This is a genomic window from Stenotrophomonas sp. (assembly GCF_050737575.1).
Classification (GTDB): domain Bacteria; phylum Pseudomonadota; class Gammaproteobacteria; order Xanthomonadales; family Xanthomonadaceae; genus Stenotrophomonas.
The window spans coordinates 457,917-512,719 of record NZ_JBOHXW010000002.1 but is presented as its reverse complement, the minus strand read 5'-3'; the positions used below and the strand labels follow the sequence as shown (position 1 = coordinate 512,719).

Below are 54,803 nucleotides of genomic sequence, written 5' to 3'. Positions count from 1 at the left end.
TCCCCGCCCCGCTGCATGCCGTTGCCGCCAACATCCGGCTGGCCTGCTTTGACGTGGACGGCACGCTGACCGACGGGCGTCTGTTCTACGACCACGCCGGCAACGAGAGCAAGGCGTACTTCGTACAGGACGGGCTGGGCCTGAAGTTGCTACAGCAGCACGGCATTCATCCGGTGCTGATCACCGCCCGCAACAGCCTGTCGGCGCAGAAGCGCGGCGCGGACCTTGGCATCGACACGCAGATCGCGGTCGGCGACAAACTGGCCAGCGTGCGTGTGCTGTGCGAACAACACGGCATTGGTTTGGAACAGGTGGCATTCATGGGCGATGACCTGCCGGATCTGGCGCCGCTGTGTGCGGTCGGTCTGTCCGTTGCACCCGCCGACGCCCACCCGTGGATCGCCGAACGCGTGCACTGGCAGACCCGTGCCGACGGTGGCCGAGGTGCAGCGCGGCAACTGTGTGACGTACTGCTGGCCGCGCAGGGCAAGCTAGACGCCGTGCTGGCGAGGTATTCGCGATGAGCTGGCGCACCGTACTCGGGTTGGGACTGCTGCTGGCGGCACTGGCCAGCGGCTGGTCGGCGTGGCGCCATCGCGCCAGCAATGCACCGCAGGCGATTGAAGAAGGCAGCACCGATTTCGTGCTGAAGGACTTCGAGATCACCACCTTGGACAAGGAAGGCAAGGAGTCGATGACGCTACGCGCGCCGTCGATGGAGCGCAGCCGCGCCGACCAGACGTCCAGCATCGTTTCGCCGCTGTTCCTGCTGCCCGACGCAGCCGGCCAGCACTGGGAACTGCGTTCCGATACCGGCTGGGTCAGCCCCAAGGGTGAAGAACTGCGCCTGCGCGGCAATGTCGCCGGCGACAGCCCGAAAGACGGCAAAACCCCGCCAACCACTTTCCGTACCGATGCGCTGGACGTGCTGAACGAACAGAGCATCGCGCGCACCGCCGGCCGCGTCACCGTGACCCGCCCCGGACTCACCCAGACCGGCGTTGGCTTCCAGACCAATCTGAAAACCAAACAGTACTCACTCCTTTCCCAGGTCAAGACCCGCTATGAACCCAATGCTGCCCGCTAAGCTCGCGTCGATCACGCTGCTCGCCGCCCTGCTCGCACCCGGTCTGGCGTGGTCCAAGGCATCGGATCGCAACCAGCCGATGACCATCGACTCCAACAACAACGACTGCAACTTCAGCGATGACGGCAAATGCCAGTTCAGCGGCAACGTGATCATCACCCAGGGCACGATGGAAATTCATGCCGATACCGCTGATGTGATCCGCAAGAACGGCGAGACCGAGCGCGTGGTCCTCACCGGCAAGCAGGCCCGCCTGAAGCAGCAGATGGACGACAACACCTGGATGAATGCCCGTGCCGACAACATGGACTACAACATCAACAGCGAAGTGATCATCCTGACCGGCAACTACAACGTTGAATCCGAGCGCGGCACCAACGCCGGCCAGCGCATGGTCTACAACACCCGCACCGGCAGCATGCAGAGCGGTGGCGATGGCACCCGCGTGCGCACGGTCATCCAGCCCAAGGCCAAGGCACCGGCTGCTGCAGGAGACAAGAAGTAATGCTCGTCGCCCAAGGCCTGCGCAAACGCTACAAGAGCCGCGAAGTCGTCAAGGATTTCGGCCTCACCCTGGATGCCGGTGAAGTGGTCGGTCTGCTCGGCCCCAACGGCGCCGGCAAGACCACCTGCTTCTACATGATTGTCGGTCTGGTCGCCGCCGATGCCGGCAGCATCGTGCTCGATGGCCAGGACATCACCGCCGACCCGATGTACTCGCGCGCCAAGCTCGGCGTGGGTTACCTGCCGCAGGAACCGTCGGTGTTCCGCAAGCTCAGCGTCGCCGACAACATCCGGCTGGTGCTGGAACTGCGCGACGATCTGGATTCGGCCGGTCGCGAACGCGAGTTGTCCTCGTTGCTGGACGAACTGCAGATCAGCCACGTCGCCGACCAGCTCGGTGCAAGCCTCTCCGGTGGCGAGCGCCGCCGTTGCGAAATCGCCCGCGCACTGGCCGCCAAGCCGCGCCTGATTCTGCTCGACGAACCGTTCGCCGGTGTCGATCCCATTTCCGTTGGCGAGATCCAGCGCATCGTCACCCACCTGAAACAACGCGGCATTGGTGTGTTGATCACCGACCACAATGTGCGCGAGACCTTGGGAATCTGCGACCGGGCGTATATCCTCGCCGAAGGCAGCGTCCTTGCGCAGGGGGCACCGGAAGCGCTGCTGGCCAACACCGACGTTCGCCGCGTCTACCTCGGAGACGCTTTTACCCTCTGAGATCGCGGCACGACGTCAGGCCCTTCCACGCACGGAAACAGGCATGAAAGCTCGGCTGCAGACATCGATGGGACAAAGCCTGGTGATGACGCCGCAATTGCGTCAGGCCATCCGGCTGTTGCAGATGTCCAGCACCGAGCTGGAACTTGAACTGGTCGAAGCGGTGGAAACCAATCCACTGCTGGAATGGGCCGACAGCACCGAGGATGGCAGCGGCGATGACGAAGCGCCGCCCGCCTCCAGCAACAACGACGACAGTCCGGTCGATCCCGCACAGGGCGACATCAACAGCGATGGCGCCGATTGGGAACCCGACGACGCAGACTGGAGCAGCGGCCGCAGCGGCTCGTTCGATGACGATGGCGAGGACGGCGAGCGCGAACAAGCCGCCGACCCGGAAACGCTGGCCGACCATCTGCTCTGGCAACTCCATCTCACTCATCTGGGCAAACGCGACCGCGCCATTGGCGTGGCGCTGATCGACGCACTGGACGAAGACGGCTATCTCCGCGAACCATTCTCCAGCATCGCCGAAACCCTGCGCCCGGAAGTGATTGCCGACGATGACGAAATTCTGGCCGTGCTGCGGCAGATTCAATGTTTCGATCCGGCCGGTGTCGGCGCACGCTCGCTGGGCGAATGCTTGGCTCTGCAGTTGGATATGCTGCCCAACTGCACACCCGGTATCGCCGTGGCCCGCAACATCGTTCAAGGCCCGCTGGAGCGCCTGCCGCGCGCCGGCATTGCGGGTATCGCCCAAGAACTGAAGCAGCCCGTCGCCGCCGTCGAAGAAGCCGTGCAGTTGCTGCGCTCGCTCGATCCGCGCCCGGGCAAACAACTCGGTGACATGACCACCGATACCTATGTCGTTCCCGATTGCGTGATCTGGCGTCAACGCGGCATGTGGCGCTGCGCGCTGGCCGGTCATGCCGGGCCCAAGGTAGTCATCAACCGCAGCTACGAACAGTTGATCCGCAGCTGCGGTAGTTCCGACGCCAACTACCTGCGCGGTCATCTGCAGGAAGCCCGCTGGCTGCTCAAGAGTCTGGAGGCGCGCGGCGAGACGCTGCTGCGCGTGGTCAACAGCCTGCTGAAACACCAGGCCGGCTTCCTGGAATTCGGCGAACAGGCGCTGCGTCCGTTGACGCTGCGTGAAATCGCCGGTGAACTCGATCTTCACGAATCCACCATTTCGCGCGCCATTTCACGCAAGTACGTGCGCACTCCTCGTGGCACCTTGCCATTGCGAGCTTTCTTTGCCTCGGGCATCGACACCGAAGGCGGCGGCGAAGCCTCCAGCACCGCCATCCAATCAATGATCCGCAACCTGATCGATGCAGAAAACCCGCGCAAACCGCTTTCTGACGCCAAGCTGGCTGAGCTCCTCAAGACCAGTGGAATACCGGTGGCGCGACGCACCGTGGCGAAGTATCGTGAGGCCATGAACATCAGTGCCTCCCACGAACGCGTCCGCATCATCTGAAGCGCTCGCTGGCTTGGCACCGGGTTCATTAGGCAACCCCGAACCACAGGAGGAATCCGATGCGTATCGAGACGTATGGCCAGCAGATCGAAGTAACGCCCGCCCTGAAGGAGTACGTGGAAACAAAGCTGGAGCGGGTAGGACGACACGTCGACCAGCACTGCGAAGTACGAGTGCAGCTGTCCACTCGCAAGCCTGACTTCCTCGTTGTTGCCACGGTGAATCTACCCGGGCGCACGCTCCATGCCGACGCTGCCGCATCCACCATGTATGCAGCCATCGACATCCTGGCCGACAAGCTGGACCGGCTGGTCATCAAGCACAAGGAAAAGCATCTTCCCCACGCATCGCACGCTCTGCGCGACAATGACGCCTAGCCGCCATTACCTGCAGCAACCATGCCGTTGACCGACCTTATGGCGGCCGTGAGTACCCAGGTACTTGCGGCCGCCGACCGTGACACCACCCTGCTCGCCGCTTCGCGACTGCTCGCCTGTCGTGAAGCGGGGGCTGACAGCCTGTTTCTCAGCCTGCGCGAACGTGAGCGCGTGGGCAGCACCGCCATCGGCCATGGCATCGCCATCCCGCATGGCCGCTCAGCAACCCTGCAACAGCCGCGCGGCGCCCTGCTGCGGCTGCATACGCCGGTGGACTTTGGCGGCAACGAGCCGGTCGACCTGGTCTTCGCCATGGCCGTGCCCGAGCACTACACCCATCAACACCTGATGCTGCTGTCCGAGTTGGCGGAGATGTTCTCCGACCCCGACATCCGCCAGGCACTGCGCGACGCGCCCGACGCCGAAGCGCTTCAACACATCATCATCGACCCGCAGCAGGCATCCCGCGGATGAATACCAGCATCACGGCACAGGAACTGTTCGACCAGCAGCGCGAGAAGCTTGAGCTGCGCTGGGTCGCCGGTCGCCAAGGCGCGCAGCGCGAGCTGGAGGCCGGCAACACCGTCTCCCGCCGCCCGTCGCTGGCCGGCTACCTGAACACCATTTACCCCAACAAGGTGCAGATTCTCGGCACCGAAGAACTGACCTGGCTGGATTCGCTGGATTCGCGGCAGCGCTGGGAAGTCATCGAGCGCATCATCCAGGCGCGGCCGCTGGCGCTGGTCATCACTAAAAGCCATGGCTGCCCGGAAGACCTGCGCGCGGCGGCCGACGAATCGCAGACGCCGTTGTGGATATCGCCCAAGCGCGGCCACGAACTGCTCAACCACCTTAGTTATCACCTGGCCCGCACCTTGGCGCCGCGCGTCACCCTGCATGGCGTGTTCATGGAGATCTACTCCATCGGCGTGCTGGTCACCGGTGAAGCCGGCTCGGGCAAGAGCGAGTTGGCGCTGGAGCTGCTCTCGCGCGGCCACCGGCTGGTCGCCGACGATGCCCCGGAGTTCACCCAGATAGCCCCCGACGTCCTCGACGGCACCTGCCCGGAACTGCTGCAGGACCTGCTGGAAGTGCGCGGGCTGGGCGTGCTCAACGTGCGCCAGATGTTTGGTGACACAGCTGTAAAGAAGAACAAGTACCTTCGCCTCATCGTCCACCTGACCAAGCCGATGACCGAGCCCAGTTCTTACGGTTACGAGCGCCTCACCGGCGATTCCGGCAAGCGTCACGTGCTGGACCTGGATGTGCCGCTGATCACCCTGCCGGTGATGCCCGGTCGCAATCTGGCCGTGCTTACCGAAGCCGCCACGCGGCTGCACATCCTTCGCACCAAGGGCATCGACCCGGCGGCGATGTTCATCGCCCGCCACAGCAATCTATTGGAACAGCGCACACCATGAACGCCCCAGCCTCCCCACTGCTGGTGATCGTCAGCGGCTTGTCCGGCTCAGGCAAATCGGTCGCGCTGAAGACCTTCGAGGATCTGGATTACTACTGCTCGGACAACATCCCGGTGAACCTGCTGCCGGATTTTGTACGAGGCGTCATTGGCGAACGCACCGAAAACAGCCCCAGGCGCCTGGCCATCGGCATCGACGTCCGCGGCCGCAGCGACCTCAGCCAGTTGGCGCGTTGGCGCAAGACCGCACTGGACTACAGCATTGATGCGCGGCTGCTGTTCTTTGAAGCCGACGACGACACCCTGCTCGCCCGTTACGCCGACACCCGTCGCCGTCACCCGCTGAGCCATCTCGGCCTGTCGTTGCCGGAGGCCATCGCCCGCGAGCGCGAACTCACCGCGCCGCTGCGCCGCGAAGCCAACGCCATCATCGACACCACCAAGCTCAACGTGCATCAGCTGCGCCGGCGGGTCATCACCGAGTTCGCGCTGAGCCAGGAAAGCAACCTGTCGCTGTTGTTTGAATCATTCGCCTACAAGCGCGGCGTGCCGGCCGAAGCGGATTTCGTGTTCGATGCACGGGTGCTGCCCAATCCCCATTGGGACCCGGAGCTGCGCTCACTGACCGGCCGCGACCGCGAAGTGCGTGAATATCTGGACGCCCAGCCGGATGTGGTGCGCTACGTCAGCCAGCTGCAGGACCTGCTCGATACCTGGTTGCCCAAGCTGGGCAGCGAAACCCGTAGTTATGTGACCGTGGCATTCGGCTGTACCGGCGGCAAACACCGCTCGGTGTATCTGGCCGAACGGCTGGCCCGGCATGCGCGTGAAAAAGGCTGGCAGGACGTGGCCACCTTTCACCGCGAACAGGAATAGAGCCCGCCAGGAACAAGATTCGTCCCAAAATCCAAGCGGCGCCCGAATGGCACACAGAAGACACGATTTCAGCGCTATCGCGGACTTGGGCTGACCTGTTAACGTTCGGGCATGACCTGCGGCATTCTTCTTGTGACCCATCCCGGCGTCGGTACTTCCCTGCTGGAAGTGGCGACCACGCTCCTGCGCCAGTTGCCTCTGAAGACCGAGGCCTTTGAAGTACCGTTCGACGCCGACATGGACGCGCTGTTGCCTGAGGCATCAGCGGCCATGCGCCGGGTGGAAGGAGAGGACGGCGTACTCGTCCTGACCGATCTGTATGGCGCCAGCCCCAGCAACCTTGCCAACCAATTGGCACGACTGGGAACGCCCGCCAGGCGTGTGTCGGGATTGAGCCTGCCGATGCTGCTGCGGGTAATGAATTATCCGGAACAGGGATTGGACCAACTGCCCGCCACTGCGGCGGCGGGCGCACGCAATGGAGTCATCATCGACGATGCTTGAACGAGAACTTACCGTTTCCAACCGCTTGGGCCTGCATGCCCGCGCCACCGCAAAGCTGGTGCAGGTGCTGTCTGCCTTCCGCGCCAATGCCACGCTGGTGGCCAAGGGCCGCGAGGTCAATGCCAAGAGCATCATGGGTGTGATGCTGCTGGCAGCCGCGCAAGGCACGCCGGTTACTGTCCGTGTGGATGGCGAGGACGAAGCGGCCGCGCTGGAAGCCGTCACCGCCCTGTTTGAACGCCGTTTCGACGAGGACAATTGATGGCGCAACGCGCGCGCGCAACCGCCAAGCGCACCACGAGTCTGCAGCCGTGACCCGGCTGCAGGGGCTGCCTGCATCCCGCGGAACCGCGCTTGGTCGCGCCCGCGTGCGGCTGCCGCTTGTCCACGAGGCCGGCGAAAAGAAAGTCGCCGCCAGTGGTGTTGAGCAAGAGCTGCTTCGGCTGCATCGCGCGACCGATGCAGCGCGCGCGGAAATGCGCGAACTGCGCACCCGCCTGCAGGGCGCCCTGCCCGCTGAGGTCGGTGAATTCCTCGACCTGCACGCCATGTTGCTGGACGACCCAGAGCTGTTGAGCGCACTGGACGAACTGATCCGCAGCAAGCGCTACAGCGCCAGTTATGCCCTGCGCATCCAGCGCGATCGCTTGGCGCAGGTGTTTGAGGGCATGGAAGATGCCTATCTGAAAAGCCGACTGGATGACCTGGACCATGTCATCGGCCGTATCCAGTCGTTCCTGCACAAACGCGCCACCAGCGTGAAAGGCTTGGCCGGGGAAATCCTGGTCTGCGAGAACGTCGCGCCCTCGGAGTTGGCACAACTGCAGTCGCAGGGCGTGCTTGGCATTGTCAGCAGTGCCGGCAGCGTGCTGTCGCACAGTGCCATCCTCGCCCGCAGCCTGCACATGCCGCTGGTGGTCGGCGCCAGTGCGGTGCTGAACAAGGTCAACGACGGCGACGTGGTGATCCTGGACGGCGCCAGCGGCGAGATTGTCATCGAGCCCGGCCCGGCCGATCTGCGCCAACACCGCCTGCGACAGCGCGAACTCGCCCGCGAGCAGCGTGAGCTGGGCCGACTGCGCAGCAAGCCGACACGCACCGTGGATGGTGCCGAGATCACCTTGCTGGCCAACGCCGAATCACAGGATGACGTGGCTAAGGCGCATGCACTTGGCGCGCGCGGACTCGGCCTGTACCGCACCGAATTCCTGTTCCTGCAGCGCAACCAGCTGCCGAATGAAGACGAACAGTTCCGCGCGTATCGCGACACCGTACTGGGCATGATTGGCCTGCCGGTGACGATCCGCACGCTGGATCTGGGCGCTGACAAGGCCGATCGCACCGGTCTGGTGATTGGCAGCGAAGAAAACCCGGCGCTCGGTCTGCGTGGGGTGCGCCTGTCACTGGCCCACCCCAAAGTTTCCGACACGCAGCTGCGCGCCATCCTGCGTGCCTCCGGCTACGGCCCGGTGCGCATTCTGGTGCCGATGGTCAGCGGCCGCGAAGAGATCATGGCGGTCAGGCGTCGCTTGTCGCGGCTGGCCGCACTGCTGCGCAACGAAGGCCATGAAGTGGCCGAAAACATCCCGATCGGGGCGATGATCGAAGTGCCGGCGGCAGCGATCGCGTTGGAAACCTTCATCGACCAGGTCGATTTCCTGTCCATCGGCACCAACGATCTGGTGCAGTACCTGCTCGCGGCCGACCGCAACAACGATGCAGTCGCCGAGTTGTATTCACCGCTGCATCCGGCGGTACTGCGGTTGTTGTGGCAGGTGATTGAAACCGCGCAGCGGTATTCCACGCCGGTGGCGGTGTGCGGAGAAATCGCCGGTGACGCGCGCATGGTGCCCTTGTTGCTGGCGTTGGGGCTGACCGAGTTCAGCCTGCACCCGGCAACCTTGCTGGAAGTGCGCCGCGCCATTCGCGAGGTGGACCTGGCCGCCTTGCGCGCGCAGGCACCGCAACTATTGGCCGCGCGCGACCGTCGCGGCATCGAACGCTGGATCGCCGGCACTGCCACCGACTGAGCTTTTACTTCGCAAAGCCAGTGCAACTGCCACGTTTTGCACGCGATAATGACGGGCTGAACACCGCCGATGCTGCATCCTTTCCCGGATAGCGGCCTTTTGACTCCCGGGAGCTGTGCATGGCCGAAGCGGTACGCCACGACAAGACGGCACGACAGCTGCGTCTGCTTTCCGACGCGCTCGACAGCGGCCGGCTGGGTCCGGTCCGCCGTCTGGTCAATACACTCTCGCCGGCGGAGATCGGCAACCTGCTTGAGTCGCTACCGCCGGGCAAGCGCGAGGTGGTGTGGGGGCTGGTGGATGCCGAGGACGATGGCGAGGTGCTGGTGCATGTCGGTGACGACGTGCGCGAGAGCCTGCTGGCAGACATGGACCCGGACGAAATCATCGCCGCGGTCGAAGACTTGGACATCGATGACCTTGCCGATCTGGTCGAGGATCTGCCTGACACCGTCATCGACGAAGTGCTCAAGTCGATGGACCGCGAGAACCGCGAGCGGCTTGAACAGGTGTTGTCGTACCCGGAGGACACCGCCGGCCGTTTGATGAACCCGGATGTGGTCACCGTGCGCGCCGACGTCAATGTCGATGTGGTGCTGCGCTACCTGCGCCTGCGCGGCGAGCTGCCAGACCATACCGATCACCTGTTCGTGGTCAGCCGGCGCCATCAATATCTGGGTCGCCTGTCGCTGGCCTCGCTGGTTACCCACGAAGACACCACGCCGATCAACCGCTTGATCGACGACGAGCAGCCGGCCATCGACGTGGGTGAAAGCGCCGACGAAGTCGCCCGTCAGTTCTCCGACCATGACTGGGTGTCCGCGCCGGTAGTGGATGACAACAACATCCTGATCGGCCGCATCACCATCGATGACGTGGTCGACATCATCCGTGGCCAGGCCGAGCACCAGGCGCTGGGCGCCGCCGGCCTGGACGAAGACGAAGATCTGTTCAGCCCGGTGTGGCGTGCGATGCGCCGCCGCCTGATGTGGCTGTCGGTCAACCTGTGCACCGCGTTTCTGGCCTCCAGCGTGGTCGGCCATTTCGAGGGCACCATCGACAAACTGGTGGCGCTGGCCGTGTTGATGCCCATCGTCGCGGGGCTCGGCGGCAACGCCGGCACCCAGGTGCTGGCGCTGATGATTCGCGGCCTGGCGCTGGGCCAGGTGGGCGCCTCCAACGCGCGTACGCTGCTGTGGAAAGAACTGCGCGTCGCCCTGCTCAACGGCTTGTTGCTGGGCACCGTACTCGGTTTGATCGTGCTGGCGTGGTTCCACACGCCGGGCCTGTCGCTGGTGATCGGCGTGGCGCTGACCCTGAATCTGCTGCTGGCTGCGGCCGCGGGTGTGCTGGTGCCACTGACGCTCAAACGACTGGGCTTCGACCCGGCGCTGGCCAGCGGCATCTTCCTGACCGCCGTGACCGACTCGATGGGTTTTTTCACCTTCCTCGGTCTGGCCACGCTGGTGTTGTTGCACTGAGCCACCGGCCAGTTTTACGGATGGCAAGCTCCTGACGTAGAGGAATCCGTAGGCTGGGAGGAAATCCCAGCCTACGGATATCCCACAACCCAGCGGCTGCCTGATACATGTCAAGGCGCCTTGCACGCGGTGCGCGCATCATCGTCGCATGCAATCGCCCACTCCCCGCCCTGCTGTCGCGCTGAGCAACCTGGCGCGTGCGCCGCATCGACTGATGTTCTTCATTGGCGCCAGCAACCTGTTGCTGGCAATGGCGTGGTGGGCGTTGTGGTTGCTGAGTGCGCGTTGGCCGATGCTGGCGATGCCCGACACCTCCGTCTACGCCGGCTGGCTGCATGCGTTTGTCATGCAGTACCTGGTGCTGCCGAGTTTCATCTTCGGCTTCCTGCTCACCGTGTTTCCGCGCTGGATGGGCTTGCCTGAGCTTCCCCGCCGCCAGTACCTGCCGGTTGGTATCGGTCTGATCGGCGGACAACTGATGCTGCTGCTCGGTGCCGCCGGTTTGCCCATCGGCATTCCGCTCGGCATGGTCTTGTCGCTGCTGGGCTGGAGCATTGGTCTGTGGCGGCTGGGGCGCCTGCTGGTGGCCGAACGTGGCCGCACTTGGCACGCGCGCTCCTGCATGGCAGCACTGCTGCTGGGTTACGCCGGCCTTTGCGCCTTCATCGCCTTTGTTGCCGGAGCCGACCCGAGTTGGGCGCTGCTTGGCATCAAGCTGGGCGGCTTCGGCCTGTTGTTGCCGATCTACATCACCGTGGCGCACCGGATGTTTCCGTTCTTTGCCGGCAATGCGGTGGCGAACTACACGCCGTGGCGGCCGTTGTGGTGGCTGGCGGCGTTCTGGGTATTCATCGCCCTGCACCTGCTGCTGGAACTGGATCAGCAAACGGCATGGCTGTGGCTGGCCGATCTGCCGTTGTTGCTGCTCAGCTGCATTGCCCTGTGGCGCTGGTGGCCGCGCGGCGTGATGCCCGGTCTGCTGCGCGTGCTGTTCATTGGGCTGGCGTGGTTGCCGGTGAGCTTGGCGCTGTATGTGCTGCAGAGTCTGGTCGAGCTGCTTGGCGACCAGATGATCCTCGGCCGTGGGCCGGCGCATGCCTTGTTCGTCGGCTTGTTCGGCAGCCTGCTGGTGGCAATGGTCACCCGCGTGACCCAAGGCCACTCCGGCCGCCCGTTGCAGATGCCGCCCGTGGCTTGGTTCGCCTTCATCGCCATCCAGATCGTGGCGGTGATGCGGGTGGTGGCCGAAATCATGCCGGATGCCGGCGCGTGGCAGGCGCTGAGCGCGGTCGCGTGGTTGCTGGCGTTCTCGCCGTGGGTCGCGCGGATCGGCCGCATTTATTTGCTGCCGCGTCAGGATGGCCGCGAAGGCTGAGCCTGCACGGCAAACCAGCGTGGCGCCGTATACACTCCGCTGCCCTGCGCTACATGCCATCGCCATGACCACGACCGTCCACGACTATTACCAAGCCGGTTGGCGCGACCAGAGCCATCCCTGCCCCGCCTGTGACTGGAAGGGCGACTCGCGGCAGATGGAAATGGAACTGCACGACGAGCAGACCGAATACAGCTGCCCGCAATGCGAGTTCCCGATACTGATCGTGCAGCACCCGAACCTGGAACAGGTCAAAGCCGCGGCCGATGCCGGCAATGAAGAAGCCCAGCAGCAGCTGGCGATTCTTGCGATGGCGCCGCGCGGGTAAGAGAAAAGCGGCCCTCCCCTTCGCTTCGCGAAAGGGAGGCAAATGCTCAACCCAGCAGGGTTTCCAGCACCGCCATGCGCACGGCGACGCCGTTGGCGACCTGCCGCAGCACCCACGATTGCGGGCCGTCAGCGACTTCGTCGGTGACTTCCACGCCACGGTTGATCGGGCCCGGATGCAGCACCGCTGCGTCCTTGCCGGCGCGCTTCAGGCGCTCGCTGTTGAGGCCGTATTGCGCGTGGTATTGCTCCAGCGACGGCACCAGGCCTTCTTCCATGCGCTCGCGTTGCAGACGCAACATCATCAGCGCGTCGGCGCCTTCGAGCATGGCGTCGAAATCCTGACCAACCACGCAACCGTCAACGATGTCATCGTCCGGCAGCAGCGACTGCGGGCCGCATACACGGATTTCGCCAACGCCCAGCGTACGCATCGCGTACAGATCGGTGCGGGCCACGCGCGAGTGCTTCACGTCGCCGACGATCACCACTTTCAACTTGGAGAAATCGCCGCCCTTGGCCTGACGCAAGGTCAGCATGTCGAGCAGGCCCTGAGTCGGGTGCGCGCTGCGACCGTCGCCGGCATTGATCAGCGCCGTGCCTTCACCGGCGGCGGCAGCCAGCCCGGCCACTGCACCATCGTCGGGATGGCGCACCACAAAACCGCGCACGCCCATCGCCTCAAGATTGCGCAGCGTGTCGCAGGCGGTCTCGCCCTTGCGGGTGGAAGAGGTGGAAGCGTCGAAGTTCAGCACATCCGCGCCCAGTCGCTGCGCGGCCAGCTGGAACGAACTGCGGGTGCGTGTGGATGGCTCGAAAAACAGCGTACAGACGGCGGCACCGGCCAGCACCGCGCGCTTGTTGTTGATGCGGCCAACGGCGGCGTCGCGGATCTGACCGGCGCGGTCGAGCAGCTGCAGCAACGTCTCACGGGGCAACCCTTCCAGGGTCAGCAGGTGGCGCAGGCGTCCTTGGTCATCGAGTTGCGAAGCAGTCATGGCGGGATCTTCGTGAGTCAGGAAATAGGGGTGGCGTCGTGCGGCGCGGACAGCCAGCGTTCGATGATGACCGCAGCGGCCACGGCATCGAGATTGGCGGCATCACGGCGGCGCTTGCGACCTTCGGCACGCTCCACGGCAAAACGGCGCGCGGCTTCCACCGAACTGGAACGCTCGTCGACCAGCAACACCGGCACCTTGTAGCGCTGCTGCAGCTGCCGGGCGAAGGCATGCGCGCGCTTGCGGTTGGGTTGGTCCTCACCTTCCAGCGTGAGCGGATCGCCGACGATCATGCCTTGCGGCCGCCATTCTTTATGCAGGCGATCCAGCGCAGCCCAATCCGGGCCGTTGGCATGCACGTCGATGACGGCAAGTGCGCGCGCGCCTACGCCGAAGGAACTGCCGATGGCCACGCCAATACGGCGCGAGCCAACGTCGAAGCCGAGTACGGTGCTGTCGGTGGAAAGCGAGGCCTGCTCAGGCATGACCGCTGTATCCGGTCAGGCGTGACATATCCACGCCAATGCGCGTGGCGGCCAGTTGCCAGCGATCATCCAGCGGTGTGGCGAACAGCAAGGCGGCATCGGCTGGAACGGTCAACCAGCTGTCTTCGGCCAGTTCCTGCTCCAGTTGCCCCGCACCCCAACCGGCGCAACCGAGCGTGACCAGCGCATTGCGCGGGCCTTCGCCACGGGCCATCGCTTCAAGGATGTCGCGCGACGTGGTCAGGAACAGGCCTTCGGCAACGGCCAGACTGGAATCCCAGGCGCTGGCGTCATCGTGGATCACGAAGCCGCGACCGGTATGCACCGGGCCGCCATTGAGCACCGGCACCGCGCGCAGATCGGCGCTTTCGCAGTCGATTTCCATCTGCTCGAACACATCACCCAGCGTGTATTCCGACGCATGGTTGACGACCACGCCCATGGCGCCGTCATCGTCGTGTTGGCAGATCAGCGCGACGCTGCGCGCAAACAGGGAATCGGCCAGCGACGGCAAGGCGACCAGCAGATGATTGGCGAGAGGCAGTGACAGGGCAGACATGCGCCCATTCTAACGTTTACCCGCCGCCGGGTCGTGGACGGCGATAATCCACGCCTGTCCTTCTGCCGAAGCACTCCAATGTCCAGCTATTGCGATATGGCCCCGGGCCACCCGGTGCACGCCGACTACCACGCCAACGAGTACGGCTTCCCGCAGCGTGATGAGCGCGAGTTGTTCGAGCGGCTGCTGCTGGAGATCAACCAGGCGGGACTCAGCTGGGAGACCATCCTGCGCAAGCGTGAAGGTTTTCGTAACGCGTACAGCGGCTTCGATGTGGACGCGGTCGCCGCCTATGACGACGCCGACATCGCCCGCCTGATGGCCGATGCGGCCATCATCCGCAACCGGCTCAAGGTACTGGCCGCCATTCACAACGCGCAGGTAATTCAGCAATTGCGTGCTTCACACGGCAGCTTCGTGGCGTGGCTGGATGCCCAGCACCCACTCAGCAAGCCGGAGTGGGTGAAGCTGTTCAAGAAGACCTTCCGCTTCACCGGCGGCGAGATCACCGGCGAGTTCCTGATGAGCCTGGGTTACCTGCCCGGCGCGCATCGGGAGAGTTGCCCGGTGCATGCGCGGCTGGTGAAACTGGGGCCGGCCTGGATGAAGTAAACGCGGCATTGGCCGAGCTGGCCTCTCGTCAGCCGCCCAGTGACACGCCGGCCAGGATCAGCAACAGCAGCAGGCCACCAAACACGATGATCAGCACGTGCCAGAGCGTCAGCCGATCCTGATACGTCGTCCCCATGCGCAATGACTGCCGGTAGCTGCGCATCAGCGAGTTCATCGGCAGCAGCGGCAGGAATACCAGCAGCGAAATCAACCAGCTGTTGCGGCCAACGGTGCGGGGAAAAAACACCGACAGGTTGCCCGCGAAATTGATCAGGAAGTAGATCAGCGCCAGCATCAGCGGTGGAAACGCCAGCTGCCGGCGCCGACCTGATGCATACCGGTTAAGTCGGGGAAAACAACTGAATGCCCACAAGGGAGCGAACACGGCACGCCAGAAGGGCCAGAGGCTCTCGCCCTCATGCTCGGCGATGGCCCGCCAGTTGCGATAGAACCAATACAGCGTGTACAGCCCGAACGTGGTCAGGCTCATGACGATCAGCTTGCCGGTTGAAGGCGCAAACAACTCCGGATACGCCACCTCGTGCTCGGCCGGAGCCGGAGCGCGAGTGGGGGCGGCCGTAACCGCCGGTGGAGTTACCGGCGGGAGATAAGGATTCTGCACTTCCATATGCGACTGCCCCTTTCATCAATGTTGGTTGAAAACCCGGTCAACGAACCTCGGCAATCTCCACGCCATCCAATCCCTGCGACAAGGTCTTGGCGTCGCCGCCCTGGGCGAGCTTGATCCGCAGGCGCACTTCGTTCTGCGAGTCGGCGTAACGCAGTGCGTCGTCGTAGCTGATCTCGCCGGCCTGATACAGCTCGAACAGGCTCTGGTCGAAGGTCTTCATGCCCAGCTGCACGGAGTCCTTCATGACTTCCTTGAGCTTGTGGATTTCGCCTTCGCGGATGTAGTCCTGGATCAGCGGCGTGCCCAGCATGATTTCCATCGCCGCGCGGCGGCTCTTGCCGTCCGGGGCCGGCACCAGCTGCTGCGCGACCACGCCCTTGAGGTTCAACGACAGATCCATCAACAACTGCCCGCGACGGTCTTCGGGGAAGAAGTTGATGATGCGGTCCATCGCCTGGTTGGCGTTGTTGGCATGCAGCGTGGCCAGCACCAGGTGACCGGTTTCGGCGAAGGCGATGGCGTGATCCATGCCTTCGCGGGTGCGGATTTCGCCGATCATGATCACGTCCGGCGCCTGGCGCAGGGTGTTCTTCAGCGCCGCTTCCCAGCTGTCGGTGTCGATGCCGACTTCGCGCTGGGTGATGATGCAGCCTTCGTGTTTGTGCACGAATTCGATCGGGTCTTCGATGGTGATGATGTGGCCGGTCGAGTTCTGGTTTCGATAGCCGATCATCGCCGCCAGCGAGGTCGATTTACCGGTGCCGGTGGCGCCGACAAACAGGATGATGCCGCGCTTGGTCATGGCCAGCGTCTTGATCACCGGCGGCAGACTCAACTCTTCCACGGTCGGGATGCGCGTCTCGATGCGACGCAGCACCATGCCCACCTGGTTGCGCTGGTAGAAACAGCTCACGCGGAAGCGGCCAACGCCGGACAGGCCGATGGCGAAGTTGCATTCGTGGGTTTTTTCAAACTCCTCACGCTGCGCCGGCGTCATCACGTTCAGCACCATGTCGCGCGACTGTTGCGGCGTCAAAGGCGTCTGGGTGATCGGCGAGATCTTGCCGTTGACCTTCATCGACGGCGGCATGCCGGCGGTGATGAAAAGGTCCGACGCCTTCTGGTGCGCCATCAGCTTGAGGAAGGAGGTGAAATCAATGCTGCTCATGGGATGCTCCCGCGGAACCGGTAATAGGAAAACGAACAACAGGACGTCGTTGAAAGCGAGCCGGAAAACAGGCGCGGGAACGGCCTTGCCGCTCCCGATCTGCTGCTTCCCCTTCCCTGCTTATTCGAACTGCTTCTTGTCCTTGGCGTATTCCTTGGCCTGGTTGCGCGTGATCAGGCTGCGCTTGACCAGATCCTGCAGATTCTGGTCCAGGGTCTGCATGCCCACCTGCTGACCGGTCTGGATCGACGAATACATCTGCGCCACCTTGTCCTCGCGGATCAGGTTGCGGATGGCCGGCGTGGCCACCATGATTTCGTGCGAGGCGATACGGCCGCCGCCCACTTTTTTCAGCAGCGCCTGCGAGATCACCGCGCGCAGCGACTCGGACAACATCGAGCGCACCATCGGCTTTTCACCGGCCGGGAACACATCGATGATTCGGTCGATGGTCTTGGCCGCCGAGCTGGTGTGCAGCGTGCCGAACACCAGGTGGCCGGTTTCTGCAGCGGTCAGCGCCAGGCGGATGGTTTCAAGGTCACGCAATTCGCCGACCAGGATGATGTCCGGATCTTCACGCAGTGCCGAGCGCAACGCTTCGTTGAAGCCGTGCGTGTCGCGGTGCACTTCGCGCTGGTTGATCAGGCACTTCTGCGAGGTGTGCACGAATTCGATCGGATCCTCGACGGTGAGGATGTGGCCGTATTCGTTCTTGTTGATGTGGTCGATCATCGCCGCCAGCGTGGTCGACTTGCCCGAACCAGTCGGGCCGGTCACCAGGATCAGGCCCTGCGGCTGTTCGATCAGCTGGCGGAAGATCGGCGGGCAGCCGAGGTCTTCCAGCGTCAACACTTCCGAGGGAATGGTACGGAATACCGCACCGGCGCCTCGGTTCTGATTGAAGGCGTTGACACGGAAGCGCGCCAGCGAGGGAATCTCAAACGAGAAATCGACCTCGAGGAATTCTTCGTAATCGCGACGCTGCTTGTCCGACATGATGTCGTACACAAGCGCGTGCACTTGTTTGTGGTCCAGTGCCGGGATGTTGATGCGGCGGACGTCACCGTCCACACGGATCATCGGCGGCAAGCCGGCCGAAAGATGCAGGTCCGAGGCCTTGTTCTTGACCGAGAACGCCAAAAGTTCAGCGATATCCATACGCCGCTATGTCCCCATGCGTTGCGAGTATCTGGAAGGTGTTTCCCCTACGAGGCAGTATAGCCCTCCCACGTAAGAACCTGCGCGCGTTTCCCGTCGCCTCCAGCCCCCGCTGGCCGGCGTCCCCCGGGTCGTGTCGTGCGCAGACCCCACCGAGGTTTCCGCTGTTGCAGACGATGCCACTGACCACGCTCAAACACCAGATTGCCGCCGTTGCCGGACCGGGCCGGGAGGTGCGCCTGTTGGCGGTCTCCAAGCTGCAGCCGGCCTCGGCCGTTGCCGCGCTGGCCGCACAAGGACAACGCGCGTTCGGTGAAAACTATGTGCAGGAGGCGGCCGACAAGGTCCAGGCGCTGGCCGCGCTGGGCCTGGAATGGCACCTCATCGGCCACCTGCAGTCCAACAAGGCCGACATTGCCGCGCGCACGTTCGACTGGGTGCAGACGGTGGACCGCGACAAACTGGTCACCGCGCTGGCCCGGCACCGCCCGGCCGAACTGCCGCCGCTCAACGTGTTGATCCAGGTCAACATTGACGACGAAGACAGCAAACACGGCTGCCAACCCACCGAGGTTGCGGCCTTGGCCGAGGCCATCGCCGGGCAGGAACGGCTGCGGCTGCGCGGCTTGATGGCCATCCCGGCCCCCTTCCCCGAGGCGGAAAAGCGCTTGGCGGCCTTCCGTCGTATGCATGAACTGTTCACCGGGCTGACCACGCGCCATCCGCAGGTCGATACGCTGTCCATGGGCATGAGCAGCGACTACGCCGATGCCATTGCCGCCGGTTCGACCATGGTGCGTGTCGGCACCGCCTTGTTTGGCCAGCGCCCTACTCCTTAGGTTTTCGAGACTCCCTCCATGACTGACTCCGCTCCCGCCACGTTTCCCGATACCGATATCGCCTTCATTGGCGGCGGCAACATGGCCCGCAGCCTGATCGCCGGCCTGGTCCGGCGCGGCATGCCCGCCTCGCGCATCCATGTGGCCGAGCCGGTGCCTGCACTGCGTGAGGCGCTGGCGCAGGACTTCGGCGTGCGGACCCATGCCGATGCCGCCGGTGCGGTCGGTCGCGCCGGGTTGTGGTTGATGGCGGTGAAGCCGCAGGTGATGCGTGAAGTCTGCGCGTCGCTGGCCGTCGTCGCCACGCAGCAGCGGCCGGTGGTGGTGTCCATCGCCGCCGGCATCACCGGCACGCAGCTGGAACGCTGGCTGGGCGGCGAGCAGAGCATCGTCCGCGCCATGCCCAATACCCCGGCGCTGCTCGGTGCCGGCGTCACCGGTTTGTTCGCCAATGGCCGGGTATCCACTGCGCAGCGCGCGCAGGCCGAGCAGGTGCTGTCCAGCGCCGGGCGCACGGTGTGGATTGCCGACGAAGCCCGCATGGACGCGGTGACCGCCGTCTCCGGCAGCGGCCCGGCCTATGTCTTCCTGCTGGCCGAGGCGATGGAAGCGGCCGCCCTGGAACAAGGTTTACCGGCCGACGCCGCCCGCACCTTGGTACTGGATACCGTGCTCGGTGCCGCGCGCATGCTTACTGAATCCGGCGAAGCCCCGGCCGAGCTGCGCCGCCGTGTCACCTCGCCCGGTGGCACGACGCAGGCGGCGATTGAGACTTTCCAGGCCGGCGGCTTTGAAGCGCTGACTGCCAAAGCCATCGACGCGGCCGCGCGCCGTGGCAGGGAACTGTCCGCCGCCAACGATTGACCGGGAGATCACCATGCTTCGTGCCGCACCGTGGTTGCTGTCCGTCGTCCTGATGTCCCTGAGCGCCTGTTCCGGCGAATCGGTGCCGCGCGTGGTCACACCGTCGCAAGGCCATGCCAGCCAGGCCGACTTCGGCGCGCTGCGGGTGTACTACAACCTGCTGCCGACGCTGGCGATGAACGAAAGTGTGGCGCGCAGTTATGGCGTGCAGCGCAGTGCGGACCACGCTCTATTGGTGATCGCGCTGCGCCAGCGCGACAGCACCGACGAGCAACCGGTTGATGGCACGGTGGTTGCCACGGCGACCGATCTGTCCGGCCGCCAACAGCAGATCGTGTTGCGCACGGTGAAAACCGGCGCATATACCGACCACGTCGGCAGCGTGCGGATCAGCGATCACGACACGTTGCGCCTCGCCGTGCAGGTCGCAGCAGCCGGCGACACCGGCACGCTGCGGTTTGAACGCGGCTTCTGATCGACGGACGACCCGACCACGTCAACGCGTTACTTGCTGCCCGTGTTGCCCCAGCGTTGCGGCCCGTCACCGCGCAGCCCCAACGTATCCTCCGGGTTGCTCAGGCGGCAGCGCCGCAACGACAAGCAACCGCAGCCGATGCAATCGGTGAATTGCTCCTTCAGCTGCTGCAGCTGCGTGATGCGCTGTTCAAGGTCATCCCGCCACGAGGCCGACAGCCGCGCCCAGTCGGCGCGGGTCGGCGTGCGCGTATCGGGCAGCGTGGCAAACGCCGTCGCCACGGCTTCCAGTGGAATGCCCACGCGCTGCGCGATGCGGATCGCCGCCAGCCGCCGCAGCACGTCGCGGTGATAGCGGCGTTGGTTGCCGGGCGTACGCAGGCTGTGGATCAAGCCTTTGCGCTCATAGAAATGCAACGCCGATACGCTGTGGCCGCTACGCTGTGCCACCTCGCCGACGGTTAACTCACGCGCAACCATCCGCTTGACCTCAACCTTTGTTGAGGTTGCATGCTACCTCGCCTCGCCGGACCTGCTGCAACCGGCACCCTTCTTGTACTGGAATTTCCATGTCGTCCCACCCCACGGCTTCGTCCCCCACGACGGCGGCCCAGATCGACCCCAGCGCCACCTCCATCCTGTCCCCGCAGTACCGCGCCACCACCTTTGGCATGGTCGCGTTGATCGCGCTGTTCGGCTTTGAGGCACTGGCCGTCGCCACCGCAATGCCCACCGTCGCCCGCGAACTCGATGGCCTGAAGCTGTACGCGCTGGCCTTTGGCGGAACCTTGGCCACCAGCGTGATCGGCATGACGCTGTCCGGCCGCTGGAGCGACCGCCATGGTCCGGCCACGCCGCTGTGGAATGGACTGGGCTGCTTCCTGCTCGGCCTGCTGGTTGCCGGGTTCGCCATCAACATGCCGATGCTGGTGATCGGCCGGCTGCTGCAGGGCCTGGGCGCAGGCGCGCTGATCGTGGCGCTGTACGTCATGGCCGCCCGGGTCTTTCCCGAAGCGCTGCGGCCCAAGGTGTTCGCCGCATTCTCAGCGGGCTGGGTGGTGCCGTCGCTGATTGGCCCCGCACTGAGCGGCTTGATCGTGCAACACGCCGGTTGGCGCTGGGTATTCCTTGGTGTTCCGATCCTGGCAGTCCCCGCCGCCTTGGTGCTGCGTCCGGCATTGCGGCGCATCACCAATACCAATCCCACGCCCGCCGAAACGGCCAATAGCGCTGCCGCCGAGCCCTCGCCGGTGCCATGGGCGGTTGGTGCGGCCAGCGGCGCACTGTTGTTGTACGTCGGCGGCCAATATCACGACCTCAAGGCCCTCGCCTTGCTGCTGCCAGCGATTGCGCTGCTCATTCTGTGCAGCTGGAAGCTACTGCCTGCCGGCACCTTGCGCGTGCGCCGCGGCCTGCCCAGCGTGATCGCGCTGCGCGGCATGATCGGTGCAGCGTTCTTCGGCTGCGAAGCCTTCCTGCCGCTGCTGTTGTCGCGCGAACGCGGGCTGTCGCCGCTGATGGCAGGCGTCATCCTGAGCCTGGGCGCGCTGGGCTGGGCCGCCGGCTCCGGATTTCAGGGCCACCAGCGCCTGGGCCTCAGCCGTCAGCGCATCCTGCAGATCGGCACGGCCATGATTGCCAGCGGCGTGGCGCTGACCATTCTGGTGGTGCTGGCAGCAACGCCGCTCTGGATTGTGTTGATCGGCTGGACCATCACCGGCCTCGGCATGGGCCTGACCTACCCGAGTCTGTCGGTGCTCACTTTGTCGCTGTCACCGCCCGCACGCCAAGGCGCGAACAGCTCTGCGTTGCAACTGAGCGAAGCCATTGCCGTGGCCGCGACGCTGGCAGTGGGAGGTTCGTTGTTTGCGGCATTGCTCGACCACTCGGTGCTGGCCGGCTATCTGGTCAACTTCTGCATCGCGTTGTTATTGGCGTTGCTGGGCTGCCTGGTCACTCGCCGCATTGCGGCCTGACGCTGCTTGCACTTGCGCGGGATGCATCGGTTTGCACTGGCCGATGCACCTCCTGCACGCGATGGCAGCACGCAAGCGGTCGAACGTTGTGACCGCGACAACAGTGCAGGACAACAAATGTCCGGCCGGGCGTCGATACCGGATAAAATTGTCAGCCCCGCTTGCATCAAAAGACTTCAGGCCCCTGCACCGCATCACGCAGCCGCCGAAACACGCTCATGCCGTTCTCTTCAGCACCGACGCTTCTCACTGATTCTCCACTGCTGAAGATCGAAAACTGGGGCATGAGCCGCGGTCGTCGCACGATCCTGACGGCGATTGATTTCACCCTTGCTGGCCCCGGCATCGTCGTTTTGATGGGCCCCGGCGGCACCGGAAAATCCTCGTTGCTGCACGCACTGTCCGGCCAGCACAACGCGCATGGCGAGCGCTGGGGACACATTTTTTTCCAGGGACAGCCGCTGCACGCGGCCGCACAGCCGCCGGTTTTGGTGCACCAACAACCGCGCGAACTGGGTTTCAGCGTGCTGGAAAACCTGAGCGCGGCACTGCGCCAACGCCAGAGCAGCTCCCAGCAGGAACTGCGCGAAGAAATCAGCACGCGCCTGCAAGCGCTCGGCGCGGCGGCATTGCTGGCCCACCTACAGCAGCGGGTAATCGACCTGCCGCGCGGGCTGGCACGGCAACTGGCTATCGTGCGCGCCGCCTTCAGTGGCAGCCCGCTGCTGCTGATCGATGAACCCACCAGCGAACTCGAACCCGCCGATGCCGACGCCGTGCTTGGCTTGATCGAACGCCTGGGCAAGACCCACGCGTGCCTGGTCACCCTGCATCACCAAGCGCAGGCACGCCGCATCGCGTCGCGGGCGCTTCTATTGGCCGGCGGCTATGTACAGGTGGATGCGCCGGCTGATGCGTTCTTCGCCAACGATCTGCAGCACCCGGTATTGGCGCAGTTTCTGCGCACCGGCAGTTGCCATGTCCCGGCACCCGATGCGCGAGCGGAAGAGCTGGCAGAGCACGTTGCAGCGCCCGCGCCTATCGCCCCCGTTCCCACACCGCGGCCTGCACCGGCAGTGGCGATCACGCCACAGCGCCGGCCAGCATCGCAGGTTGCGTTGCCGGCAACGCCATCACGGCGTGGCCCGAACGGCTTCCATTGGCTGCAGCCCGGCAAGCTGGCCGGTTGCCCGATGCCCGGCGTCGTCTTCGCCGCCGATCACGACCTGGCGCTGCTGCGCGGCATGGGCGTAACGGTACTGGTCAACCTGACCGAAACCGCCACGTCCGCCGAGTTGCTCGCACGCCACGGCATGCGCAGCTATCACCTGGGTATTCCCGATCGCGGCGCACCGCCGTTGCTGTGGGCCAAGCTGCTGCTGGCCAAGATCGAGGTGATGCTGCGCGACGGCGATGTGGTCGCCGTGCATTGCCTGGCCGGGCTTGGCCGCACCGGCATGGTGCTCGCCGCGTGGTTGATCCGCGAAGGCTTGAACGCCGACGAAGCATTGCGCCGCTTGCGCACCATCGAGCCCGGCTTTGTCCAGTCGCAGGAGCAGGAAGCCCTGCTGCATGCGCTGGAAGAAAACCTGCTGATCCGCGCCGGCTGATCCCCCTCGTTTCATTGCACCGTGCCCGCCCTGCGGGCGCGCTTTCTTTTTGCCCTCCCCCAGGAACCTCCATGTCACTCGACAGCACCTTGCAGCAATCCGTCGCTTCCATTCCCGAATGCCTCGCCGCCGGCTATGTCGACATCAGCTCCGGCATGCTGTTGTCGGTCCGCACCGTGGACTCGCATCCGCGCGAAGTTCTGGATCTGGTCGCCGCCGCTACCGCCGATCTGTACCAAGGGCCAAACATCCGCAGCATCGAGCAGATGTTCCGTCGCGCACGCGGCCTGCAGGAGCAGGAAGGCGCGCATTACTTTCAGGAAATCATCGTCAACAGCGAGAACCTGATCCACGTCTTCATGCGCGGCAAGCTGTACCCGGACTACGTGATGGTGTTCGTGTGCCGCCGCACCGCCAACCTCGGCATGGTGCTCACCCGCTCGCGCATGGCGATGCCGGGCATCGAAGCATCAATCTGAAACAACGAAGGCCACCGCAAGGTGGCCTTCCTGTAATGCGTCGGCCGTGCCGAGCCATGCTCGGCACTACAACGGCGCGATTCAATGCACGCTTCCGACGCCATCTACTTCGTGCAGGTCTTCGCGCAGGATGCGGCGCACTTCCAGCACCGCTTCCGGTGTTTCCTGCACGCTGTGGCCGGAGATGACGACTTTCTCCGACAACGCGCCATCCAGATGTGAGCTCCAGTACGGCACCAAGCCATCATCGGAGTCGGCGGTTGGCACGTCGGCTTTGCGGTTGGCAATGATCGAGTGGTACTTCAGGCTCGGCGCCAGCGGCAAGGTCGAGGATTTCTCGATGAACGGATCACTCGCTTTCAAGTTGTCGATGCTGGTGGTGATGCGCGGCTCCTTGGGCTTGTTGCCCGCTTCATCCGGATTCTGCAAGGCCAGGAACACGTCGCCGAACTTGCCCAGAATGGTCAGTGGCAAACGCACCAACTTGCCGATCATGCGTCCCAGTCGATTGCCCGCCGCATCGGTGCCTTTGTGCGGCGAAGCGATGAAAATCGCACGCTCCACATTCGGCTGCGGGGTGAAATGCAGCAGCGGCCCGAGCCGTGTCTCCACGCGTTTCAAACGCTCGCCATGCAGCTTGAAGCGGGTCAACGCGTCATCCCACAACACCTCACCGGAATTGCTCAACATCAGCCGCGCAATCACGCCACCCATGCTGTGGCCGATGAACACCATGTCGTGCGTTGCAGGCGCAGTGCCCTTCGGATCGAAATGCTTCAACGTGCCGTTGAAGGCATTGCTCACCGTGTAACGGTTCAAGGCAATCGGCGCGTTGGTCGGGTAATACACCGACCACACCTGGTAATGCCTGCGCATTTCCGGGTCGCCCATGATTTCGTTGGCCAGGTTCACCCACGCTTCCGGGCTGCTGCCCAAGCCGTGCAACATGAAGATGATGCGGCGATTCGGGTCGTAGGGCTGCATCAAATAGATGTGCGGCTCGCGAATGCCTTCGCCACGGCCAAACAAGGTGCGCAACGATTCACTGGCAAAGCCCGACTGCGCCAACCACACGCCATACGCGGCGGTGAAGTTCGCCGCCAGCGGCACTTCCTGTCCGCGCAACATCACCGTGTTGGTGCTGTCCGGCGAATAGGATTCCAGACGGATTTCACGCGTGGCCAGCACTTCCTCCAGCGTGTCGCCCTTGAAGTGCAGCAGCGCCGTGGCGTTGATCGCCGGCATCTCGCTGAACACTGGCAGCTCCACTGGCGTATCAACGCCGGTGACGGGCACCGTCAGTGCAGCCTTCTCCATCACCACGACCAGCTCGGCACCAAAGCCATCGCGCCGGTACGAGCTGCGCAGCCCCGCAAAGCTCACCGACGACGCCGACACCAAGTCCTTGGGAATGCTGGTCAGCGGCAACTGGTCGAAATTGGTACTGATCGTCCAGCGGTCCACCTGCATCGGCAGCGAAAAATCCTGGCCTTCAATCGCCAATGCGCGGGTGCGCTGGAACACCACCGACGCGGTCTGCTCGGCTGCGTAGTTGTAGTAATCGCGCACCTGCGTCAGCCGGTCTTCCAACGCACGTTGCGCCGGCGTGCGGCCGCTGAAAAACAGGTAAGCGTACGAATAGCGTGCGGTTTCCAGCCAGGCATCCAGCGCCGGTGCCGGCAGTTCAGTCGCCTTGCCCAGCTTGGCCTTTGGCGTAAGCGCCAGTGCCTCTTCCATCCACAATTCGGCCAACGTGGAAAGCCGCTGCTCGCTCTGCAGGCCATCTACCGTGGCTACGGTATTGCGGCAGGCGGGAAGATCCTTGCTGCAGGCCGAGGCCGTCAAGCCAATCACCGACAACGACTCCTGCGACAGCGCACTCAACTTGCCGCTGTTGAGGATGTCGCCACGCTTGAGCATCACGTGGTCGGTGGGGGTGACCTGCTTCATCGTCACCATCGCGCAGCCGCTGGACAACAGCAACGCCATGACCGCGATCAGCGGCAACAACTGGCGCATCCGCGCGTTGGTGAAACTCATGGAGCGTTTCCTTTCACGGCGATGCCGGGCACGCCTTCGCGTATTTGTTGGGAGAAATCGGCAGCATCGCCGGCGCGCAGCGCACGCGGATTGATATAGCCCAGTTGCTGCAGCCGAGCGAACGGCACGCCCGGTGTCAGCCCACCGATATCCTCGGCATAGTCGGCAAGGTAACCCGACAGCAGCAAGCGGTAGTCCATCGGCAAGCCGGGAACGATGCTGCGCATCAACTCGAACACCACCGTGGTGCAGTTGCTGGTCAGCGTGTTGTAGAAGCGCGGCTCCTGCTCCAGTTGCTGCGCACGGTCCACATAGACCTGCAGCAGCGCGCGCATCTTGTCCGGGCTCAATCCCTGCAACCGGTACAGGTAAACGTCTTCGCCACGCACATTGCTGCGCACGCGCACGATATCGCGCTCATCCGACGCCACCAGCACCGCCTCGAACTTGCGGAAAAAACCGCCCAACGCCGAGAACGACTCAGTCTTTTCCTTGCGGATTTCCAGCGAGAACACCAACTGCTGGCCGTCGGCAAAGCCAAACGACACCAGCGTGTGCGCGATGGTCGGCCCCATCCAGTAGGACAGAACCATGTCCACCGACTGCACCTGCGAAAGATCGTATTCACGCCGCTGCCAACGCACGTCGTAGTCGTCCTCGGTGCGCCACTGGAAGTCGCGCACGTTGTCGATCACCAACCGGTCGCCTTCGATATGCGCACGCAGCGGCTGGGCGACATCGTCAGCCCACACACGATCCTGCTGCGGCGTGATCGTCGCCCACCAGATCAGCATCACCACGAACAACACACCGAACACCGCCAGCGAATGCCAGCGCCGCACCGGCCCAAAGCCCGCGCGGATCGCCCAGATGCTGGGCACGCACCACACCAGCACCGCCGCCACCTTGGCCGCCAGCCCGCCGGGAAACTGGAACCACAACGCAAAACCGCCCCAGATCCCCATGCACAGGCACAACAGCGCCAACAGGACCCGACCGACGCCTCGCACCACACTACCCAGACGCCGCTTCCCTACATTCACCACTTCACTCTCCCAAAAGACCCCACGGCCCAGCGCACTTTTGCCCCCGGTGCCGCCCGAAATGAATGGGTCGCCAGCGACCCGCGGCAAAGATAGCCTGCCGGACGCGGAAAGCGGAGTGAAGCGGCAACAAAAAAACCGGCGCAAGGCCGGCATTCAGGTAGGTGGTGAGAAGACCTCGCCCCGAGCGAAGTCCCACAGGGAAATCTGTTGGCGAAACTGCAGCAGGTTGCTCAGCCCCCCGTTCGTGGACAGAGCAGAGCCTGACTCTGACTCTTGTTTTCTCTGGCCCTTGTTTTCTTAGAAAAGCCGCCGCCAAGACAGGGAGGAGCGCTTTCAGCTACTGGAGACCGTCTTCCATCTTCTTAAGCAAGCGACTAACTATTCCCACGGCGGCCAAGCCGGCATAACCCACGTTCTCGTAGTGGTTGTAAAGATCCTTCTCCGTGATATGAAGGATGTCACTCGCCTCATGCTTTCCCCCTGACTTTTCAGGACGCCATATGAGGGTGTACCAAGGATCTCGCTTGTGGATCTCGGCATTAACTCCATGTATGAGAGCATGCCGGAACTCAGCCTCCGCCTCTGCAAAATCGCACAAGGCCAATGCTTCACTCATGTCTTCTGCAAGGCCGGCCTCAGTCGAAAACACATCCCGAATTATCTTAATCTTGATACTAAGAGGAATTGCCCTGGAAGGGACAGGCTTACCCAGGAACATGGACATTACGCCAATCAATCGATAGAGGCCATACTCAAACCCAGCCCAACAGCCAACATACAAACCCACGAACGCATGGTAATTGCGATCACTTTCAGAATGAAATGGATGCACACACCCCTCCACACAGCCCTATACACAATTAAATATCGTCATCAAGCGAATGCAAAGCAGGCCAACCTTTAGGTCTTGGTGCGCCGCTGCACCACAATCTGTTGAGTGATGCGACGATTTATCTTGCGCTTCCACTCAAGCTGCTTGTCGGACAGTTTTCTCTTGAGCCGCGTCTGAAGGAGAAATGCATACTCCGTTTCGTAGATGTAATTCATTCTCCTCCCATGCTCAATGACATCGTAATTTGCATTTGCATAAGGATCTTTAGCAATACGTTTCAATCCATCGAACAGGGTCCCGGTATCGATACCAATGAAGCGATTGATGCACACATTCCCCACGTAAGTTGACTCACCTGTAACGCGATTCGTTATGTAGCAATGCTCTTTGATCTCCTGCCCACATGGGCAACTATCAAACTCCTCAGTTATCTCCACACCTACAAGATCCCATTCAAGCCGAGCAACTTCAAAGTTTCCGGCCCGAGAGAGTGGAAGTATGTGCGCTTTCAATCTATCAAAATTATGTTCCATCACGGCCTCCTCAAAAAAAGATTCTCTACCCCGAAATATTTAGGGACTGACCCTTACAGGCTAATTCATGTCGCCCAAAAAGAAAGCCCTGCGGCATGCCGCAGGGCTTTTTATTTACTACCGCTGGAGGACTTGTTGTCCATAACCCGACGAGCATACCCGCCGACCAACCCCGAGAATAGAACTGTCGTCAGAATCCCTTGGATGCGGTTCAACTGGTCTTCGGGCAAGAACCAGAGGTTACAAGGCAAAAGCAAATGCCAAGCCCAGAACAGAAGCCCTACGGCCAGAAGGCAAGTCTTGCGACTTGCAGTTACCGTGCAGCTACGAAAAAACCGGCTTTCGCCGGTTTTGTCTGCAACACTCAAATTTCGATGGTGGGCGGTACAAGGTTCGAACTTGTGACCCTTGCCGTGTGAAGGCAATGCTCTACCGCTGAGCTAACCGCCCGTGTTGCGAGCCGCTCATTATAGGGGCCTGAGCGAGCACGTCAACGGTTTTCACGAAAATCTTCACATCGTCTGGGTGGGCTTGTCCGAGCCGGTGGTGCCGGCCAGCAAGGTCTCGATTTTGTTGCGGACTGCCTCGCCATCGGCGCCGTCGGCCAGCTGCACGCCGATGCCGGCCTGGCGGTTGCCCTGCGCGCCCAGCGGCGTCACCCAGACCACTTTGCCGGCCACCGGCAGGCGCTCGCTGGAGTCGGGCAAGGTCAGCAGCAGGAAAACCTCGTCGCCGAGGAAGTAGCGCTTGGGCGTGGGCACAAACACGCCGCCGTTCTTCACGAACGGCATGTACGCGCTGAACAGCGCCGCCTTGTCCTTGACCGCCAATGACAGGATGCCTTGGCGGGCGTTCATCGCACTCATCGAATTGTCCCCTTGGATTGCACTGGATTGGCCGCGTTCCAGGCCAGCAGCAACTCCACCACGGCAAGGTCGGCTCGCACGGTGGTGCGCAGCAGGTCGCGGGTGCGATTGGCAGCGTCAAACCAGGCGGCCAGCTTGTTCAATCGCACCGGATCGGTCAAGCCGTCGGCAGCTTTCTTCAGTGCCAGGTCGGCGGCATGGCGCAGCCGCAGGTCGGCATGTTCGTCGCCGGTCCAGCGCTGCGCCAGTTCGACGCTGCCCAGCTTGCCGGCGAGCAGTTGTTCCAGCTCGCTGGCCACTTGCCGACGCAGCGCCATGCCGTCGCCCTGCAGCCACTTGCCGGCCAATGCCGGGTGCCCGCGCGTAGCGTCCAGCGCCTCGCGTGCCACGCCTTCGGTGTAGCCGCGCGCCTGCAGCCAGGTCAGCGCTTCGTCGCGCGGCGGCAGGCGGAATTCCAGACGCTGGCAACGGCTGCGGATGGTCTGCGGCAGTCGCGCCGGATCGGCACTGAGCAGCCACAGGTAGCGGCCGGGTGACGGCTCTTCCAAGGTCTTGAGCAGGGCGTTGCAGGCCGCGCGGTTGATGGCGTCGGCCGGATCGACAATCACCACCTGCGCCACGCCGTATTGCGGGGTGAGCGCCAGCTTCTGCGAAATCTCACGCACCTGTTCGATCACGATCTCGGTGCGCAGCTTGTCGCCGGTCTTGTTGGGAATGAAGGACGTCAGCTGCAGGTCGGGATGGGTGCCGGCGGCAATCAGCTGCGCGTTGCGCTGGCGGCCCGCCGCGTCCACGCCGTGATTGAGCACATGCGCGGCCAGCTTCAACGCCACCGCACGCTTGCCCATGCCGACCGGCCCGCACATCAGCAGGCCGTGCCCGAGCCGGCCCGCATCCAGTGCCGTCACGGTCTGGTCGTAAGCGCGTTGCTGCCAGGGAGCGAAGGCGTCACTCATGCCAACAGCCCGTGCGTTTCATTGGTCACGCTGATCATTTTGGTGCCGCCTCGTTTCGTTTCGCGCGCAGGCGCTGCAGGTAACGCGCGACGGCGGCGTTGTGCTCGGCCAGCGTGGCGGAAAATTCATGTGCACCACTGCCATCGCCCACCGCGACGAAGTACAGCGCATTGCCTGCTGCCGGATGCGCGGTGGCCTGCAGCGCATCGCGCCCGGGCATGGCGATCGGCGTCGGCGTCAGCCCGGCGCGCGTGTACGTGTTGTACGGCGTGTCGGTGGTGAGATGACTGCGGCGGATGTTGCCGTCGTAAGCGCTGCCGATGCCGTAGATCACGGTGGGATCGGTCTGCAGGCGCATGCCCATTTTCAGGCGGCGCATGAACACCCCGGCAATCTGCGGACGCTCGCTGGCCAGGCCGGTTTCCTTCTCGATGATCGAGGCCAGAATCAACAGTTCGTACGGTGATTTCAGCGGCAGATCATCCGCGCGCGATGCCCAGGCAGCGGCCAGTTCTTTTTCCATCGCGGCATGGGCGCGCTTGAGCACGTCCAGATCGTTGTCGCCACGCTGGTAGATATAGGTTTCCGGCAGGAACCGTCCTTCCGGGTGTTGTTCGGCAAAGCCCAGCGCAGCCATCAGCTCGGCGTCACTCATATCGACCGTCTTGTGCTGCAGCGGCTGTGCGCGATTGAGCGCGGCGCGCAGCTGGCGGATGTTCCAGCCTTCAACGATGGTCACGCGGTACTGCAGCACCTTGCCCTGGCGCATGTTGCGCAGCAGCTCGCGCGGGGTCGGCGCCGGCTCCAGCGCGTACTCACCCACTTTGAGCTTGCCGGCCGCATCCAGTTGGCGCGCCAGCAATTGCCATTGCAGATCCTGACCTTCATCAATGCCGGCGGCGCGCAGTTTGCCGAGCACGGTGGTGAAGGAATCACCCGAGGCTACGGTGACACTGGCCTGACTCGGCGTAACCGGCGTGCCGGCAAAACTGCCCTGCCGTTGCCACAGCAAGGCCGCAGCGGCGCCCGCCAATGCCACCAGCAACACCAGGATCGCCAGCACCACCAGACATCCACGCTTGGCACCCGCCATGGTCACCCCGTTCAGATCAAACCGGTGCGCAGGATACCGCGCCAGCCGCAGTGCCGGCCAAGCAGGCCGTTCATTGTTGAGGCTCCAGCGCCCGCAACAGACCACGCGCCTTGGCCCGGGTTTCGTCCAGTTCCTTGTCCGGATCGGAGTCCACCACGATGCCGGCACCGGTACGGAAGGTCGCCTGCGTGCCCTGTACTTCAGCGGTACGGATCAGGATGTTCAGGTCCATGTCGCCATCGCGGTTCAACCAGCCAAAGGCGCCGGTGTAGGCACCGCGTGCGGTCTGCTCCAACTCGGCGATGATTTCCATGCAGCGCACCTTCGGGCAACCGGTGATGGTGCCACCCGGGAACGTGGCGGCAATCACTTCACCCGGCGTCACGTCCGGACGCAGGCGCGCACGTACGTTGCTGACGATGTGATGCACATGGGCGTAACTCTCCACGATCATCAGCTCATCGACTTCAACGCTGCCGGGCGCCGCGATGCGGCCCAGATCGTTGCGCTCCAGATCGATCAACATGACGTGCTCGGCCCGCTCCTTCGGGTGGCCGACCAGCTCCTGGATGCGCGCGGCATCGTCGTCGCCTTCAAAGCGCGGGCGCGTGCCAGCGATGGGCCGGGTCTGCACCACGTCGCCACTCACCGACACCAATCGCTCCGGCGAGGAGCTGACCACGGCGCGACCGGCGGCCGTGAACAGGCCGGCGAACGGTGCCGGGTTGGCGGTGCGCAGGCGCGCATACAAGGCTTCCGGCGCCAACGGCGCGTCGAACTGCGCCTGCCAACGGCGCGACAGATTCACCTGGAACACATCGCCGGCACACAGGTAATCAATCACCTGCTGCACACCATCCGTGAAGCGCTGACCGTCGTCTTCGTCGATGGCAACCGGTGGCTGCCAGCGTGGCAATGCGGGCAACTGCGCGGCGTCGCGCAGATCCTGCTGAAGTTGTGCGAGCAGCGCGTCGCTGCCGTCTTCGGCGACGGCAATGCAGCGTCCGCTATCGCGCTGGCGCAGCACTGCCGCCGGGCAACGCAACGCGATCGCCGAGGGCAAGCCATCGGTGCGCTGCGGCAGATTCAAAATGGGTTCGACCTGGCCGGCCAGTTCGTAATCGAGCAACAGCGCCCAGCCACCACGGAACGGAATTTCCGCTTCCATTGGATTGCGGGCTTGGCGCAGCGCCTGCCAGTCGCGGTCGAGTGCCGAGAGGAAATCACCTTCAACTGCACTGCCGTCTTCGCGCTGCAACGTGCCGTCTGCATTGAGCAGCAGCTGCGCGCCATCGGCGATCAACAGCATGTCCCACTGGCCTTGCTTGCCGGCCGCAGTGGATTCCAAGAGAACGGAATAGCGATGCGGCGCGAGCCGATGCAGCGCCAGCAAATCGGTGTCGGCGTGCAGGGGAAGGATGTGCATCGTTGGCCCGGGAAAGAGTCGGGAAAGCTGGTGGCTCCCTTCTCCCGTCGGCGGGAGAAGGTGCCCGAAGGGCGGATGAGGGGCGCCTCCGTGCAACCAGAGGCGTCGTGCTGAAGAACGCGTCGCCACGCGCCGGTTTGATGAACAACCTTTGTCACCAACCGAGCTGTTCGACGAAGCCGCTACGCCTGCCCTCACCCCAACCCCTCTCCCACTTGCGGGAGAGGGGCTTAAAGCCTTTAGATCCGCTTGAACACCAGCGTGCCGTTGGTGCCGCCGAAGCCGAAGCCGTTCGACATCACCACGTCCACCTGCGCCTTGCGCGCCACGTTCGGCACGTAATCCAGGTCGCAGCCTTCGCTCGGGTTTTCCAGGTTGATCGTCGGCGGGATGATGCCGGTTTCCAGCGCCATTACCGAGAAGATCGCTTCCACGCCGCCAGCCGCCCCCAACAGGTGGCCGGTCATCGACTTGGTCGAGCTGACCAGCATCTTGTAGGCATGCTCACCGAAGGCGGTCTTCATCGCCATGGTCTCACCCAGATCGCCCAGCGGCGTCGAGGTGCCGTGCGCGTTGAGGTAGCCCACCTGATCCGGCGTCACGCCTGCGTCCTTCATTGCCGCGACCATGCAGCGGGCGGCGCCTTCGCCGTTCTCGCTCGGTGCGGTCATGTGGTATGCGTCGGAGCTTGCGCCGAAGCCGGCCAGCTCGCAGTAGATCTTCGCGCCGCGCGCCTTGGCGTGCTCGTACTCTTCCAGAATCAAAATGCCGGCACCGTCGCCCAGCACGAAGCCGTCGCGGTCCTTATCCCACGGACGCGAGGCCTTTTCAGGCGCGTCGTTGCGGGTGGACATGGCCTTCATCGCGCAGAAGCCGCCCAGCGCCGTCGGCGAGGAGCCGCGCTCGGCGCCACCGGCAACCATCACGTCGGCATCGCCGTACTGGATCATGCGCATCGCCGTACCGATGGAATGGTTGGACGTGGCACAGGCCGACACCGCCGAGAACGACGGCCCCTTCAGGCCGGCGATGATGCTCAGCTGGCCCGGCAGCATGTTGATGATGGTCTTGGGCACGTAGAAGGGCGAAATCTTCTTGCCCTCGTGGAAATCGATGGTCTGTTCCTCGATGCCCAGCAGGCCACCGATGCCCGCGCCCACGATGGCGCCAATGCGCTCAGCGTTGTCGGCGGTGATTTCCAGGCCCGAGTCGTGCAGCGCCATGAAGGCCGCGCCCAGACCGTAATGAATGAACGGGTCCATCTTCTTGGCATCCTTGCCACTGACCCTGAACTTGCCGAACAACGGATTGTCGGCGGTGATGTCGAACTCCTTGACCTCACCTGCAATTTTGGTGGTGAAACGTTCCAGATAATTCTCTGCAACGCTCGTCAGCGGGCCAATGCCCGAGCGGCCATTGATGATGCCTTCCCAGCTGCTGGCCAGATCATTGCCCAGCGGCGACACCATGCCCATGCCGGTAACGACGACGCGACGACTCATTGCGGATTCTCCTGGCCCCATTCACGGGGGTTGAAGCGGTGAAAAGCACAGGGCCGCAGATGCGGCCCCATGGATTTGCAACGCGGCTGGTGATTCACGCCGGCCGCGTCCTGTCAGGCGTGAATCAAGCCTTGACGTGTGCCTTGACGTAGTCGATGGCAGCCTGAACGGTGCCGATCTTCTCAGCCTCTTCGTCCGGGATTTCGCACTCGAACTCTTCTTCCAGCGCCATCACCAGCTCAACGGTGTCCAGCGAGTCGGCACCCAGGTCATCGACGAACGATGCGCTGGTGGTGACTTCCTCTTCCTTGACGCCAAGCTGCTCGACAACAATCTTCTTGACGCGTTCTTCGATGGTGCTCATTGGATATCGCTCCAGATGGAGTAGTGGATCAAAAGACGCCATCACATCGTGATGGCCGTGGGATAGTGTAGTGGAAAGCGCCGCGCCCATGCATTCTGGCAAAAAGTCACGGCGATCAACCACTTGGGTGCAGTCCCTGCACCACACGCTTACGGCATGTACAAGCCACCGTTCACGTGAAGGGTTTCGCCGGTGATGTAGCTGGCCGCCGGGCCCGCCAGGAAGCTCACCGCATGGGCGATGTCAGCCGGTTCGCCGAGGCGGCCCAGCGCGATCTGGCCGAGCATCGCCGCCTTGGCGTCCTCGGGCAGATCCTTGGTCATGTCGGTGTCGATGAAGCCCGGAGCGACCACGTTCACGGTCACGCCACGGCTGCCGATTTCCTTGGCCAGCGACTTGGAGAAGGCAATGATGCCGGCCTTGGCGGCGGCGTAATTGGCCTGCCCGGCGTTGCCGGTCACACCGATCACCGAGGCGATGTTGATGATGCGGCCCTTGCGTGCCTTCATCATGCCGCGCATCACCGCCTTGGAGGTGCGGTAAACGCTGGTCAGGTTGGTGTCGAGGATGGCCTGCCAGTCCTCGTCCTTCATGCGCATCAATAGGTTGTCGCGGGTGATGCCGGCATTGTTGACCAGAATGCTGATCGCGCCGAATTCCTTGCTCACCGCGTCAATCAACGCGTCCACCGCGCCCGGCTCGGTGACGTTCAATGCGCGGCCGTGGCCACCCAGTTCAGCCAGACGCGCGCCAATGGCGGCAGCGCCGGATTCGGTGGTCGCGGTGCCGATGACAGTGGCGCCCTGCGCGGCCAGCTGGTCGGCGATGGCGGCACCGATGCCACGGCTGGCGCCGGTGACAAGCGCGATTTCACCCTGCAATGGCTTGCTCATGCGGTTTCCTTTTGTGCTGCGAGGCCGCCACTGGGGCAGCCCTCAATCATGGCCGGGCGCAGAACGCACCCAGTGGAATTAGTTGGCCCACGCTTCCAGCGCACCGGCAAAATCAGCCGGGGTGGCGAGCGAACGCCCTTCAATATTTTTGTCGATGCGCTTGATCAGGCCGGTCAGCACCTTGCCCGGGCCACATTCGGCCACGCGGCTGACGCCCTTGCCTGCCAGCGTCTGCACGCAACCGGTCCACTGCACCGGCAGGTAAAGCTGCTGTACCAGCGCCTGACGGATGGCATCCACGCCGTCATGCACCTTGGCATCCACGTTCTGCACCACCGGCAACTGCGGCGCACGCCAATCCAAGCCGGCCATGACTTCAGCCAAGCGGTTGGCGGCTTCGCGCATCAACGGCGTATGCGACGGCACGCTGACGGCCAGCTTCACCGCCTTGCGCACGCCCTTTTCAGCCAGCAACGCCAACGCGCGATCCACTGCCGCGGCGTCGCCACCAATGACAATCTGGCCCGGCGAATTGAAATTGGCCGGCACCACCACCTGGCTGCCTGCTGCCTCGGCGCACACGTCCAGCACCACGGCATCCTCTGCACCCAGTACCGCCGCCATCGCGCCGATACCGGCCGGAGCCGCGTCCTGCATCAACTGACCACGCAGGCGCACCAGATGGGCACCGTCGCGCAGGGTCAGCGCACCGGCCGCAACCAGCGCGGTGTATTCACCGAGACTGTGGCCTGCCAGCATCGCCGGCTTTGCGCCGCCCTGTGCATTCCACAGGCGCCACACCGCAATGCTCGCCGCCAGCAATGCCGGCTGGGTGAACTCGGTGCGGTTGAGCTGCTCTTCCGGGCCGCCCTGCGACAGCGCCCAAAGATCCACGCCAGCGCCTTCCGACGCCTCGGCGAAGGTCTCACGGACCTGCGGATGCAGCTCGGACAGTTCAGCCAACATGCCCAGAGACTGGGAACCTTGGCCGGGGAATACGAAAGCGAGTCGGGAATCAGTCACGCGGTCATCTGCTGCACGAATCGAAGCGGGGCATGATAAGCGCGAAAGCGCCCGCCCGTCTGTACTGCCGCGTATGCAGCCGGCCCCGGCAAAGTGCCGCCGCAATCACCGTTGCTGCTACCGGGCGCGGCCAGCCGCCAGGCCCGTGTGGAGTTCACTCTTACGGCGACGCCGGATTCATGCGTCGGGCACCTTCCCCGCTTCGCGGCCAGCATCACGCATACATAAAGCAGGTCGTAGGCCATAACGCACGCAGGCTGGGATAAAGCGCAGCGCAATCCCAGCAATCCGCCATCCAACTCCCTGCTTATTCCCGGGCAACGCCAGCTTCCGGGGCATCCGGACAAATCCATCTACCGACCGACCGTGATGCAGGGATTGCGCTTCGCTTCATCCCAGCCCACGAAGCCAGATTTACACCCGGCCTACGAACGCTATCCAGGCCCGCATCAACGGATAGCGTGCTTAAGTCATCTCCAATGAAGCCCCACAAACGACAACGGGCAGCCATTGGCTGCCCGTGTGAAGTACTCGCCAGCGCCCGCAATCTGCGGGCCGGCAATAACAATGAATCAGTAGCGCAGCAGCGCTGAGCCCCAGGTGAAACCGCCACCGAAGGCTTCCAGCAGCAGCAACTGGCCGCGCTCGACGCGACCGGAGCGGATCGCCGCATCCAGCGCCAGCGGCACCGACGCAGACGACGTGTTGCCGTGCTTGTCGACCGTCACGACCACCTGCTCCATCGGCATGTCCAGGCGCTTGGCCGTGGCTTCGATGATGCGCAGGTTGGCCTGGTGCGGGATCAACCAATCCAGGTCGGACTTGTCCAAGCCATTGGCCTGCAGGGTTTCATCAACGACCGAGTCCAGCGCCTTGACGGCGTACTTGAACACATCGTTGCCCTTCATGGTCAGCTTGCCGGGCCTGTCCAAGCCGGTGGATACGCCGACCGGATGCCACAGCAGCTCCTTCTTGCTGCCATCGGCATGCAGGTGGGTGCTGAGGATGCCCATGTCTTCGTCGGCCTTGAGCACGACAGCGCCCGCGCCATCACCGAACAACACGCAGGTGGTGCGGTCGGTCCAGTCAACGATACGGGTCAGGGTTTCCGCGCCGATCACCAAGACATGCTTGGCATCACCGCAACGGATGAATTTGTCGGCCACGCTCAGGGCATAGATGAAGCCCGAACATGCCGCATTGACGTCAAACGCCGACGAGCCGGTCGCGCCAAGGCGCGCCTGGATCAAGCAGGCGGTGGACGGAAAAATGAGATCCGGCGTGGTCGTACCCACGACGATCATGTCCAGCTGCGAGGCATCGATGCCGGCCGCTTCCAGCGCAAGCAACGCGGCGTTGTAGCCCAGGTCGCTGGTGGTTTCGCCTTCGGCAGCGACATGCCGCTCACGGATGCCCGTTCGCGACTCAATCCACTCATCGGTCGTGTCAACGATCTTGGTCAGATCGTCATTGGTCAACACTTTCTCGGGCAAGTAACTACCGGTGCCCGCGACCCTGGAGTAGATCCGCTTGCTCATGCTGTTTCCTGTTGCGCGAAGCCGCCCTTAAGGCGGCCCCGGAAGAATCGGTGAGGCGGCCGCCACGCGAACGTGGCGGCCGTCACGAATCAATCTTCTTCGACGGTCGAGGACGACTTGGTCGTGATCACCTTCTTGCCGCGGTAGAAACCGTCAGCAGTGATGTGGTGACGCAGATGCACTTCACCGGTGGTCGGATCGGTGGACAGCTGCTTTGCGCTCAGAGCGTCGTGCGCACGACGCATGCCGCGGCGGGACGGGGTAACACGGGATTTCTGCACAGCCATGGGATTGCTCCAAACTCGGTTCGTTTTCTTCGTCGTTAAATTGCACGGGACGCCAGCGTCCAGCACTACTCTCGCTTTCGCCGCGACCGCCGACGATAACCGGCCGCTATTGTTTCTTCAGCGCCGCCAATGCCGCAAACGGATTGGCCTTGCTTTGTTCTTCTTCGGTCGCGGGCCAGTCGCGTTCGACTGCCTCGCTTCCCGGTGCCAGCGCCACTACCGGCACGGCCAACACCAATTCGTCCTCAACCATTTCCAGCGGGTGCAGATTGCCGTCTTCGGGCACCAGCAGCGCTTCGTAATCGGGCGGGAGCGCCGATTCTTCGTCCTCGTCGCGGATCAACCCCAACCGCTGCTTCATCGACACCGGCAGCAGAAAGCGCTGCATGGTGCGTTGGCAGATCAGCGGCAATGCCGCTTCGATGGTCAGTTCGACATAAGCCACCTGCAGGATGTCGTCGCGACCGAATTCCAGCGCATAAGTGCACTGCCCTTCGGTATCGGCAACAAGGCCTTGGAGGCGGGTCAATTCGGACAAAGGCACCTGGCCGTCGAAGCACCTGCGTGCTGCGACCATCCGCCAAGCATCCAGCAATTCGGGCACGTTCGCGGACATAAGCTGCAGAATGTTAAGGAGTAGCCCCGCCGCTGTCAAACCCAAAGGCCAGCCAACGTTGTCTCGGGGAGCGGACGGCAGCAGACTGCTGCGCCCGGACGCGGCATTTTCCCACATGACAGACCTGATCCTCGCCTCTACTTCCCGTTATCGGGCCGAATTGCTGTCCCGGTTACGGCTGCCGTTCAGTTCGGTGGCGCCACGGGTCGATGAAACCCCGTTTTCTGGCGAAGCCCCAGCCGCGCTGGCACAGCGTCTGGCCAAGGCCAAAGCGCTGGCCGTGGCCAGCCAGACGCCCGGCAGCTGGGTGATCGGCTCGGACCAGGTGGCTGAAGTCGGCGGCGCCCCGCTCGGCAAACCCGGCACCCACGCCGCCGCCTGCGCGCAGCTGGCGACGATGTCGGGCCAGGAAATCCGTTTTCACACGGCCATCTGCCTGAGCAACGGCAGCGAACACCTGCAGGCCTGCGATGTCACCCGGGTGCAGTTCCGCACGCTGGAAACCGCTGAAATCGCGCGCTATGTGGACGCCGAGCAGCCGCTGGACTGCGCCGGCAGCTTCAAATGTGAAGGCTTGGGGATCAGCCTGTTCGAGGCGATCCACAGCAGCGACCCGACCGCATTGGTGGGCTTGCCACTGATCCAACTGTCAGCGCTGCTGCGAAAAGCCGGCTACCCGTTGCCCTGAATCGACCTTGCCAACGTGCGCCGTTCAAACAGACGGCGCGCACAGAACATCACCGGAGCGTGGCAAGCACGCTCAACGCTCAACCACGAACGGTTGCTCGGCCCACTGCTCGACGCTGCCGTCGGCGCCATGCAAGCGCAGGCCCAGCCAATGCTTGCCCGGCGCGAGGCCACTGACATCGACCTGCCCATCAAACCCCACATGCGGATGACGCGGGTCGTTGGTGCCCGGCCACGCGGCACGGATGTCGAAATCACGGCCGTAGGTCGCATCGCCGACGCTGCGCCCGTCCAGCAGCAGCTCCACGCGCGACAGCCCGACGCCGTCCTTGAACGCCCAACCGGACACATCCAACGTGTTGGCGACGACCGCACCGGCCACCGGTACATCGACCCAGGCCATCGCTGGCGTCACACATGGGCCGGACTGTTTCTGCGCGGGCAAGCGGAACAACAGGAAGCGCTGGAAACCATGATCCAGTGACACCACACGCGGCGGCGGCAGTGGCCCGACCAGTTCGCAGACCTGGTGATAACGCGCGAGCAGATCGCGATAACGCGGGTCGCTCGGCGCCAGCACCAACAACTGCGGGCCGGCGCGTTCGCCCTTGCTGAGCATGCCCCACAGCGCCAGCTGCGCAGTGCGGCCGTGGCGATCATTGAGCGCGTGCGGCAGCACCTTGATCGACGGATCGTTGAGCCGGAAACCCAGCTCCGCGCCCACTTTGAAACTGTCCGCCAGCACCGTGGTGTCGCCCGGCATGTCTGCCAGTTCTTCGCGCACCGCTTCGGCCAGTGGCTGCCAGCCGGCGAAGTTGCGCGGGTAATACTTGCTGCCAGCCAACTGCTCACGCAACGTCGGCACCGACACCACCACGTAGTAGCTCATCGCACAGACCAAGCCGATAGCAGCAGTCACCCAGACACAACGGCGCCAGAAACGCGGCCAGCGATTGAGCATCAGCGGCACGCCAATCAGCAGCGCCAGATAGCCCGGCAGCGGCCAATGGAAGCTAATGCGCTCCACATCGGTGAAGAAGCCCAGCACGAAAATCAGCAACATCGAGGTCGCGCCAACCAGGGCGAAATAGCGCCACTGCACATGATGGAAACCACCTTGCGCCTTGCGCAGGCCACTGATCGCCACCGCCGCCATCGCCACGAACAACACCGGCGTGACCATCAGCGGCTGGATCAACAGAAAACGCAGGCCTTCGCCATGGAACATCCACGGATGGCGCTCCATCACCTGGAATTTCAGGCCTGCGTCCTGGTTGTCCAGGTTCCAGGCCAACAGCGGCAACCAGGCAAAAATGCCGGCCGCCAGCGCCATCCACACACGCGGATCACGCAGCACGCGACGGCCTTCGGGCAACAACATCAGGGCGATGAAGCCCATGCCGATCACGCCGATGAAGCGGTAATGGCTGAGCGCACCAATCGCCAAACCCAGCGCCAGAATCAGGGCACCGCCGGCATCCACATTGCGCAGCAAACGCGCGCCGGCATCCAGACACAGCACGGCGGCAAGCGCCATCGGCACATCCGGCACCGCAAGAATGCCCAGGGTGGCCGACAGCGGCATCAGCAGCGTGAGCGCACCTGCCTGCCAACCAATACGCCCACCAAACCAGCGGGTCGTGATGCGGGCAATCAACCACGGCAGCAGCGCGCCCATCAACAGGAACGGCAGGCGCACACCGAGGCGATTGTCACCGACGATCTCCACACCCAGGCGCGTCAACCACGCCGTCAAACCGGGGAGATCGGAGTAAGCGGCAGCCAGATGCTGCCCTTCCTGCCAGTAGAAAGATTCGTCCACAAACAGCGGCAACTGTGACGCCACCAGCACCTTGATCGTCGTCACCAACGCCCACAGCACAAGGAACGTAAGGTATGCGCGTTGCTCACCCTGGATTGCCACTTACACTTCCCCCTGACTTTGAATAACGAGACAACCATGACCGTGGTGCCTGCCGGAATGCTAACCGATGTCACGTTGCTGTCATTGCAGAGGGCACAGGAGCAGGTCAACTCCCTGCTGCTGGGCAAGGCGCAGGAAGTGCGGCTGGCCTTTGTCGCGCTGCTGTCCGGTGGACATCTGCTGATTGAAGATCTACCCGGTTTGGGCAAAACCACGCTGGCGCACGCCATGGCATCCAGCCTTGGCCTGCAGTTCCAGCGCGTGCAGTTCACCTCGGATCTGCTGCCAGCCGACGTGCTGGGCATTTCGATCTATGAAGCGCACAGCCGCAACTTCCAGTTCCATCCGGGGCCGGTGTTCTGCAACGTGCTGCTGGCCGATGAAATCAACCGCGCGCCACCGCGCACGCAAAGCGCGCTGCTGGAAGCGATGGCCGAGCAGCAGGTGACGCTCGACGGCGTGACCCATTCGCTGCCAGACCCCTTCTTCGTCATCGCCACACAGAACCCGGTGGATATGTCCGGCACGTTCCCGCTGCCGGATTCGCAGCTGGACCGCTTCCTGCTGCGCCTCACCCTGGGCTATCCCAATGCCGAGGCCGAGCGCGCACTGCTCAGCGGCAGCAGCCGTCGTGAACTGATCGCCCGCGCCGTGCCGTGTCTGTCCGACGGGGACATCGTGGCGCTGCGTGAGGCGGTCGAGCAGGTCCATGCCAGCGATGCCCTGATCGACTACGTGCAGGCGCTGCTCACCCGCAGCCGCCAGCACCCGGGAGTGAAGGTGGGCCTGTCGCCACGCGCCGGCATCGCGCTGGTGCGTGCGTCCAAGGCGCATGCCCTGTTACTGGGCAGGAAGCATGTCGTTCCCGAGGACGTGCAGGCCTTGTTCATTGCCGTGGCCGGGCACCGCCTGATGGCCGAGGCCGAGTCGTCATCCGGCCCGGTGCTGGCACGCGCCATCCTGCACAGCGTGCGGGTTGATTGAGTGATCGGCCGATTGCGGCAACGGTTGCAGTCCTTGCAGTGGCTGGCGCGTCCGCGTCAGCCGGAGGCATTGCCGGCCCAGTTGGATCGCCACCGCATCTATGTGCTGCCAACCGGCTTTGGCCTGTTCCTGGCCGGGCTGCTGGCGACGATGCTGCTCGGTGCGCTGAACTACAACAACAACCCGGCGCTGCTGCTGGCACTGGCGTTGGCGGCCACCGCATTGGCCAGCGCGGTGTACGCGCACCTGCAGCTGTCCGGCATTCGCCTTGAAGCGCTCTCGGCCGAACCGGTGCCTGCCGGCGCGCCGATCCAGCTGCGGCTGGCACTTGCACGCACCGGCACCCGTCCGCACCGCGCGTTGCAGATCAGCCATGAAGACGCGCGGGCCACGGTGAATCTCATCGTCGACAGCCAGATCGAGGCCGACCTCGCGCTGCCCACGCAGGTGCGCGGTTGGTTGGATATCTCCCGCATCCGCATCGCCACCACGCAGCCGCTGGGGCTGGTGCGTGCCTGGTCGTGGTTCTGGCCAGACGCACCGTTGCTGGTCTACCCGGCACCGGAAATCAACGCGCCACCGCTGCCCGATACCGGCACCACTTCGACACGCACGCGCGTGCATCCAATGGGCGACGAACTGCAGCAGCTGCGCGCCTACCGCAAGGGCGATGCGCTGCGCACGATTGCCTGGAAACACTCCGCGCGTCGCGACGGCTTGCTGGTGCGCGAATACGAACGCCCGGTAGGTTCGGAGCTGGTGCTCGACTGGCAGCAACTGCACGCCCTGCCCTACGAACGCCGTATCGCCCGGCTTGCGCGCTGGGTGGATGACGCCGAGCGCGAGGGCCGTCGCTATCAATTGCGTCTGCCCGGCAATCCGGCCATCGGCCCCGCCGTCGGCGACGCCCATCGCCACCAGTGCCTGCGCGCACTCGCCTTGTTGCCATCCGCATGAGCAGGCTGCCCTCACCTCCTCTCGGCAGCCACGCGCGTGGCTGGGTGCTGCTGACCACCGCACTGTCGCTGCTGCCGTTGCTGCTGCAATTGCCCGGTGTTTTGGCGGGCGTCTTCGGCGCGACTGCGCTGATCGTCGCCGCGCTGTCCTGGCGACGCCCGGTGCCATTGCTGCTGCGTCTGCTGCTGATCGCCACCATGCTGGTCACCATTTATTGGCAGATGGGCGCCAGCCCCGGCCGCGATACCGGCTGCGCATTGCTGACGGCGATGTTGGCGATCAAATCCAGCGAACTGCGCACTTTGCGTGACGCGCGCAGCCTGCTCGGCTTCGCCTTGTTCGCCCCGTTCGCGGCCTTCCTGCTGGACCAAGGCCCGACCACCTTGTTGCTGGCCACGACGGCGGTGATCTGCGCGCTGTTGGCGCTGCAACGGCTGGCTGACGATGATGCCGGCGTCGCCGCGTTACCGCCCGCCGCGCAACTGCGAACGGTCGGCAAGCTGATGCTGCTTGCACTGCCATTGGCACTGTCCGCGTTCTGGCTGGTGCCGCGCCTGGGCAGCCCGTTGTGGGGCATTCCGGACCGCGTGGTCAGCCGCCCCGGGCTGTCCGACCGCATGGAACCCGGCGCCTGGATCGACCTGATGGCCGACGACAGCCCGGCCCTGCGCGCACAGTTCTTCGGCCCGGTGCCGGCGCCCGAACAACGCTACTGGCGCGGCCCGGTGCTGACTCGCTTCGATGGACGCACGTGGACCCGCTCCAACCGCCAGCAACGCATCGCACCGAGCGCATTCGAGGCCGGCCAGGTGCGTTGGGATTACCTGATCGAATACGAGGCCAGCGACAACCGCCAGCTCGTCGCGCTCGACCTGCCCTTGTCCGCCCCGGCCGACAGCCAGTTGGATGCCGACTACAGCCTCAGCAGCAACCGCTCGCTGACCGCCCTGACCCGCTGGCGGATGCAATCAGCGCCACCGCGCAGCTTCCAGTCGGAATTACCCGAACGACTGCGCCGACAAACCCTGCAACTACCCGACGGCTTCAACCCGCGCACGCGGGCGCTGGCCAAACAATGGCGCGCCGACGCCGGCCAGGACGACGCGGCCATCGTGCAGCGCAGCCTGGAATGGATTCACCGCGAGTTCGCCTACACGCTGTCCACGCCGCTGGCCGGCCGCCACGGCGCGGACGAATTCCTGTTCGACCAGAAAGCCGGCTTCTGCGAGCACTTCAGCTCCGCATTCGTGGTGCTCATGCGCGCCGCTGATATCCCGGCGCGCGTGGTGACCGGCTATGCCGGCGGCGTGCGCAACCGCTATGGCGACTATTGGGTGGTGCGCAAGATGGACGCACATGCGTGGGCCGAAGTGTGGCTGGCCGGACGCGGCTGGGTGCGCGTGGACCCCACCGCCGCCGTCGCCCCCGAGCGCATCTACGACACGCTGGAAGACCGGCTCGACCAAGGTAACGCTGGCGGACTGGACCTGGCCGGCCGCTGGGACAGCATCCAGCAGTTTGGCGACTGGATGCGCCGCGGCTGGAACACCGCGTTCCTGTCCTTCGATGCCAATCGCCAGCAGCAATTGCTGCGCCCGTTCGGCATTGAGCGGCTGACACCATCACAATTGATCGCGCTGTTCGGCGGCTTCGCCGTGCTGGCGCTGGGCCTGATGGCTTGGCTGCTGGCGCGCGGCGAGCGCCAGCGCGACCCGCTGCTGCGCGCCTGGCATCGACTGGATCGCCGCTATGCGCGCCTCGGCCTGGGCCGCGAACCCCACGAATCGGCCAACGATTGGGCCCGGCGCGTGGAACTTCGCCACCCAGGCAGTGGTCTGCTGACACTCAGCCAGCGTTTCACCGATGCGCGATACGCTGGCGCCCCGTTCGACCCCGTTTCATTATTGGCTGACCTGCACAGGCATCGCCCGAGACCCGGAGCACGACCATGAACACCCGCATTCTCATTACCCTTGCCGCCACCTTGACGTTGGCTGCCTGTGCCACCGCCCCCAAACCGCTGCAGGGGCAGTTCAGCCCGGTGTCGCCGCGTGACTCGGTTGCGCAGAAGCAGACCGGTACGCCGGTCCGTTGGGGCGGCCGCATCATTGAAACGATGCCGGCGCAGGGTGAAACCTGCTTCCAGATGATCGCCCGCCCGCTCACCGGCAGTGGCCGCCCGAGCAACACCGCTTCGGACGCCAGCGATGGCCGCTTCATCGCCTGCCGCGCCGGCTTCTACGACCCGGCCGTGTTCGAGCCCGGCCGCGACGTGACCTTCATCGGTCGCATCGACGGCTACCAGACCACCAAGATCGGCGAGTACGACTATCCGCTGCCCAAGATCGCCGCTGACGTGGTGTACCTGTGGCCGGTGCAGCGCGAAGTGGATGTGGTCCCGGCGTATCCCTACGGCCCGTGGGGCCCGGCATGGGGTCCCGGCCCGGGTTGGGGCTGGGGTTGGCGCGGCGGCTGGTGGTAAGCCGGCGCAACGCATAACGAAGACGCCGCCCAATGGGCGGCGTTTTTTGTTTCCAGCAATCAAACCCCGCAGCACTCCAAGCCATCACGTAGGAGCGGCTTTAGCCGCGAAATCCTGCAGCTTCCGAATAATCCCCTAAACCCGGCGCTGACGCAGCGCCAGCTTCGCGGCTGAAGCCGCTCCTGCGAAAACGCCGCTCCCACAAACAAAAAAACGCCACCCGAAGGCGGCGTTCTCTCTCACACATCCAGCGCACTCACGCCGCGCCGAAATGCCCCAGCGGCGCGCCGGCCAACAGATGCAGATGGATATGGAACACGGTCTGCCCGGCATCTTCGCGGCAGTTCATCACGATGCGGTAGCCGTTCTGCGCCAGCCCCTGCTGCCGCGCGTACTCGGCTGCGGCCAAGGCCAGCTTGCCGATCAAATGCGCCTGCGACGGCTGCAGATCATCCAGCGTCGGGATCACTTCATTCTTCGGGATGAAAAGCACATGCACCGGCGCCTGCGGGGCAATGTCCTTGAAGCCCAGCACGTCCTCGTCTTCGTAGACGATGTTGGCGGGAATCTCGCGGCGGATGATCTTGCCGAAAATCGTGTCGGTCATGCGACGGCTCACTTGGCGAAAACGGCCTACAGCTTACCGCCCTGCCGCAACTATTCGCTGATTTCGCTGCGGCTGCCGAATGCATGCGACAAGGTGCCGCGATCCACATATTCCAGCTCGCCGCCGAGCGGCAGCCCCTGCGCCAAGCGGCTGGGACGCACGTTGTTGCGGCGTGCCAGCTGCGCCAGGTAATGCGCGGTGGCTTCACCTTCAACGGTGGAATTGGTGGCGATGATCAACTCGGTGACTTCGCCTTCGGCCAAACGGGCTTCCAGCTTGTCCAGGCCCAATTCGCGCGGGCCGATGCCGTCCAGCGGCGACAACCGCCCCTGCAGCACGTAGTACACACCGCGATAGCTGGTGGCATGTTCAATGGCGAGGCGATCAGCAGGTGATTCAATCACGCACAGCATCTGCCGCTCGCGGCTGGCGCTGGCGCACACCGGGCACACCTCGGTTTCGCTGAAATCCCGGCATTGCGCGCAATGGCCGATCTTTTCGATGGCCTCGGCCAGCACCTCGGACAGACGCTGGCCGCCATCGCGGGCGCGCTCCAGCACATGGTAAGCCATGCGCTGCGCCGTCTTCTGGCCGACGCCCGGCAACACACGGAACGCTTCGATCAGTTGTTCCAGCAGCGGCACGCTCATCGCGACAGATCCATCACAGCACGCTCTTCATCAAAACAAGCGCGCGAAGCCCGAAGGCTTCGCGTCGCGGGTAACGCAGACACCGGGCAAGGCCGGCGCCGGCAGCATCAGAACGGCAGCTTCATGCCCGGCGGCAACTTCATGCCGGCCGTGGCCGAACCCATGCGGCTCTGCGATTCGGTGTCGATCTTGTTCGCGGCATCGTTGAACGCGGCGGCGATCAAGTCTTCCACCATTTCCTGGTCGGACAGCACTGACGGATCGATACGCACCTTGCGGCATTCCTTGGTGCCGCTCAGGGTCACCGTGACCATGCCACCACCGGCGCTGCCGGTGACTTCCAACTTGGCGATTTCTTCCTGGGCCTTCTGCAGGTTTTCCTGCATTTTCTGGGCCTGCTGCATCATTTGGGCGATATTGCCGCGCATGGTTGCTTACTCTTTGAATGGACGGATGGAATCGGCCACAACCCGGGCGCCCTGCTGGATCAGCTGCTGCACCTGCGGGTCGGCCATGAAGACGGCTTCGGCCGCAACTTGTTGTTCACCGCGCTGACGGTCAGCGCGCTCGTGCAACGTCTCGGCCTGGACGTTGCCGGTTTCAATCACGATTTTGGGCGTACTGCCCAGCGCCTGTGACAAGGCTTGCGCCAGCGCAGTGAGCGCGCGCTCGGACTGCAGGTATTCAAAACCCGGCAGCAAGCCCAGACGCAGCACGCCGTGCTGATAACTGACGAAAGCACAGTTGGCCGCCAGCTCACGCGACGGGCCAGACAAACCGCTGTCATCGACCAGATCCAGCCACTGCTCGGCGCTTTCCAGCGCGCGACCTGCAACCGGCTTGTTCGGTTCGATGGCGATGCCACTCGGCCGGGCAGGCGCAACTGCGGGAGCGGTTGCGACGGGCGCTACCGGCGCGGCGTTGGTCGGTGTCGGTTCGGGCGCAGATTCTGGCTCGATGTCCGACACCGCCATTTCCATGGCCATGGCTTCATCGCGTGCGCTGGCGTCGGCGGCTTCTATCGCCCAAGGCGGCAGATCGTCGGCAGCAGCGCGCGGCTTTTCAGCGGAGGCGACAGGTGCGGGGGCTTGCGGCATCGGGGCCGGCATTTTCTGCACAACCTCGGCCACAGGTGCAGCCACTTCGACCGGCGCCTGCACCGGCGCAACAACGGCCGGCTTGGGAGCCACTTCGGCAGACTTGGCAACCGCAGCCGGGCTGGCTGCAGCAGAGGCAGCAACCCCCGCTCCGGAAGCAACCGCCGCAACACCACCGGCGCCAGCGCCCTGACCCGAGCCTTCCGGCACCGCAGGCACCGCGCCCGATGGGCGGAACGCCAGCATGCGCAGCACGGTCATTTCAAAGCCGGCACGCGGGCTCGGCGCAAGGTGTAGATCGCGGCGGCCACTCAGCGCCATCTGGTACCAGAGCTGCACCACTTCCGGGCGCAACCGCTGTGCGAAGGCGACCGAGTCAATGCCTTCACCCGGCACCACGGCGCCCGGCACCAACTGCTGCACCTGGATGCGATGCAGGCCTTCGGCCAATGCATCCAGCACGCCACTCCAATCCGGCGAGAACTCGGCCAGCGTGGCCACCACCTGCAACAGGCGGCTGCCGTCGCCATCGGCCAGCGCATCGAGCATGGCCGACACTTGCGTGCGATCCACCGTGCCCAACATCGCACGCACTACATCATCACGCAGCGCACCGCCGGCATAGGCGATGGACTGGTCCAACAGCGACAAGCCGTCGCGCAGCGAGCCATCGGCCGCGCGCGCCAGCTGCACGATGGCGCTGTCGTCGAACTCGATTTCCTCAGCGGTCATGATCCGCTTCATCTGCCCCTGGATCTGCTCCTCATCCAAGCGCTTGAGGTTGAACTGCAGGCAGCGGCTGAGCACCGTGACCGGCAATTTCTGCGGATCGGTGGTGGCCAGCAGGAACTTCACATGCTCCGGCGGCTCTTCCAGTGTCTTCAACAGCGCATTGAACGCCGCCTTGGAGAGCATGTGCACTTCGTCGATCAGATAAACCTTGTACTTGCCACGCGAGGGCATGTACTGGGCGTTCTCGATCACCTCGCGCACGTCATCCACACCGGTATTGGATGCGGCGTCGATTTCCAGCAGGTCGATATAGCGACCGGCATCAATATCCAGGCAGGCCCGGCACTGGCCACACGGGTCGGCGCTGGTGCCCTGCTCGCAGTTCAGCGACTTGGCAAAGATGCGGGCAATGGTGGTTTTGCCGACACCGCGGGTGCCGGTAAACAGGAAGGCATGGTGGACGCGGCCACTGTCCAGCGCATTGCTCAGCGCACGGACCACGTGTTCCTGGCCCACCAGCTCGGCAAAACGCTTCGGACGCCACTTGCGGGCAAGGACGAGATAGGACATCAGGCAACCGTCTTCATTCGAGCGCCCATTGTGCCATGCCCCACCCGTCCGCCAGCACCCAGTCAGGGGGTGCTTGTGGCATCGCGCCAAGCCCTATAGAATCTGCGCCCCTGCTGAGGTGTTACAGCGGCAGGATCCGGAGAGGTGTCCGAGTGGTTGAAGGAGCACGCCTGGAAAGTGTGTAAGCGTCTAAACCGCGCTTCGGGGGTTCGAATCCCCCTCTCTCCGCCAGATAAAAAGAAAAGGCCGCCCTTCGGGTGGCCTTTTCTTTTTGTCCGGGGGACAGCATGGGGGACGAGAGCCCCAACAGGTTCGACCGCCGGCGTAGCCGGTGGGACGGCGCAGCCGCCCGAAGGGTGAGGGGCGAAGCGCCGAATCTGCCGTCTCTCTCCGCCAGATACCCAGTAGCTGGCAGCTTCTTCAGCCAAACTCGCTTTGCCGAGTGCGATATCGAAGGCATCTGGAACATGCACCACGTCCTACTTATGGGTGAGCTCCACTTTTAATAAATGCCTATTTTCCGCATTTGAAATATCTGGAAGTTCGGCAACTAAATCCAGTGCTACCTATCCGCCCATCAATGTCACTTCGGCCAGACAGGCATGGCCAATGAGTTCACGTCGGCACTGATCCAGACAAGCCCGTTACCGAAGCACGAGGCCCGATGCCCGATGCCAAACTGAATTGTCATTTCGGCGAAAGCTCACCTGCGTCCTGCATAATTGGCCCCATCTAGGAGCTGCAGGGGAATGGATATGGGGAAACGATTGATTAGTGTCGCCGCTACTGCTGCGATCGGCGTCTCCGCGGGCTGCTCAATGCTCAGCCCTCAGATACCCAAATGCTCCGACACGGATACGTTGAATCTGGTACGAGAGATCATCGCTGAAAGTCTTGGCGCCACGGGGCCGAACTCAATCCCGGTCCAAACGCTCACAAGTGTTCTGAACATTGAACTGCCGCATGCCACATCTCTTGAAGAAAACATCAAGAAATACAGCTGCGAAGCCAACTTGCTGGTTAATAACGGCGCAGGCAATCAAAGCAAGCTGGTGCTCAGCTACACCTCACAGCTCGATGACGAGGATCGGCATCTGGTTCATGTAGCTGGATTTAATCAGTTCGATCAAATCACGCTAGCTGGTGCATTGGCCGCAGCACTGCAGGCTCAGCGCCCGCAGGCACCTGCCAATGTCTCCTCTGAGACCGATTCAGCGCTGGCTTCCGCCAACGCGATAACAGCCGAAACCGCCCAGACTTCAGGCCTTGCCGAGCCGATCGAAAACACACCCGAACAGGTGGCGGCAAATGAGGCGATCCGAGAGCGTTTTTTCAGTGGCAACGGCGAGGGTGGAACCCCAAAATTCACCGATTACCCAGTTGCTGATATTTATTCCGGCTCAACTGCCACCTTGGACACCAGTAGCGAAGAAGCTCGCACTTTCAGGACTCGAATTTCTGATGCACTTTCCCGGAATCCGGTGGATTTCGCTGGCGAATACACCTCTGCAAGCTGGGGATGTGGCACGTCGTGCAGCTACACGACTTTTGTGAACAAGCGAACAGGCCAGGTCATCAAAAGTGGACTCGGCGGTGAATTAGGCCCCAGAGTTCGCAAGTTCGTCCCCGACAGCGACTTGCTGATAGCAGAAGGTGGAGAGGTTGATGACGATTACAACTCAACCGGCAACTACGCTTTCTTTTACCGGTTGCAAAATGATGAGTTCCAGTTGATCACCAAAGTGCCTGTCCCGGAAGAAATCTACTGACGCGCCGCGGAAATGATGAAAGCAACCAGGGCGCTCAGCACCATGCTAATTTCCCCGCATTAGACCGATCCAAAAGGTGCGGGATGAAGCAGCTTGGCGCGACCCTGTTGGTACTTGCAGCAACCGTAGGAACCTCCACCGCAGCGCCTTCTTCGGCGTTGGCAGCCTCTCCCGCCGCCAACGAGGCGGCCTACTCCGCCGTGAACCCCTTCATCGGCACCGGTGGCGAAGGCCATACCTACCCGGGGGCCACCGTTCCTTACGGCATGGTCCAGCTGTCGCCTGATACCCGCATCCAGTCACGCAAGGAGGGCTATGGCTGGGCGGCGGGTTATCGGCATGACGACAACACCATTGTTGGCTTCTCGCATACGCACTTTTCCGGCACCGGTCATTCGGACCTGGGCGATCTGCTGTTGATGCCGACCACCGGCGAGTTGAAGCTGGAACGCGGCAACCCGGATCAACCGCTGAGCGGTTACACCTCGCGCTTCAGCCACGCCACCGAGCAAGCCCGGCCCGGCTATTACGCGGTCACGCTGGATGACTACGACGTGCGCGCCGAACTCACCGCGAGTGCACGCGTCGGCATGCATCGCTACACCTTTCCTGCCGGCAAGCCCGCGCATGTGGTGCTGGACCTGCGCACCAGCATGTATGACTACCCGGGCAAGATTCTGTGGTCACGCGTGCGGGTGCGGCCGGATGGAACGGTCACCGGCTTTCGCGAAACGCGTGGCTGGGCGCCCGGTCGCCAGCTGTACTTCGCCATGCGCTTTTCGCAGCCGCTCAGCGGCCATCAACTGCACAACACCGAGCAGGACATCACTTACAAGGGCTTCCCGCCGCCGGGCGAGAAGAACCCGGAACAGCGCGCGCAGATTGAAGGCCGACAGCTCGTTGCCGCGTTCGACGTGGTGCCGGTTGCCGGCAAGCCGCTGCTGGTGAAAGTCGCCATTTCGCCGGTGAGCGAAGACAACGCGATTGCCAACCTGGACGCGGAAGCGCCCGACTGGGATTTCGACGGCATGCGCGCCGCCGCAAAACAGCAGTGGAGCGAGGCGCTGGGTGCAGTGGATGCCCAGGGCAGCGAGGCACAACGCAGCAGTTTCTACACCGCGCTGTATCACACGCTGTTGGGGCCAACCTTGTTCATGGACAGCGATGGGCGTTATCGCGGCCCGGACAACGCCGTGCATCAAGCGAAAGGATGGACCAACTATTCCACCTTCTCGCTGTGGGACACGTACCGCGCGTTGCACCCGTTAGCTACGTTGGTGCAGCCGCCACAACGCACCAATGACTTCGTCAATTCACTGCTGGCGTCGCGCCGCGAAAGCGCACACGGCGTGCTGCCGGTGTGGTCGTTCCACGGTTTGGAAACGTGGTGCATGATCGGCTACCACGCCGTTCCGGTCATTGCCGATGCCTACATGAAGGGCATCCGTGGCTACGACACCAACGAAGCACTGCAGGCGATGGTGGCCAGCGCCAATTACGGGCCTTACGACGGCATCGCGCAGTACCGCGAACTCGGCTATGTGCCGATCGACGAGGAAGGCGAAGCCGCCAGCAAAACGCTGGAATATGCCTACGACGACTGGACCATCGCGCAGGTGGCACAGGACATGGGCAAGACCGATGTCGCCGCCGAATTCACCAAACGCGCGGCCAACTGGAAGCATGCGTTCGACCCGGCCACCGGCTTCATGCGCGCACGCAAACGCGATGGCAGTTTCCGCGAACCGTTCGATCCGAGCGTCAGCGGTTACGGCAGCGATTACACCGAAGGCAATGCATGGCAGTACTCGTGGTACGTGCCGCAGGATGTCGCCGGCCTCGCCGCGGCGCATGGCGGCGACGACAAGTTGATGGCACGGTTGGATGCGGTGTTCGAGGCGAAGGTGGATCCATCGATCTTCGCGCACATGGAAGACATCACTGGCCTGATCGGCTGGTACGCACACGGCAATGAACCCAGCCACCACGTCGCCTATCTGTACGCGCATGCCGGCCAACCGTGGCGCACGCAGGCGCGGCTGAAACAGATCATGGACACGCAGTACGCCGCACGCGTTGATGGCCTGGCCGGCAACGACGACCTTGGCCAGATGTCGGCTTGGTATGTGTTCACCGCGCTGGGTTTCTACCCGGTCACGCCGGGCAGCAATCAATACATCATCGGCCGCCCGTTCCTGCCGCGCGCCACGTTGAATCTGCCCAACGGCAAACGCTTCAGCATCGTGGCGACCGGATTGGATGACGCGCATACCTATATCGGCAATGTCACGCTCAACGGCAAGCCTTTGGAGCGAGCCTATGTGACCCATCAGGAAATCCAGGCCGGCGGCGAACTGCACTTCACCATGCAGGCCGAACCTAATCAGGAATGGGCGACGGATGCGGCACAGCGACCGTATTCGATGTCGCGATAACGCGATTGGGTTTCAAGGCGACCCGGACCGTGCCCAATGGACACGGCCCGGGTTTGGATGTAGGGGATTGATGCTGCCGGTGAACGGCAACATCGCCGCACTCAGCTGCTCGACACCTTCATCAACACCAGGCCGCTGACGATCAGCACCGCCGCGCCAATGCGCATCGCACTGACGTGCTCGCCCAGGAAGAAGATGCCGATCAGGAACGCGCCCACCGCACCGATGCCGGTCCAGATGGTGTACGCGGTGCCCAGCGGCAAGGTGCGCATGGCGACGGCCAGCAACCAGAAGCTGGCGATCATGCCAACGATGGTGATGATGCTGGGAACCAGGCGGGTGAACCCGTGGGACTGCTTCATCGCCAATGCCCAGACGATTTCCAGCAAACCCGCAACCAACAGATAGATCCAAGCCATGAAAAGCCTCCTTGAGGGGGCCAGGCCGTCCTGGATACGTTCCCGTGTTGGGGGAGGTCGTCCTCCGTTGGGCCGGCATTCTAGCCAAGAGGGCCGCCAATGGCCTACCGCAGCCGTTGGCGGGTTACACGCAGTTCAATCGCCGCACATTTCTGGTCTTACAGCGCGCGCATACGCTACAATCGCCACACACGACAGGATCTGCTCCCGTTTGTGTCCGGTCTGTGATCCACGGCGGCTGATGAACCCATCGCCCCTGACTCCCCAGATTGAGAATGGCCGCGCATTGCGCGGCCAAACCGTCTCTATGGTGGCCCCGTCGGCCCCTCGCGACGCTAGGTCGAAAATCCCGCCAGGGCCGGAAGGCAGCAACGGTATCGATCGACGCGGGCGCCGAGGTCAGCCGGCGGGGCCACCGCCTTTTCAGCCGTTGAATAC

At 63.6% G+C, this 54,803-nt stretch carries 57 protein-coding genes, 2 tRNA genes and 1 other RNA gene (1 of these 60 only partly in view); 31 read left to right on the top strand and 29 right to left on the bottom strand.

Going from position 1 to position 54,803, the window contains the following annotated elements; all coding sequences use genetic code 11:
• From ACREP4_RS05615 to ACREP4_RS05545, 15 genes are all read left to right on the top strand, one after another.
• Positions 1-524: the 3' portion of a KdsC family phosphatase gene (locus tag ACREP4_RS05615; protein WP_431595173.1), read on the top strand. 25 nt of this gene lie to the left of the window's left edge; 524 of the gene's 549 nt are visible here — the last part of the coding sequence; its start codon lies off the left edge, out of view; its stop codon occupies positions 522-524.
• Entirely contained in the window at positions 521-1,087 is a 567-nt protein-coding gene (gene lptC, locus ACREP4_RS05610; RefSeq protein ID WP_431595172.1) for an LPS export ABC transporter periplasmic protein LptC, read from the top strand. Before ACREP4_RS05615 ends, lptC begins: the two co-directional genes overlap by 4 nt.
• Positions 1,065-1,592: a lipopolysaccharide transport periplasmic protein LptA gene (gene lptA / locus ACREP4_RS05605; RefSeq protein WP_431595171.1), complete on the top strand. Its 528-nt coding sequence runs from the start codon at positions 1,065-1,067 to the stop codon at positions 1,590-1,592. The genes lptC and lptA overlap by 23 nt, the downstream gene beginning before the upstream one ends.
• The gene (gene lptB / locus ACREP4_RS05600; RefSeq protein ID WP_431595170.1) at positions 1,592-2,311 is read left to right on the top strand and encodes an LPS export ABC transporter ATP-binding protein; all 720 of its coding nucleotides are present in this window, start codon (positions 1,592-1,594) and stop codon (positions 2,309-2,311) included. Before lptA ends, lptB begins: the two co-directional genes overlap by 1 nt.
• Positions 2,312-2,354: 43 nt before the next feature.
• On the top strand, positions 2,355-3,794 hold the full coding sequence (locus tag ACREP4_RS05595) for an RNA polymerase factor sigma-54 (RefSeq protein ID WP_431595169.1): 1,440 nt from the start codon (positions 2,355-2,357) through the stop codon (positions 3,792-3,794).
• A 59-nt stretch (positions 3,795-3,853) separates the two neighbouring features.
• Positions 3,854-4,171 (top strand): ribosome hibernation-promoting factor, HPF/YfiA family, encoded by a 318-nt coding sequence (gene hpf, locus ACREP4_RS05590; RefSeq protein WP_431595168.1) that lies wholly within the window; start codon positions 3,854-3,856, stop codon positions 4,169-4,171.
• A 21-nt stretch (positions 4,172-4,192) separates the two neighbouring features.
• Positions 4,193-4,645, top strand: coding sequence for a PTS sugar transporter subunit IIA (locus ACREP4_RS05585; protein WP_431595167.1), 453 nt, complete (start codon positions 4,193-4,195; stop codon positions 4,643-4,645).
• Positions 4,642-5,592 (top strand): HPr(Ser) kinase/phosphatase, encoded by a 951-nt coding sequence (gene hprK, locus ACREP4_RS05580; RefSeq protein WP_269790394.1) that lies wholly within the window; start codon positions 4,642-4,644, stop codon positions 5,590-5,592. The genes ACREP4_RS05585 and hprK overlap by 4 nt, the downstream gene beginning before the upstream one ends.
• Positions 5,589-6,467 carry an RNase adapter RapZ gene (gene rapZ, locus ACREP4_RS05575; RefSeq protein ID WP_431595166.1) on the top strand — a complete coding sequence of 293 codons (879 nt, stop codon included), beginning with the start codon at positions 5,589-5,591 and terminating at the stop codon, positions 6,465-6,467. Before hprK ends, rapZ begins: the two co-directional genes overlap by 4 nt.
• 111 nt (positions 6,468-6,578) lie before the next feature.
• On the top strand, positions 6,579-6,971 hold the full coding sequence (locus ACREP4_RS05570) for a PTS sugar transporter subunit IIA (protein WP_431595165.1): 393 nt from the start codon (positions 6,579-6,581) through the stop codon (positions 6,969-6,971).
• Positions 6,964-7,233: an HPr family phosphocarrier protein gene (locus tag ACREP4_RS05565; protein ID WP_431595164.1), complete on the top strand. Its 270-nt coding sequence runs from the start codon at positions 6,964-6,966 to the stop codon at positions 7,231-7,233. The genes ACREP4_RS05570 and ACREP4_RS05565 overlap by 8 nt, the downstream gene beginning before the upstream one ends.
• Before the next feature lie 49 nt (positions 7,234-7,282).
• Positions 7,283-9,001: a phosphoenolpyruvate--protein phosphotransferase gene (gene ptsP, locus ACREP4_RS05560; RefSeq protein WP_431595163.1), complete on the top strand. Its 1,719-nt coding sequence runs from the start codon at positions 7,283-7,285 to the stop codon at positions 8,999-9,001.
• 119 nt (positions 9,002-9,120) lie between these two features.
• Complete coding sequence (gene mgtE / locus ACREP4_RS05555) at positions 9,121-10,482, top strand: magnesium transporter (protein WP_431595162.1); 1,362 nt, start codon at positions 9,121-9,123, stop codon at positions 10,480-10,482.
• 148 nt (positions 10,483-10,630) lie between these two features.
• The gene (locus ACREP4_RS05550; RefSeq protein WP_431595161.1) at positions 10,631-11,857 is read left to right on the top strand and encodes an NnrS family protein; all 1,227 of its coding nucleotides are present in this window, start codon (positions 10,631-10,633) and stop codon (positions 11,855-11,857) included.
• A 64-nt stretch (positions 11,858-11,921) separates the two neighbouring features.
• Entirely contained in the window at positions 11,922-12,185 is a 264-nt protein-coding gene (locus tag ACREP4_RS05545) for a hypothetical protein (protein WP_431595160.1), read from the top strand.
• A 46-nt stretch (positions 12,186-12,231) separates the two neighbouring features.
• Here the strand turns inward: ACREP4_RS05545 and ACREP4_RS05540 are convergent, their stop codons facing one another.
• From ACREP4_RS05540 to ACREP4_RS05530, 3 genes are read right to left on the bottom strand one after another with little or no spacing between them, the layout of a single operon-like run.
• Positions 12,232-13,182: an aspartate carbamoyltransferase catalytic subunit gene (locus tag ACREP4_RS05540; RefSeq protein WP_431595159.1), complete on the bottom strand. Its 951-nt coding sequence runs from the start codon at positions 13,180-13,182 to the stop codon at positions 12,232-12,234.
• Between the two features lie 17 nt (positions 13,183-13,199).
• A complete protein-coding gene (gene ruvX, locus ACREP4_RS05535; RefSeq protein ID WP_431595158.1) occupies positions 13,200-13,667 on the bottom strand; it encodes a Holliday junction resolvase RuvX in 468 nt (155 codons plus the stop codon).
• On the bottom strand, positions 13,660-14,226 hold the full coding sequence (locus ACREP4_RS05530) for a YqgE/AlgH family protein (RefSeq protein ID WP_431595157.1): 567 nt from the start codon (positions 14,224-14,226) through the stop codon (positions 13,660-13,662). Before ACREP4_RS05530 ends, ruvX begins: the two co-directional genes overlap by 8 nt.
• Positions 14,227-14,304: 78 nt before the next feature.
• Between ACREP4_RS05530 and ACREP4_RS05525 the strand changes: the two genes are divergently transcribed.
• A complete protein-coding gene (locus ACREP4_RS05525) occupies positions 14,305-14,838 on the top strand; it encodes a DNA-3-methyladenine glycosylase I (RefSeq protein WP_431595156.1) in 534 nt (177 codons plus the stop codon).
• Between the two features lie 28 nt (positions 14,839-14,866).
• On the opposite strand, the gene ACREP4_RS05520 is transcribed toward ACREP4_RS05525, so the two are convergent.
• The 3 genes from ACREP4_RS05520 to ACREP4_RS05510 form a co-directional block, all read right to left on the bottom strand.
• Positions 14,867-15,466, bottom strand: a complete 600-nt coding sequence (locus ACREP4_RS05520; RefSeq protein WP_431595155.1) for a hypothetical protein — start codon at positions 15,464-15,466, stop codon at positions 14,867-14,869.
• Positions 15,467-15,506: 40 nt separating this feature from the next.
• The gene (locus ACREP4_RS05515; RefSeq protein WP_431595154.1) at positions 15,507-16,637 is read right to left on the bottom strand and encodes a PilT/PilU family type 4a pilus ATPase; all 1,131 of its coding nucleotides are present in this window, start codon (positions 16,635-16,637) and stop codon (positions 15,507-15,509) included.
• A gap of 120 nt (positions 16,638-16,757) precedes the next feature.
• The gene (locus ACREP4_RS05510; protein ID WP_057632030.1) at positions 16,758-17,795 is read right to left on the bottom strand and encodes a type IV pilus twitching motility protein PilT; all 1,038 of its coding nucleotides are present in this window, start codon (positions 17,793-17,795) and stop codon (positions 16,758-16,760) included.
• Between the two features lie 176 nt (positions 17,796-17,971).
• Here ACREP4_RS05510 and ACREP4_RS05505 point away from each other — a divergent pair, with 176 nt between their 5' ends.
• Genes ACREP4_RS05505 through ACREP4_RS05495 form a run of 3 tightly spaced genes read left to right on the top strand, consistent with a single transcriptional unit; the run spans position 17,972 to position 19,973 of the window.
• Positions 17,972-18,634, top strand: a complete 663-nt coding sequence (locus ACREP4_RS05505) for a YggS family pyridoxal phosphate-dependent enzyme (RefSeq protein WP_431595327.1) — start codon at positions 17,972-17,974, stop codon at positions 18,632-18,634.
• Positions 18,635-18,652: 18 nt separating this feature from the next.
• Complete coding sequence (gene proC, locus ACREP4_RS05500) at positions 18,653-19,498, top strand: pyrroline-5-carboxylate reductase (protein WP_431595153.1); 846 nt, start codon at positions 18,653-18,655, stop codon at positions 19,496-19,498.
• A 13-nt stretch (positions 19,499-19,511) separates the two neighbouring features.
• Positions 19,512-19,973, top strand: coding sequence for a DUF4426 domain-containing protein (locus ACREP4_RS05495; protein WP_431595152.1), 462 nt, complete (start codon positions 19,512-19,514; stop codon positions 19,971-19,973).
• Between the two features lie 29 nt (positions 19,974-20,002).
• Here ACREP4_RS05495 and soxR read toward each other — a convergent pair whose 3' ends face one another.
• The gene (soxR, locus tag ACREP4_RS05490; protein ID WP_431595151.1) at positions 20,003-20,452 is read right to left on the bottom strand and encodes a redox-sensitive transcriptional activator SoxR; all 450 of its coding nucleotides are present in this window, start codon (positions 20,450-20,452) and stop codon (positions 20,003-20,005) included.
• Positions 20,453-20,541: 89 nt separating this feature from the next.
• Here soxR and ACREP4_RS05485 point away from each other — a divergent pair, with 89 nt between their 5' ends.
• The 3 genes from ACREP4_RS05485 (at position 20,542) to ACREP4_RS05475 (ending at position 24,037) form a co-directional block, all read left to right on the top strand.
• The gene (locus tag ACREP4_RS05485; RefSeq protein ID WP_431595150.1) at positions 20,542-21,948 is read left to right on the top strand and encodes an MFS transporter; all 1,407 of its coding nucleotides are present in this window, start codon (positions 20,542-20,544) and stop codon (positions 21,946-21,948) included.
• Between the two features lie 218 nt (positions 21,949-22,166).
• Positions 22,167-23,558, top strand: a complete 1,392-nt coding sequence (locus ACREP4_RS05480; protein WP_431595149.1) for an ATP-binding cassette domain-containing protein — start codon at positions 22,167-22,169, stop codon at positions 23,556-23,558.
• 71 nt (positions 23,559-23,629) lie between these two features.
• Positions 23,630-24,037, top strand: a complete 408-nt coding sequence (locus tag ACREP4_RS05475) for a hypothetical protein (protein ID WP_431595148.1) — start codon at positions 23,630-23,632, stop codon at positions 24,035-24,037.
• 81 nt (positions 24,038-24,118) lie between these two features.
• On the opposite strand, the gene ACREP4_RS05470 is transcribed toward ACREP4_RS05475, so the two are convergent.
• The 16 genes from ACREP4_RS05470 to ACREP4_RS05395 all read right to left on the bottom strand — a co-directional run bounded on the left by ACREP4_RS05470 (position 24,119) and on the right by ACREP4_RS05395 (position 39,052).
• On the bottom strand, positions 24,119-26,077 hold the full coding sequence (locus ACREP4_RS05470) for an esterase/lipase family protein (protein WP_431595147.1): 1,959 nt from the start codon (positions 26,075-26,077) through the stop codon (positions 24,119-24,121).
• Complete coding sequence (locus ACREP4_RS05465) at positions 26,074-27,042, bottom strand: DUF4105 domain-containing protein (protein ID WP_431595326.1); 969 nt, start codon at positions 27,040-27,042, stop codon at positions 26,074-26,076. Before ACREP4_RS05465 ends, ACREP4_RS05470 begins: the two co-directional genes overlap by 4 nt.
• Positions 27,043-27,460: 418 nt before the next feature.
• Complete coding sequence (locus ACREP4_RS05460; RefSeq protein WP_431595146.1) at positions 27,461-27,847, bottom strand: hypothetical protein; 387 nt, start codon at positions 27,845-27,847, stop codon at positions 27,461-27,463.
• Positions 27,848-28,023: 176 nt separating this feature from the next.
• Positions 28,024-28,488 (bottom strand): hypothetical protein, encoded by a 465-nt coding sequence (locus ACREP4_RS05455; RefSeq protein WP_431595145.1) that lies wholly within the window; start codon positions 28,486-28,488, stop codon positions 28,024-28,026.
• Between the two features lie 375 nt (positions 28,489-28,863).
• Positions 28,864-28,938 (bottom strand) — tRNA-Val (locus tag ACREP4_RS05450).
• A 62-nt stretch (positions 28,939-29,000) separates the two neighbouring features.
• Complete coding sequence (locus tag ACREP4_RS05445) at positions 29,001-29,354, bottom strand: PilZ domain-containing protein (RefSeq protein ID WP_431595144.1); 354 nt, start codon at positions 29,352-29,354, stop codon at positions 29,001-29,003.
• Positions 29,351-30,310, bottom strand: coding sequence for a DNA polymerase III subunit delta' (locus ACREP4_RS05440; RefSeq protein WP_431595143.1), 960 nt, complete (start codon positions 30,308-30,310; stop codon positions 29,351-29,353). Before ACREP4_RS05440 ends, ACREP4_RS05445 begins: the two co-directional genes overlap by 4 nt.
• A gap of 34 nt (positions 30,311-30,344) precedes the next feature.
• Positions 30,345-31,403 carry an endolytic transglycosylase MltG gene (gene mltG / locus ACREP4_RS05435; protein WP_431595142.1) on the bottom strand — a complete coding sequence of 353 codons (1,059 nt, stop codon included), beginning with the start codon at positions 31,401-31,403 and terminating at the stop codon, positions 30,345-30,347.
• Positions 31,404-31,473: 70 nt separating this feature from the next.
• A complete protein-coding gene (locus tag ACREP4_RS05430) occupies positions 31,474-32,829 on the bottom strand; it encodes an aminodeoxychorismate synthase component I (protein ID WP_431595141.1) in 1,356 nt (451 codons plus the stop codon).
• Between the two features lie 239 nt (positions 32,830-33,068).
• Entirely contained in the window at positions 33,069-34,331 is a 1,263-nt protein-coding gene (fabF, locus tag ACREP4_RS05425; RefSeq protein ID WP_431595140.1) for a beta-ketoacyl-ACP synthase II, read from the bottom strand.
• A gap of 124 nt (positions 34,332-34,455) precedes the next feature.
• Positions 34,456-34,695 carry an acyl carrier protein gene (acpP, locus tag ACREP4_RS05420; RefSeq protein ID WP_054659808.1) on the bottom strand — a complete coding sequence of 80 codons (240 nt, stop codon included), beginning with the start codon at positions 34,693-34,695 and terminating at the stop codon, positions 34,456-34,458.
• 149 nt (positions 34,696-34,844) lie between these two features.
• A complete protein-coding gene (gene fabG, locus ACREP4_RS05415; protein ID WP_431595139.1) occupies positions 34,845-35,588 on the bottom strand; it encodes a 3-oxoacyl-ACP reductase FabG in 744 nt (247 codons plus the stop codon).
• Positions 35,589-35,666: 78 nt separating this feature from the next.
• Positions 35,667-36,611 carry an ACP S-malonyltransferase gene (gene fabD / locus ACREP4_RS05410; RefSeq protein WP_431595138.1) on the bottom strand — a complete coding sequence of 315 codons (945 nt, stop codon included), beginning with the start codon at positions 36,609-36,611 and terminating at the stop codon, positions 35,667-35,669.
• Positions 36,612-37,183: 572 nt separating this feature from the next.
• A complete protein-coding gene (locus tag ACREP4_RS05405; RefSeq protein WP_431595137.1) occupies positions 37,184-38,149 on the bottom strand; it encodes a beta-ketoacyl-ACP synthase III in 966 nt (321 codons plus the stop codon).
• 89 nt (positions 38,150-38,238) lie between these two features.
• Positions 38,239-38,436 carry a 50S ribosomal protein L32 gene (gene rpmF / locus ACREP4_RS05400; RefSeq protein ID WP_269790360.1) on the bottom strand — a complete coding sequence of 66 codons (198 nt, stop codon included), beginning with the start codon at positions 38,434-38,436 and terminating at the stop codon, positions 38,239-38,241.
• 106 nt (positions 38,437-38,542) lie between these two features.
• Complete coding sequence (locus tag ACREP4_RS05395; RefSeq protein WP_431595136.1) at positions 38,543-39,052, bottom strand: YceD family protein; 510 nt, start codon at positions 39,050-39,052, stop codon at positions 38,543-38,545.
• 115 nt (positions 39,053-39,167) lie between these two features.
• On the opposite strand from ACREP4_RS05395, the gene ACREP4_RS05390 reads away from it, so the two are divergent.
• A complete protein-coding gene (locus tag ACREP4_RS05390; RefSeq protein ID WP_431595135.1) occupies positions 39,168-39,740 on the top strand; it encodes a Maf family protein in 573 nt (190 codons plus the stop codon).
• Between the two features lie 72 nt (positions 39,741-39,812).
• Here ACREP4_RS05390 and ACREP4_RS05385 read toward each other — a convergent pair whose 3' ends face one another.
• Positions 39,813-41,657 (bottom strand): glycosyltransferase family 39 protein, encoded by a 1,845-nt coding sequence (locus ACREP4_RS05385; RefSeq protein ID WP_431595325.1) that lies wholly within the window; start codon positions 41,655-41,657, stop codon positions 39,813-39,815.
• A 63-nt stretch (positions 41,658-41,720) separates the two neighbouring features.
• Here ACREP4_RS05385 and ACREP4_RS05380 point away from each other — a divergent pair, with 63 nt between their 5' ends.
• The 4 genes from ACREP4_RS05380 to ACREP4_RS05365 are packed head-to-tail and all read left to right on the top strand — an operon-like array spanning position 41,721 to position 46,086.
• Complete coding sequence (locus ACREP4_RS05380; protein WP_431595324.1) at positions 41,721-42,647, top strand: AAA family ATPase; 927 nt, start codon at positions 41,721-41,723, stop codon at positions 42,645-42,647.
• Complete coding sequence (locus ACREP4_RS05375; protein WP_431595134.1) at positions 42,648-43,604, top strand: DUF58 domain-containing protein; 957 nt, start codon at positions 42,648-42,650, stop codon at positions 43,602-43,604.
• Complete coding sequence (locus ACREP4_RS05370; RefSeq protein WP_431595133.1) at positions 43,601-45,556, top strand: transglutaminase TgpA family protein; 1,956 nt, start codon at positions 43,601-43,603, stop codon at positions 45,554-45,556. The genes ACREP4_RS05375 and ACREP4_RS05370 overlap by 4 nt, the downstream gene beginning before the upstream one ends.
• A complete protein-coding gene (locus ACREP4_RS05365; RefSeq protein ID WP_431595132.1) occupies positions 45,553-46,086 on the top strand; it encodes a Slp family lipoprotein in 534 nt (177 codons plus the stop codon). The genes ACREP4_RS05370 and ACREP4_RS05365 overlap by 4 nt, the downstream gene beginning before the upstream one ends.
• A gap of 256 nt (positions 46,087-46,342) precedes the next feature.
• Here the strand turns inward: ACREP4_RS05365 and ACREP4_RS05360 are convergent, their stop codons facing one another.
• The 4 genes from ACREP4_RS05360 to dnaX all read right to left on the bottom strand — a co-directional run bounded on the left by ACREP4_RS05360 (position 46,343) and on the right by dnaX (position 49,742).
• The gene (locus ACREP4_RS05360) at positions 46,343-46,693 is read right to left on the bottom strand and encodes a histidine triad nucleotide-binding protein (RefSeq protein WP_431595131.1); all 351 of its coding nucleotides are present in this window, start codon (positions 46,691-46,693) and stop codon (positions 46,343-46,345) included.
• Positions 46,694-46,743: 50 nt separating this feature from the next.
• Positions 46,744-47,343, bottom strand: coding sequence for a recombination mediator RecR (gene recR, locus ACREP4_RS05355; RefSeq protein WP_431595130.1), 600 nt, complete (start codon positions 47,341-47,343; stop codon positions 46,744-46,746).
• Between the two features lie 107 nt (positions 47,344-47,450).
• Positions 47,451-47,771, bottom strand: coding sequence for a YbaB/EbfC family nucleoid-associated protein (locus ACREP4_RS05350; protein WP_057632248.1), 321 nt, complete (start codon positions 47,769-47,771; stop codon positions 47,451-47,453).
• A gap of 6 nt (positions 47,772-47,777) precedes the next feature.
• Positions 47,778-49,742 (bottom strand): DNA polymerase III subunit gamma/tau, encoded by a 1,965-nt coding sequence (gene dnaX / locus ACREP4_RS05345; RefSeq protein WP_431595129.1) that lies wholly within the window; start codon positions 49,740-49,742, stop codon positions 47,778-47,780.
• Positions 49,743-49,880: 138 nt separating this feature from the next.
• Here dnaX and ACREP4_RS05340 point away from each other — a divergent pair.
• The 3 genes from ACREP4_RS05340 to ACREP4_RS05330 all read left to right on the top strand — a co-directional run bounded on the left by ACREP4_RS05340 (position 49,881) and on the right by ACREP4_RS05330 (position 53,946).
• A tRNA-Ser gene (locus tag ACREP4_RS05340) sits at positions 49,881-49,973 on the top strand.
• Between the two features lie 518 nt (positions 49,974-50,491).
• Positions 50,492-51,511: a hypothetical protein gene (locus tag ACREP4_RS05335; RefSeq protein ID WP_431595128.1), complete on the top strand. Its 1,020-nt coding sequence runs from the start codon at positions 50,492-50,494 to the stop codon at positions 51,509-51,511.
• Between the two features lie 83 nt (positions 51,512-51,594).
• The gene (locus ACREP4_RS05330; protein WP_431595127.1) at positions 51,595-53,946 is read left to right on the top strand and encodes a GH92 family glycosyl hydrolase; all 2,352 of its coding nucleotides are present in this window, start codon (positions 51,595-51,597) and stop codon (positions 53,944-53,946) included.
• Positions 53,947-54,047: 101 nt separating this feature from the next.
• On the opposite strand, the gene ACREP4_RS05325 is transcribed toward ACREP4_RS05330, so the two are convergent.
• Positions 54,048-54,365, bottom strand: coding sequence for a DMT family transporter (locus tag ACREP4_RS05325; protein WP_431595126.1), 318 nt, complete (start codon positions 54,363-54,365; stop codon positions 54,048-54,050).
• Positions 54,366-54,681: 316 nt separating this feature from the next.
• On the opposite strand from ACREP4_RS05325, the gene ffs reads away from it, so the two are divergent.
• Positions 54,682-54,778: signal recognition particle sRNA small type (gene ffs, locus ACREP4_RS05320), an RNA gene on the top strand.
• The last annotated feature ends 25 nt before the right edge of the window (positions 54,779-54,803 follow it).

Excerpts from the sequence above, each read along its gene's own strand:
- ACREP4_RS05360 (WP_431595131.1), bottom strand. The coding sequence starts at position 46,693 with ATGACCGACACGATTTTCGGCAAGATCATCCGCCGCGAGATTCCCGCC.
- ACREP4_RS05460 (WP_431595146.1), bottom strand. The coding sequence starts at position 27,847 with ATGTCCATGTTCCTGGGTAAGCCTGTCCCTTCCAGGGCAATTCCTCTT.
- ACREP4_RS05550 (WP_431595161.1), top strand. The coding sequence starts at position 10,631 with ATGCAATCGCCCACTCCCCGCCCTGCTGTCGCGCTGAGCAACCTGGCG.
- ACREP4_RS05445 (WP_431595144.1), bottom strand. The coding sequence starts at position 29,354 with ATGAGTGCGATGAACGCCCGCCAAGGCATCCTGTCATTGGCGGTCAAG.
- ACREP4_RS05330 (WP_431595127.1), top strand. The coding sequence starts at position 51,595 with ATGAAGCAGCTTGGCGCGACCCTGTTGGTACTTGCAGCAACCGTAGGA.
- ACREP4_RS05475 (WP_431595148.1), top strand. The coding sequence starts at position 23,630 with ATGTCACTCGACAGCACCTTGCAGCAATCCGTCGCTTCCATTCCCGAA.
- ACREP4_RS05480 (WP_431595149.1), top strand. The coding sequence starts at position 22,167 with ATGCCGTTCTCTTCAGCACCGACGCTTCTCACTGATTCTCCACTGCTG.
- ACREP4_RS05470 (WP_431595147.1), bottom strand. The coding sequence starts at position 26,077 with ATGAGTTTCACCAACGCGCGGATGCGCCAGTTGTTGCCGCTGATCGCG.
- ACREP4_RS05520 (WP_431595155.1), bottom strand. The coding sequence starts at position 15,466 with ATGGAAGTGCAGAATCCTTATCTCCCGCCGGTAACTCCACCGGCGGTT.
- ACREP4_RS05335 (WP_431595128.1), top strand. The coding sequence starts at position 50,492 with ATGGATATGGGGAAACGATTGATTAGTGTCGCCGCTACTGCTGCGATC.
- ACREP4_RS05325 (WP_431595126.1), bottom strand. The coding sequence starts at position 54,365 with ATGGCTTGGATCTATCTGTTGGTTGCGGGTTTGCTGGAAATCGTCTGG.
- rpmF (WP_269790360.1), bottom strand. The coding sequence starts at position 38,436 with ATGGCTGTGCAGAAATCCCGTGTTACCCCGTCCCGCCGCGGCATGCGT.
- ACREP4_RS05365 (WP_431595132.1), top strand. The coding sequence starts at position 45,553 with ATGAACACCCGCATTCTCATTACCCTTGCCGCCACCTTGACGTTGGCT.
- ACREP4_RS05530 (WP_431595157.1), bottom strand. The coding sequence starts at position 14,226 with ATGTCTGCCCTGTCACTGCCTCTCGCCAATCATCTGCTGGTCGCCTTG.
- ACREP4_RS05440 (WP_431595143.1), bottom strand. The coding sequence starts at position 30,310 with ATGAGTGACGCCTTCGCTCCCTGGCAGCAACGCGCTTACGACCAGACC.
- ACREP4_RS05540 (WP_431595159.1), bottom strand. The coding sequence starts at position 13,182 with ATGACTGCTTCGCAACTCGATGACCAAGGACGCCTGCGCCACCTGCTG.
- hpf (WP_431595168.1), top strand. The coding sequence starts at position 3,854 with ATGCGTATCGAGACGTATGGCCAGCAGATCGAAGTAACGCCCGCCCTG.
- ACREP4_RS05390 (WP_431595135.1), top strand. The coding sequence starts at position 39,168 with ATGACAGACCTGATCCTCGCCTCTACTTCCCGTTATCGGGCCGAATTG.
- ACREP4_RS05395 (WP_431595136.1), bottom strand. The coding sequence starts at position 39,052 with ATGTCCGCGAACGTGCCCGAATTGCTGGATGCTTGGCGGATGGTCGCA.
- lptC (WP_431595172.1), top strand. The coding sequence starts at position 521 with ATGAGCTGGCGCACCGTACTCGGGTTGGGACTGCTGCTGGCGGCACTG.
- ACREP4_RS05430 (WP_431595141.1), bottom strand. The coding sequence starts at position 32,829 with ATGCACATCCTTCCCCTGCACGCCGACACCGATTTGCTGGCGCTGCAT.
- ACREP4_RS05405 (WP_431595137.1), bottom strand. The coding sequence starts at position 38,149 with ATGAGCAAGCGGATCTACTCCAGGGTCGCGGGCACCGGTAGTTACTTG.
- ACREP4_RS05370 (WP_431595133.1), top strand. The coding sequence starts at position 43,601 with ATGAGCAGGCTGCCCTCACCTCCTCTCGGCAGCCACGCGCGTGGCTGG.
- lptB (WP_431595170.1), top strand. The coding sequence starts at position 1,592 with ATGCTCGTCGCCCAAGGCCTGCGCAAACGCTACAAGAGCCGCGAAGTC.
- ACREP4_RS05465 (WP_431595326.1), bottom strand. The coding sequence starts at position 27,042 with ATGGGGATCTGGGGCGGTTTTGCGTTGTGGTTCCAGTTTCCCGGCGGG.
- ACREP4_RS05380 (WP_431595324.1), top strand. The coding sequence starts at position 41,721 with ATGCTAACCGATGTCACGTTGCTGTCATTGCAGAGGGCACAGGAGCAG.
- ACREP4_RS05565 (WP_431595164.1), top strand. The coding sequence starts at position 6,964 with ATGCTTGAACGAGAACTTACCGTTTCCAACCGCTTGGGCCTGCATGCC.
- ACREP4_RS05585 (WP_431595167.1), top strand. The coding sequence starts at position 4,193 with ATGCCGTTGACCGACCTTATGGCGGCCGTGAGTACCCAGGTACTTGCG.
- lptA (WP_431595171.1), top strand. The coding sequence starts at position 1,065 with ATGAACCCAATGCTGCCCGCTAAGCTCGCGTCGATCACGCTGCTCGCC.
- ACREP4_RS05515 (WP_431595154.1), bottom strand. The coding sequence starts at position 16,637 with ATGAGCAGCATTGATTTCACCTCCTTCCTCAAGCTGATGGCGCACCAG.
- fabG (WP_431595139.1), bottom strand. The coding sequence starts at position 35,588 with ATGAGCAAGCCATTGCAGGGTGAAATCGCGCTTGTCACCGGCGCCAGC.
- recR (WP_431595130.1), bottom strand. The coding sequence starts at position 47,343 with ATGAGCGTGCCGCTGCTGGAACAACTGATCGAAGCGTTCCGTGTGTTG.
- mgtE (WP_431595162.1), top strand. The coding sequence starts at position 9,121 with ATGGCCGAAGCGGTACGCCACGACAAGACGGCACGACAGCTGCGTCTG.
- dnaX (WP_431595129.1), bottom strand. The coding sequence starts at position 49,742 with ATGTCCTATCTCGTCCTTGCCCGCAAGTGGCGTCCGAAGCGTTTTGCC.
- ACREP4_RS05595 (WP_431595169.1), top strand. The coding sequence starts at position 2,355 with ATGAAAGCTCGGCTGCAGACATCGATGGGACAAAGCCTGGTGATGACG.
- ACREP4_RS05525 (WP_431595156.1), top strand. The coding sequence starts at position 14,305 with ATGTCCAGCTATTGCGATATGGCCCCGGGCCACCCGGTGCACGCCGAC.
- mltG (WP_431595142.1), bottom strand. The coding sequence starts at position 31,403 with ATGGCGGGTGCCAAGCGTGGATGTCTGGTGGTGCTGGCGATCCTGGTG.
- ACREP4_RS05350 (WP_057632248.1), bottom strand. The coding sequence starts at position 47,771 with ATGCGCGGCAATATCGCCCAAATGATGCAGCAGGCCCAGAAAATGCAG.
- hprK (WP_269790394.1), top strand. The coding sequence starts at position 4,642 with ATGAATACCAGCATCACGGCACAGGAACTGTTCGACCAGCAGCGCGAG.
- soxR (WP_431595151.1), bottom strand. The coding sequence starts at position 20,452 with ATGGTTGCGCGTGAGTTAACCGTCGGCGAGGTGGCACAGCGTAGCGGC.
- ACREP4_RS05495 (WP_431595152.1), top strand. The coding sequence starts at position 19,512 with ATGCTTCGTGCCGCACCGTGGTTGCTGTCCGTCGTCCTGATGTCCCTG.
- ACREP4_RS05455 (WP_431595145.1), bottom strand. The coding sequence starts at position 28,488 with ATGGAACATAATTTTGATAGATTGAAAGCGCACATACTTCCACTCTCT.
- ACREP4_RS05570 (WP_431595165.1), top strand. The coding sequence starts at position 6,579 with ATGACCTGCGGCATTCTTCTTGTGACCCATCCCGGCGTCGGTACTTCC.
- acpP (WP_054659808.1), bottom strand. The coding sequence starts at position 34,695 with ATGAGCACCATCGAAGAACGCGTCAAGAAGATTGTTGTCGAGCAGCTT.
- ACREP4_RS05485 (WP_431595150.1), top strand. The coding sequence starts at position 20,542 with ATGTCGTCCCACCCCACGGCTTCGTCCCCCACGACGGCGGCCCAGATC.
- ACREP4_RS05505 (WP_431595327.1), top strand. The coding sequence starts at position 17,972 with ATGCCACTGACCACGCTCAAACACCAGATTGCCGCCGTTGCCGGACCG.
- ruvX (WP_431595158.1), bottom strand. The coding sequence starts at position 13,667 with ATGCCTGAGCAGGCCTCGCTTTCCACCGACAGCACCGTACTCGGCTTC.
- proC (WP_431595153.1), top strand. The coding sequence starts at position 18,653 with ATGACTGACTCCGCTCCCGCCACGTTTCCCGATACCGATATCGCCTTC.
- rapZ (WP_431595166.1), top strand. The coding sequence starts at position 5,589 with ATGAACGCCCCAGCCTCCCCACTGCTGGTGATCGTCAGCGGCTTGTCC.
- fabF (WP_431595140.1), bottom strand. The coding sequence starts at position 34,331 with ATGAGTCGTCGCGTCGTCGTTACCGGCATGGGCATGGTGTCGCCGCTG.
- ACREP4_RS05545 (WP_431595160.1), top strand. The coding sequence starts at position 11,922 with ATGACCACGACCGTCCACGACTATTACCAAGCCGGTTGGCGCGACCAG.
- ACREP4_RS05510 (WP_057632030.1), bottom strand. The coding sequence starts at position 17,795 with ATGGATATCGCTGAACTTTTGGCGTTCTCGGTCAAGAACAAGGCCTCG.